The organism is Roseovarius sp. MMSF_3298 (assembly GCF_030733705.1).
GTDB lineage: Bacteria > Pseudomonadota > Alphaproteobacteria > Rhodobacterales > Rhodobacteraceae > Roseovarius > Roseovarius confluentis.
In genome coordinates this window covers 1-56783 of sequence record NZ_JASHIN010000011.1, presented here as the reverse complement: position 1 = coordinate 56783, position 56783 = coordinate 1, and the positions used below count along the sequence as shown (strand labels likewise).

At 65.1% G+C, this 56783-nt stretch carries 54 protein-coding genes (1 of these 54 running past the window's edge); 21 read left to right on the top strand and 33 right to left on the bottom strand.

Translation table 11 applies throughout. From position 1 onward, the window contains the following. Positions 1-733: the 3' portion of an aminopeptidase N gene (pepN, locus tag RBB18_RS11575; protein ID WP_103762386.1), read on the top strand. Its footprint begins 1820 nt before the window's first position; only the last 733 of its 2553 coding nucleotides appear in the window; its start codon lies beyond the left edge, outside the window; it ends in the stop codon at positions 731-733. Positions 734-892: 159 nt separating this feature from the next. Here the strand turns inward: pepN and RBB18_RS11570 are convergent, their stop codons facing one another. Beyond that, a complete protein-coding gene (locus RBB18_RS11570; RefSeq protein ID WP_306110670.1) occupies positions 893-1714 on the bottom strand; it encodes a transglycosylase SLT domain-containing protein in 822 nt (273 codons plus the stop codon). A 140-nt stretch (positions 1715-1854) separates the two neighbouring features. Between RBB18_RS11570 and RBB18_RS11565 the strand changes: the two genes are divergently transcribed. Beyond that, positions 1855-3162, top strand: a complete 1308-nt coding sequence (locus RBB18_RS11565) for a hypothetical protein (RefSeq protein ID WP_306110669.1) — start codon at positions 1855-1857, stop codon at positions 3160-3162. 355 nt (positions 3163-3517) lie between these two features. Here the strand turns inward: RBB18_RS11565 and RBB18_RS11560 are convergent, their stop codons facing one another. Further along, positions 3518-4753 (bottom strand): DUF2235 domain-containing protein, encoded by a 1236-nt coding sequence (locus RBB18_RS11560; protein ID WP_306110668.1) that lies wholly within the window; start codon positions 4751-4753, stop codon positions 3518-3520. Between the two features lie 173 nt (positions 4754-4926). Here RBB18_RS11560 and gatB point away from each other — a divergent pair, with 173 nt between their 5' ends. Beyond that, complete coding sequence (gene gatB, locus RBB18_RS11555; protein ID WP_306110667.1) at positions 4927-6438, top strand: Asp-tRNA(Asn)/Glu-tRNA(Gln) amidotransferase subunit GatB; 1512 nt, start codon at positions 4927-4929, stop codon at positions 6436-6438. Positions 6439-6625: 187 nt separating this feature from the next. Here the strand turns inward: gatB and RBB18_RS11550 are convergent, their stop codons facing one another. Next, positions 6626-7108, bottom strand: a complete 483-nt coding sequence (locus tag RBB18_RS11550) for a thioesterase family protein (RefSeq protein WP_103762381.1) — start codon at positions 7106-7108, stop codon at positions 6626-6628. 94 nt (positions 7109-7202) lie between these two features. Here RBB18_RS11550 and RBB18_RS11545 point away from each other — a divergent pair, with 94 nt between their 5' ends. Then, complete coding sequence (locus RBB18_RS11545) at positions 7203-7931, top strand: FadR/GntR family transcriptional regulator (protein WP_103762380.1); 729 nt, start codon at positions 7203-7205, stop codon at positions 7929-7931. 180 nt (positions 7932-8111) lie between these two features. On the opposite strand, the gene RBB18_RS11540 is transcribed toward RBB18_RS11545, so the two are convergent. Next, positions 8112-9383, bottom strand: coding sequence for an ABC transporter substrate-binding protein (locus RBB18_RS11540; protein ID WP_306110666.1), 1272 nt, complete (start codon positions 9381-9383; stop codon positions 8112-8114). Positions 9384-9549: 166 nt separating this feature from the next. On the opposite strand from RBB18_RS11540, the gene RBB18_RS11535 reads away from it, so the two are divergent. Continuing rightward, positions 9550-10896: an NAD(P)-binding domain-containing protein gene (locus tag RBB18_RS11535; protein WP_103762378.1), complete on the top strand. Its 1347-nt coding sequence runs from the start codon at positions 9550-9552 to the stop codon at positions 10894-10896. 143 nt (positions 10897-11039) lie between these two features. On the opposite strand, the gene RBB18_RS11530 is transcribed toward RBB18_RS11535, so the two are convergent. The 6 genes from RBB18_RS11530 to modA all read right to left on the bottom strand — a co-directional run bounded on the left by RBB18_RS11530 (position 11040) and on the right by modA (position 15812). After that, complete coding sequence (locus tag RBB18_RS11530; protein WP_306110665.1) at positions 11040-12704, bottom strand: iron ABC transporter permease; 1665 nt, start codon at positions 12702-12704, stop codon at positions 11040-11042. Between the two features lie 104 nt (positions 12705-12808). Beyond that, on the bottom strand, positions 12809-12961 hold the full coding sequence (gene hemP / locus RBB18_RS11525) for a hemin uptake protein HemP (protein WP_371931639.1): 153 nt from the start codon (positions 12959-12961) through the stop codon (positions 12809-12811). A gap of 20 nt (positions 12962-12981) precedes the next feature. Continuing rightward, entirely contained in the window at positions 12982-13146 is a 165-nt protein-coding gene (locus RBB18_RS11520) for a hypothetical protein (RefSeq protein WP_170067151.1), read from the bottom strand. Positions 13147-13246: 100 nt separating this feature from the next. Beyond that, the gene (gene modC / locus RBB18_RS11515; protein ID WP_306110664.1) at positions 13247-14353 is read right to left on the bottom strand and encodes a molybdenum ABC transporter ATP-binding protein; all 1107 of its coding nucleotides are present in this window, start codon (positions 14351-14353) and stop codon (positions 13247-13249) included. Beyond that, the gene (gene modB / locus RBB18_RS11510) at positions 14350-15054 is read right to left on the bottom strand and encodes a molybdate ABC transporter permease subunit (RefSeq protein WP_306110663.1); all 705 of its coding nucleotides are present in this window, start codon (positions 15052-15054) and stop codon (positions 14350-14352) included. Before modB ends, modC begins: the two co-directional genes overlap by 4 nt. Then, complete coding sequence (gene modA / locus RBB18_RS11505) at positions 15051-15812, bottom strand: molybdate ABC transporter substrate-binding protein (RefSeq protein WP_306110662.1); 762 nt, start codon at positions 15810-15812, stop codon at positions 15051-15053. Before modA ends, modB begins: the two co-directional genes overlap by 4 nt. A 199-nt stretch (positions 15813-16011) precedes the next feature. Here modA and RBB18_RS11500 point away from each other — a divergent pair, with 199 nt between their 5' ends. The 5 genes from RBB18_RS11500 (at position 16012) to ptsP (ending at position 21808) form a co-directional block, all read left to right on the top strand. Continuing rightward, positions 16012-16482 (top strand): NUDIX hydrolase, encoded by a 471-nt coding sequence (locus tag RBB18_RS11500; protein WP_306110661.1) that lies wholly within the window; start codon positions 16012-16014, stop codon positions 16480-16482. Positions 16483-16560: 78 nt separating this feature from the next. After that, entirely contained in the window at positions 16561-17022 is a 462-nt protein-coding gene (locus tag RBB18_RS11495) for a DUF1178 family protein (RefSeq protein WP_274592445.1), read from the top strand. A gap of 66 nt (positions 17023-17088) precedes the next feature. Beyond that, entirely contained in the window at positions 17089-17733 is a 645-nt protein-coding gene (locus RBB18_RS11490) for an SDR family NAD(P)-dependent oxidoreductase (RefSeq protein WP_306110660.1), read from the top strand. Between the two features lie 101 nt (positions 17734-17834). After that, positions 17835-19073, top strand: a complete 1239-nt coding sequence (locus tag RBB18_RS11485) for an aspartate kinase (RefSeq protein WP_103762372.1) — start codon at positions 17835-17837, stop codon at positions 19071-19073. 461 nt (positions 19074-19534) lie between these two features. Continuing rightward, positions 19535-21808: a phosphoenolpyruvate--protein phosphotransferase gene (gene ptsP, locus RBB18_RS11480; protein WP_245890429.1), complete on the top strand. Its 2274-nt coding sequence runs from the start codon at positions 19535-19537 to the stop codon at positions 21806-21808. A 45-nt stretch (positions 21809-21853) separates the two neighbouring features. Here ptsP and RBB18_RS11475 read toward each other — a convergent pair whose 3' ends face one another. Next, positions 21854-22642 (bottom strand): EcsC family protein, encoded by a 789-nt coding sequence (locus RBB18_RS11475; RefSeq protein ID WP_103762514.1) that lies wholly within the window; start codon positions 22640-22642, stop codon positions 21854-21856. Between the two features lie 31 nt (positions 22643-22673). After that, on the bottom strand, positions 22674-23159 hold the full coding sequence (locus RBB18_RS11470; RefSeq protein WP_103762371.1) for a GNAT family N-acetyltransferase: 486 nt from the start codon (positions 23157-23159) through the stop codon (positions 22674-22676). A 95-nt stretch (positions 23160-23254) separates the two neighbouring features. On the opposite strand from RBB18_RS11470, the gene RBB18_RS11465 reads away from it, so the two are divergent. Continuing rightward, positions 23255-23863 carry a flavin reductase family protein gene (locus tag RBB18_RS11465; RefSeq protein WP_103762370.1) on the top strand — a complete coding sequence of 203 codons (609 nt, stop codon included), beginning with the start codon at positions 23255-23257 and terminating at the stop codon, positions 23861-23863. Between the two features lie 158 nt (positions 23864-24021). On the opposite strand, the gene RBB18_RS11460 is transcribed toward RBB18_RS11465, so the two are convergent. From RBB18_RS11460 to RBB18_RS11425, 8 genes are all read right to left on the bottom strand, one after another. Then, a complete protein-coding gene (locus RBB18_RS11460; protein WP_103762369.1) occupies positions 24022-25653 on the bottom strand; it encodes a SulP family inorganic anion transporter in 1632 nt (543 codons plus the stop codon). 104 nt (positions 25654-25757) lie between these two features. Further along, positions 25758-26771, bottom strand: coding sequence for an NAD-dependent epimerase/dehydratase family protein (locus tag RBB18_RS11455; RefSeq protein WP_306110659.1), 1014 nt, complete (start codon positions 26769-26771; stop codon positions 25758-25760). A 79-nt stretch (positions 26772-26850) separates the two neighbouring features. After that, the gene (locus RBB18_RS11450; protein WP_306110658.1) at positions 26851-27900 is read right to left on the bottom strand and encodes a diguanylate cyclase domain-containing protein; all 1050 of its coding nucleotides are present in this window, start codon (positions 27898-27900) and stop codon (positions 26851-26853) included. Continuing rightward, entirely contained in the window at positions 27897-28490 is a 594-nt protein-coding gene (locus RBB18_RS11445) for a heme NO-binding domain-containing protein (protein ID WP_274592450.1), read from the bottom strand. Before RBB18_RS11445 ends, RBB18_RS11450 begins: the two co-directional genes overlap by 4 nt. A 103-nt stretch (positions 28491-28593) precedes the next feature. Then, a complete protein-coding gene (locus RBB18_RS11440) occupies positions 28594-30156 on the bottom strand; it encodes a trimethylamine methyltransferase family protein (RefSeq protein ID WP_306110657.1) in 1563 nt (520 codons plus the stop codon). An 89-nt stretch (positions 30157-30245) separates the two neighbouring features. Next, entirely contained in the window at positions 30246-31136 is an 891-nt protein-coding gene (locus RBB18_RS11435) for a DMT family transporter (RefSeq protein WP_306110656.1), read from the bottom strand. Continuing rightward, complete coding sequence (locus RBB18_RS11430; RefSeq protein ID WP_103762363.1) at positions 31133-31837, bottom strand: HAD family hydrolase; 705 nt, start codon at positions 31835-31837, stop codon at positions 31133-31135. The genes RBB18_RS11435 and RBB18_RS11430 overlap by 4 nt, the downstream gene beginning before the upstream one ends. Positions 31838-31858: 21 nt before the next feature. Continuing rightward, positions 31859-32143 (bottom strand): DUF3572 domain-containing protein, encoded by a 285-nt coding sequence (locus tag RBB18_RS11425; RefSeq protein WP_103762362.1) that lies wholly within the window; start codon positions 32141-32143, stop codon positions 31859-31861. An 86-nt stretch (positions 32144-32229) separates the two neighbouring features. Here RBB18_RS11425 and RBB18_RS11420 point away from each other — a divergent pair, with 86 nt between their 5' ends. Next, the gene (locus RBB18_RS11420) at positions 32230-33621 is read left to right on the top strand and encodes a diguanylate cyclase (RefSeq protein WP_306110655.1); all 1392 of its coding nucleotides are present in this window, start codon (positions 32230-32232) and stop codon (positions 33619-33621) included. Between the two features lie 23 nt (positions 33622-33644). Here RBB18_RS11420 and RBB18_RS11415 read toward each other — a convergent pair whose 3' ends face one another. From RBB18_RS11415 to RBB18_RS11400, 4 genes are all read right to left on the bottom strand, one after another. Continuing rightward, positions 33645-34121: a periplasmic heavy metal sensor gene (locus RBB18_RS11415; protein ID WP_306110654.1), complete on the bottom strand. Its 477-nt coding sequence runs from the start codon at positions 34119-34121 to the stop codon at positions 33645-33647. A gap of 2 nt (positions 34122-34123) precedes the next feature. Further along, positions 34124-34516, bottom strand: a complete 393-nt coding sequence (locus RBB18_RS11410; protein WP_306110653.1) for a hypothetical protein — start codon at positions 34514-34516, stop codon at positions 34124-34126. Beyond that, on the bottom strand, positions 34513-35097 hold the full coding sequence (locus tag RBB18_RS11405) for an RNA polymerase sigma factor (protein WP_274592710.1): 585 nt from the start codon (positions 35095-35097) through the stop codon (positions 34513-34515). Before RBB18_RS11405 ends, RBB18_RS11410 begins: the two co-directional genes overlap by 4 nt. Before the next feature lie 102 nt (positions 35098-35199). Then, a complete protein-coding gene (locus RBB18_RS11400) occupies positions 35200-35673 on the bottom strand; it encodes an EF-hand domain-containing protein (RefSeq protein ID WP_306110652.1) in 474 nt (157 codons plus the stop codon). Positions 35674-35921: 248 nt separating this feature from the next. On the opposite strand from RBB18_RS11400, the gene RBB18_RS11395 reads away from it, so the two are divergent. After that, positions 35922-36359, top strand: a complete 438-nt coding sequence (locus RBB18_RS11395) for a DUF983 domain-containing protein (RefSeq protein WP_103762357.1) — start codon at positions 35922-35924, stop codon at positions 36357-36359. A gap of 28 nt (positions 36360-36387) precedes the next feature. Further along, complete coding sequence (locus RBB18_RS11390; RefSeq protein ID WP_103762356.1) at positions 36388-37104, top strand: NUDIX hydrolase; 717 nt, start codon at positions 36388-36390, stop codon at positions 37102-37104. Positions 37105-37129: 25 nt separating this feature from the next. On the opposite strand, the gene RBB18_RS11385 is transcribed toward RBB18_RS11390, so the two are convergent. Continuing rightward, positions 37130-38035, bottom strand: a complete 906-nt coding sequence (locus tag RBB18_RS11385) for a DMT family transporter (RefSeq protein WP_274592456.1) — start codon at positions 38033-38035, stop codon at positions 37130-37132. Positions 38036-38056: 21 nt separating this feature from the next. Beyond that, the gene (locus tag RBB18_RS11380) at positions 38057-38998 is read right to left on the bottom strand and encodes a fatty acid desaturase (protein WP_306110651.1); all 942 of its coding nucleotides are present in this window, start codon (positions 38996-38998) and stop codon (positions 38057-38059) included. A 106-nt stretch (positions 38999-39104) separates the two neighbouring features. On the opposite strand from RBB18_RS11380, the gene RBB18_RS11375 reads away from it, so the two are divergent. Beyond that, positions 39105-39968, top strand: a complete 864-nt coding sequence (locus tag RBB18_RS11375) for a helix-turn-helix domain-containing protein (RefSeq protein ID WP_306110650.1) — start codon at positions 39105-39107, stop codon at positions 39966-39968. 150 nt (positions 39969-40118) lie between these two features. On the opposite strand, the gene RBB18_RS11370 is transcribed toward RBB18_RS11375, so the two are convergent. Beyond that, on the bottom strand, positions 40119-41162 hold the full coding sequence (locus RBB18_RS11370) for an aldo/keto reductase (RefSeq protein ID WP_274592459.1): 1044 nt from the start codon (positions 41160-41162) through the stop codon (positions 40119-40121). A gap of 112 nt (positions 41163-41274) precedes the next feature. Here RBB18_RS11370 and RBB18_RS11365 point away from each other — a divergent pair, with 112 nt between their 5' ends. After that, complete coding sequence (locus tag RBB18_RS11365) at positions 41275-41895, top strand: ImuA family protein (RefSeq protein WP_103762351.1); 621 nt, start codon at positions 41275-41277, stop codon at positions 41893-41895. Continuing rightward, positions 41896-42285, top strand: coding sequence for a hypothetical protein (locus RBB18_RS11360; protein ID WP_306110649.1), 390 nt, complete (start codon positions 41896-41898; stop codon positions 42283-42285). A 15-nt stretch (positions 42286-42300) separates the two neighbouring features. Here RBB18_RS11360 and RBB18_RS11355 read toward each other — a convergent pair whose 3' ends face one another. From RBB18_RS11355 to RBB18_RS11340, 4 genes are all read right to left on the bottom strand, one after another. Next, positions 42301-43647, bottom strand: coding sequence for an HlyD family type I secretion periplasmic adaptor subunit (locus RBB18_RS11355; protein WP_306110648.1), 1347 nt, complete (start codon positions 43645-43647; stop codon positions 42301-42303). 26 nt (positions 43648-43673) lie between these two features. Further along, a complete protein-coding gene (locus RBB18_RS11350; protein WP_306110647.1) occupies positions 43674-45722 on the bottom strand; it encodes a type I secretion system permease/ATPase in 2049 nt (682 codons plus the stop codon). 32 nt (positions 45723-45754) lie between these two features. Next, positions 45755-47689, bottom strand: a complete 1935-nt coding sequence (locus RBB18_RS11345; protein ID WP_306110646.1) for a hypothetical protein — start codon at positions 47687-47689, stop codon at positions 45755-45757. A gap of 109 nt (positions 47690-47798) precedes the next feature. Next, on the bottom strand, positions 47799-49364 hold the full coding sequence (locus tag RBB18_RS11340; RefSeq protein ID WP_306110645.1) for a hypothetical protein: 1566 nt from the start codon (positions 49362-49364) through the stop codon (positions 47799-47801). A 720-nt stretch (positions 49365-50084) separates the two neighbouring features. On the opposite strand from RBB18_RS11340, the gene RBB18_RS11335 reads away from it, so the two are divergent. Both RBB18_RS11335 and RBB18_RS11330 read left to right on the top strand, forming a co-directional pair. Then, positions 50085-50789: a response regulator transcription factor gene (locus RBB18_RS11335; protein WP_170067148.1), complete on the top strand. Its 705-nt coding sequence runs from the start codon at positions 50085-50087 to the stop codon at positions 50787-50789. Continuing rightward, the gene (locus RBB18_RS11330; protein WP_170067147.1) at positions 50770-51291 is read left to right on the top strand and encodes a hypothetical protein; all 522 of its coding nucleotides are present in this window, start codon (positions 50770-50772) and stop codon (positions 51289-51291) included. The genes RBB18_RS11335 and RBB18_RS11330 overlap by 20 nt, the downstream gene beginning before the upstream one ends. Here the strand turns inward: RBB18_RS11330 and RBB18_RS11325 are convergent. Next, positions 51279-52544: an aminotransferase class V-fold PLP-dependent enzyme gene (locus RBB18_RS11325; protein ID WP_306110644.1), complete on the bottom strand. Its 1266-nt coding sequence runs from the start codon at positions 52542-52544 to the stop codon at positions 51279-51281. The two genes, RBB18_RS11330 and RBB18_RS11325, sit on opposite strands and share 13 nt — an antisense overlap. Positions 52545-52761: 217 nt before the next feature. Between RBB18_RS11325 and RBB18_RS11320 the strand changes: the two genes are divergently transcribed. Further along, complete coding sequence (locus tag RBB18_RS11320; RefSeq protein WP_103762343.1) at positions 52762-54000, top strand: MFS transporter; 1239 nt, start codon at positions 52762-52764, stop codon at positions 53998-54000. Positions 54001-54071: 71 nt separating this feature from the next. After that, the gene (gene metG, locus RBB18_RS11315) at positions 54072-55784 is read left to right on the top strand and encodes a methionine--tRNA ligase (RefSeq protein WP_306110643.1); all 1713 of its coding nucleotides are present in this window, start codon (positions 54072-54074) and stop codon (positions 55782-55784) included. Between the two features lie 384 nt (positions 55785-56168). Here the strand turns inward: metG and csgH are convergent, their stop codons facing one another. After that, positions 56169-56534 carry a curli-like amyloid fiber formation chaperone CsgH gene (gene csgH, locus RBB18_RS11310; RefSeq protein WP_146049983.1) on the bottom strand — a complete coding sequence of 122 codons (366 nt, stop codon included), beginning with the start codon at positions 56532-56534 and terminating at the stop codon, positions 56169-56171. Between the last annotated feature and the right edge of the window lie 249 nt (positions 56535-56783).

Here is a 56783-nt window from a genome sequence, read left to right as displayed (position 1 = left end):
GCTCCATGACACCGGCACCACGCCCGACCCGCAGGCGATCTGGGACGCCATCGAAACCCTGCGCCACGCCCGCGCCGAGCGGATGCAGGACACCGCCACGCGCCTTTACGCGCAGTTCCAGGTGTCCGAGCCCTACCGGCCCGACGCCGAGCAATCCGGCGCACGGTCGCTCGCCAACGCCGCGCTCAGCCTCATCAACCGGCTCGACGGCGGCACGCAGGCGCAGAAACAGTTCGATTCCGCCGACAACATGACGCAACAACTTGCCGCCTTCTCCTGCCTGCTTCAGGCCGGCAAGGGCGATGCGGCCACGAAATCCTTCTATGACCAGTGGCAGCAGGACCGCCTCGTGATCGACAAGTGGTTCATGATGCAGGTCGTCCACGCCGCCCCCGAAGATGCCGCCGCAACGGCCGCCCGCCTCACCGAACACCCTGATTTCACGATGAAAAATCCCAACCGCTTCCGCGCCACACTCGGCGCGCTCACGATGAACGCGGCAGGCTTTCACCACGTCTCGGGCGCGGGCTACGAACTTCTGGCCGACTGGCTGATCAAGCTCGACCCCCTCAACCCGCAAACCACCGCGCGGATGTGCTCGGCCTTCGAGACGTGGCGGCGCTACGACGACACCCGCCAGGGCCTCATCAAGTCCCAGCTCGACCGCATCCTCGCCACGCCCGACCTCAGTCCCGACACGACCGAAATGGTGACCCGCATCCGCGGCACCTGACTTTCGCGCAAGCTCTACAAGCTTGACGGGCAGGCCAGCTTCGAGCCGCTTCTGCGGTCATCACCGCCACGGCGCAGGCGGGCAACGGCGACATCAACGCCAAGCAGCGCGAGGCGCTCGACGAGATCCGCCGCGCCGTCCGCATCAAGTGATCAGGGGCTACTCGATAACCGGAATCGGCTGCGGCTCGGGCGCCGCATCGGCGGACGCCGGCAGTTCCTTCACGGCGGCCTCGCCCCCGGCCACCTCCGGCAGGTCCTGCACGACGGGCTCGGTCCCGATCGCCTCCGGTTCGGGCGCGGGCAAGGTGCGCACCACCACAAGGTCAGCGGGCCGCGCCTGCGGGCGCACGCTGCTCATCGGCTTGCAATAGGTCTGCCGCCGCGTCCAGGCCATCATGTCCTGCCGTTTGCTCCGGCTGTGCAGCGGCCCCCAGTCGGCGGCCACGCCGCGCATCCCCCGCGACACCACGCCATCCCGCGCCACCGTCTTGGTCATGATCCGGATCGCGCAGCTCAGGTTCGTCGGCCCGTGCTTCAAATCGCCTCCGCTCCGTCCGCGACACCCGTAAAGCCTTGCGGTCGAGGGCAGGATCTGCGTCAGCCCGTACCACCGCCCGCCCCCGCCCACGGCGTAGGAACGATAGGTGCTCTCGTGCTTCACCAGTGCCGACAGAAAGCCGACCCAAAAGGCCCGCCTTTGCGCGGGACCGGCATCGGGATAGGCCGGGCACCAGTCGCCGATGTCGCGCGGCACGATCTCGGTCAGCGGCCTGCCGTGATCCTTCAGCGCGGCCAGCGCCGCCCGTGTCCAGAGCTTGGAATCGCCTTTATGCTCCCACCGCGTGCGCGGCAGGTTTCCGTCGCGCGCGGGGGGGGATATCCGCGTGACCACGCCGTCCTTCAGGAAAACCGCGTCCTCTCCGGTCGCGGCAAGTGACTGAAAGCACAGGCATAAAAAGAAGGCAGCAAACCTGAGCATCGGCGCAGTCTGCCCCGAACCCCCCTGCGAATCAAGAACATAAGGGGGATAGGCAAATTCCCTCTTGTCTCCGCAGCAGTGCCGCTTTTTGGCCGGATTGCCGGGTCAGAAAGACCCTGACATAACGAGCAGGCCGAAGTATGGCACGACAGCCCCGACATGACAGCGCGCAGAACGGCGCGACCCGCCCCCATTCCGCTAAGGCGCCGCGCGGCCTGAGCAAGTGGTTCGGCCCACGCAGCGCCCCGGCCCGCGCCGGGACGGCACCGCGTCGCGCTGCCGAGGATATCGATTCCCTGGCCAAGCGCATCATCGTCCCGTCCCTGCCCGTCTCGGACGAGGAAATGGCCCGCGCCACCCACCAGGACCGCGGTCTGCAACTGGCCCGGCAAGAATCCTGGGATACCCTGTCGGACAAGATCCAGTATGCCGATCACACCCGCCTTGCCACCTCGGGGGGCGAGACCGCCTCGCTGCTGCTGGCCGCCGGCGCGCGCAGCGATATCGTCGCCGCCGCCGAGGACGCCTTGCGTGACGGCCAGCACCCGCCCGACGACGCCATCGAGGCGCTGGAAGAGGTGCTGGACGAGATGCCGGGCGACTACCCGTCGGCCCTCGTCGTGGCGCTCGCGCATATCGACATCGCCTGGGCGTGGCGCAATATCGCGGCGCGCGACGACCCCGCTGCCGCCGCCCGCGCCATTGCCCGGCATATCGCCAGCGCCGACGCCATACTGGAGCCCTATGACGGCCCCGCCATCGACGCGCCTTCGATCGCCGCCGCCCGCTGTGCCCTGATCGCCGCCTGTGAAACGCGCGGCCGCCGCGTGGCCGAGGAATACGAGGCCCTGATCGGGCTCGACCCCGCCGGCCACCGCCATATCCGCGCCATGGGGCGTCACATCCTCCCGCCCTATGCCGGCGGGGTCAACGCACTCGAGGTCGCCGCCCGCCGCATCGCCGCGGGCACCGAAGAAACCTGGGGCGCCGGTGCCTATACCTGGGCCTATCTCGACGCCCTGTCCCTCGAGCCACGCGCGCTGGACTTGCTGGAACCCGGTTTCTTCATCGAAGGGCTGCGCGACATCCTCGCCCGCAAGGACGACCAGCACATCATCAATCTTCTTGCCGCCTTCTGCGCCATCGCCATGGCGCCCGGCGCGGGCGACCGGGTGCTCTCGCCCCATGCCGACCGCACGAGGACCGAGATCCACGACTGCGTCGACTGGATCCTCGAACATCACCTGCAGGAACTGCACCCGCTGATCTGGTCCCAGACACTCCTGATGCCGGGCCACGCGCCACTTCTGCCGTCGCGCCGCGCGCTCATCGCCAAGGGCCGCCAGACCGCCCTTCGTATCATCGCCGCGCGCTTCGCCGGGCATATCGCCGATGGCTCCTCGCTCACCTTCTCGCGCCAGGGCATGTACCGCCTGCCCGCGCTCTGAGAGCGTATGGGAGGGATTGTCGCGGAATCTCCGGCGGGTCGGTAATGAGCCCTTGTGAGACACGGGTATCGAACCCCCAGCCGGTTAACAGCCGCGACGCGGCCCGGCCATCGTCAGCCCCTCCCTTGGGCTGGCGATTTGGCTGAGGCTGGGCGCACCGATCCTTCCGAGGATGTATCTGGCAGGCATAAAGCGCTTTCGAATTGCCGTCGGATCGCCACCCCAGGAGTTGACGCTCGCCTCCGTCGCGAACGGCAGCGAAATCCGCACAACCGCCTTTCGTAATCACGACGCCTTCGCGGTGGAGATGCAACATCGTTAGACGACCAAGGACCCGTTCCGTTATTCCATGCCGTCAGGCGTCCCCCTCCACCTCTCCCACCACCACGTGATCTTCCGGGATATTGGGCTGCGGATAATCCGCCTTCGTCCCACGCCGAACGAAAACCGAGTCATGCACCCGCGCGCCCTCGGGAATATGCCGGTACTCGCAGAGCGGCAGGTAGAACCCCAGGAACGTCTTGCGCCGGCTCAGGCTGTAGCGCGTCTTGTAGAACGGCAGGAACTCCACCAGCTTCCAGCCCAACGTCATCGACTCGTTCGGCCGCGCCAGCGGGTCGGGCGCGACGTACCGCCCGTCCGGATCGTCTCCCAGAACCAGCCGCCGCACCGTGGACTCCTTGAACGTCACCCCCAGCGGGCGCAGCTCGTCGATCATCCAGGCCAGCGGAAATTTCGCCAACTGGCTGCGCTTTTCCGGATAGCCGCCGCCCACATCTCCATGCACGCCGGAAAACCATACCTCGTCCACGTCCTGCGGCGCGATCCCGCTCTCGTCGCGGGGCCGGAACGCGCTGCCCCAGTATTCGCCGCCCCCGGGCCAGGGCGTCGGCAGGTACATCGTCCGCCGCTCGTCGATCGCCAGCGCGTGGCGCACCGACCGCACCGAAGGATTCTCGGACACATGCGCATGGTTGCGGATGCGCGGCAATCGCGCGCTCCATTCGATCACCGACCCCACCGTGTCAAACAGGCCCAGCGCCCGGATCGCCGGCCGCCGCGGCCGCAGCATCCGCTCGAACAGGCGCACCTCGGCGAAGGGGTTGCGCTCCGGCTCCCGCGCGTCGGTCACGTCCCGTCCCGTCGTCCGGCCGATATTCTTGTAGGCCCGGTAAGCATAATTCAGCAGGTTCAGGTTCCGCGCGTCGATCAGCCCCAGCGCGTGGATGAAACCCGCCAGCACCCGGGCGGTATAGGCGCCCCGGCTGAATCCGATGATATAGATGCGGTCCGGCTCCTCGTCGGTCACGTTCTCGCGTTTGCCGTCATCGTAATGTTCCACCAGAAAGCGGTAGGCCTCCTTCACGTTGGCATCCAGCCCCCAGCCCGTGATCAGCCCAAAGACCTCCACCGCCCGGCGCCAGAAGGACAGCCAGGCGTTTTCCGCCCCGAAAGTTCCCACCCCGGGATCGTAGAACACCAGCTGGTGCTCGTCCTTCTTCAGACAGCCGTAAAGCCGCAGGATATTGGTCCGGTTGCGGGCAATCTCGTTCGACGTCCCGTCGCAGAGCAGGATGATGTTTTTCGGCATGGGCGACCTTTGTGCTTAAAAGAATTCTGGCGAAAAAACCGGCACAACCTTAAATCAATGCGACTAGTCTAACGCTCAACCGCACTTCCGCCAAGCCCGTCGCGCAGACGCCCTTGCCCGCGCCTGCGCTCTGGCCTAGAACCGCGCTGATACCTTGAACGGAGCGCGCAGACATGCTGGACCTGACCTATGAGACCCCGAAACCCAAGGTGATCGCCGGGGCGAAACAGGACTGGGAACTCGTCATCGGGATGGAGGTCCACGCCCAGGTCGCCTCGAACGCCAAGCTCTTTTCCGGCGCCTCCACCCGCTTTGGCGCCGAGCCAAATTCCAACGTCGCCTTCGTCGACGCCGCCATGCCCGGCATGTTGCCCGTGATCAACGAATTCTGCGTCGAACAGGCCGTGCGTACCGGCCTTGGCCTCAAGGCGCAGATCAACCTGAAATCCGCCTTCGACCGCAAGAACTACTTCTACCCCGACCTGCCGCAGGGCTACCAGATCTCCCAGCTTTACGAGCCGCTGGTGGGCGAAGGCGAAATCCTCGTGGACATGGAGCCCGGCATCGCCCGCCTGGTGCGGATCGAACGCATCCACATGGAACAGGACGCGGGTAAGTCGATCCACGACATGGACCCCGCCATGTCCTTCGTCGATCTCAACCGCACCGGCGTGTGCCTGATGGAAATCGTCAGCCGGCCCGATATCCGCGGCCCCGAAGAGGCCGCCGCCTACGTGGGCAAGCTGCGCCAGATCCTGCGCTATCTCGGGACGTGCGATGGCAACATGCAGAACGGCAACCTGCGCGCGGACGTCAACGTGTCGATCTGCCAGCCGGGGGCGTATGAGAAATACCGTGAAACGGGCGATTTCTCTCATCTGGGCACCCGCTGCGAGATCAAGAACATGAACTCCATGCGCTTCATCCAGATGGCCATCGACGTCGAGGCCCGCCGCCAGATCGCCATCGTGGAATCCGGCGGCAAGGTGGACCAGGAAACCCGGCTTTACGATCCGGACAAGAACGAAACCCGCTCGATGCGCTCCAAGGAAGAGGCGCATGATTACCGCTACTTCCCTGACCCCGACCTCCTGCCGCTGGAAATCGAACAGGGCTGGATCGACGACATCGCCGCGTCCCTGCCCGAACTGCCCGACGAGAAAAAGGCCCGCTTCGTCAAGGATTTCGGCCTGTCGGAATATGACGCCAACGTCCTGACCGCCGAGCATGAAAACGCCGCCTTTTTCGAGGAAGCCGCCGCGGGCCGCGACGGCAAGCTGACCGCGAACTGGGTCATCAACGAGCTTTTCGGCCGCCTCAAGAAGGACGACCACGCCATAACCGAAAGCCCGGTGTCGCCCGCGCAGCTGGGCGGCATCGTCGATCTCATCGCCTCCGACGCCATCTCGGGCAAGATCGCCAAGGACCTCTTCGAGATCGTCTATACCGAGGGCGGAGACCCCGAAAAAATCGTCGAAGAGCGCGGCATGAAGCAGGTCACCGATACCGGCGCGATCGAGGCAGCGGTCGACCAGATCATCGCCGACAACCCGGCGCAGGTCGAAAAGGCCAAGCAGAACCCCAAGCTCGCCGGCTGGTTCGTCGGCCAGGTGATGAAGGCCACGGGCGGCAAGGCCAACCCGAAGGCCGTCAACCAGATCGTGGCGCAGAAGCTCGGGCTCTGACCCCCGGAATTTTCATACGAAAATTCCAGAGCCCAGAAAATTCGAACGAATTTTCTGGGCCTTACACCACAGCACCGCCAGATCGCGCCCGGGGCACGCCGATAAAGCCGTCGGTCACCATGCGCTATTCTGCGATAAAATTCTACGAAGCTTTTCTGACATAGACCCTCGGCACCGGGAGCCGACGCTAGCCGCGGCGCCGCAATCCGATGCCACGTCCCGCCGCCTCGGGGCGCGGCAATGTCGCATGCGCCTGTGCCACCGTGCGCAACCGCGACAGAAGCTCACCCGGCATCGGCGCCACCTTCGGCCCCGACTGGTCCACGTGCAGCGCAACCCCCTCGCCCGTGGCCACCACGGTACCATCCTCACGGATCAGCTCCTGGAAGCTGTGAAATCGCTTCTCGTCGTGATCGAGGATGCGAAACGCGCCCTGCACCCGGTCGCCCAACTTCAGCTCGCGCAGATAGCGCACATGGAACTCCGCCGTATAGGTGGTGCACCCGCTGGCGGCACGATAGTCCGGCCCGAAACCGATCTCGGCATAAGCCTCGTCGGCGGCGCGGTCGAACAGGACGGTGTAATAGCCCATGTTCATATGCTCGTTATAGTCGATCCAGTCCGCCTCGACGGTCTGGAAGCTGGACAGGAAAGGTGCAGGTTCGCTCATGCGCCCCGCATATCACGCGGGTGGCGGGCATGACCACGCTTTACGCGCCCACCAGACCAATTTATACCAGTTACACCGAAATTGGTCTGGTCCGATGAGCACACAAACCGAAGACACCGCCCCCGAACTGCGCCTCGCCCACCCGGTTGGCGCCACCGTGCAGATCGTCGTCGACACGCTCTTCGCACGCATCAAGTCCGAGGAATATCCCCGCGACACCCGCCTGCCGTCCGAGCGCACACTGGCCGCCGAACTGGGCGTCGCCCGCAACACCGTGCGAGAGGCGCTCGACGTGCTCGAAGGCCAGGACGTGATCCGCCGCCGCCCCGGGGCCGGCAGTTTCGTCACCTACCGCTCCACGCCCCAGACCGTCCCCTCGCCCGATTCCGTCGCCGGCGAGACCAGCCCCCTCGATCACCTCGTCGTCCGTGGCATCCTGGAACCCGAGATTGTCCGGCTGGCCGTGGTGAACATGACGCCGCGCATGCTTACCGCACTGTCCGAAACCCTGTCGCGGATCGAAACCGTGACCACCGATATCGACGCCTTCATCGCGCTCGAGGAACAGCTCTACATCCAGATCGCCGAAGGCACCGGCAACGCGCTTCTGGCCTCGTGCTACCGGCTGGCCATCGACACCTACCACGAAAGCTATCGCACCCGCCTGCGCCGCCGCGCGCTCACGCCGCGCCGGATGCAGGAGTACCAGAAACGCTACAACACGCTCTACAACGCCATCGCCTCGCGCGATGTCGGTCAGGCGGTGGAGTTCATCAAGCTGCATCTCGTCGAGGAACAGAAACTGCTTCTGCAAGACGATTGACGCGCATTAACCCCGGTTAACGCAGGGCCAAGACTTTTCAAAAAGTCTTGGCAAAAGTTTTCAAAAAACTTTTGCACCGCACGCCCTGTTCACACCCGGGGGACGCAGTATCGCACCGACGCAATACAGTCGGACATACCGACGCGATACCGACGCGGGTTTTCGGGGTTCGGATCGCGTTTACCTTTGAGTCGCGTCCTCGTCCTGCACCACCCGCGCCCCCAGCGCCAGCACCCGCTCATAAGACAACCGCTGCTGCCACATCTGCCCAAGGTCCTGCATCTCGGCACGCAGCAGATCCTCGTACCGCCGCAGCCATCCCGGCACCGATCCGAACGCCACGACCCGGGCTCGCCCTTCCTCGATCCGCACCACCGGCCAGTCGCCGACCAGCGCGTTGTCGATCCCGAACACCTCCGCCCCCCACCACTCGGCGGGGCCGAAGGCGTGGGTCACCTCGCCCAGTTGTTTCATCGCCGCCAGCACGCTTGCCGGCGCGACACTGTCGGCCTTTTCCACGGCGGCATGCCAGATATCCAGGATCGCCGCATATTCCCAGCTCACCGCGGTCCAGCTGTCGGGGTAAAGCGCATTGTATTCCTCGTAAAACGCATTCGGCTGGTTGAAGAAAAACGCCTTCTCGCTCAACGCCGGATCGTCGAAATCGGGAAACTGGAACACCAGCCCCTCCATGAAATCCGCACCCAGCCGCTCGACCAGCCGGTCGTAGTGATCGCAGGTGCAGGACAGGATTTGTCCTTTGAATCCATTGGCATGCGCGTATTCCGTCATGGCGTGCACCATCGGCGTATAGCTCGTGCACCAGCACAGGATGTCCGGTTTCGCGGCCAGCATCGGCCCCACCACGTTCTCCGCCGGCGCGCCTTCCGCGGGGTACTGCACCTCGTGCACGATCTCGATTCCCGCTGCCTTGAACGCCGCGCGGTAGGTCGCCAGCGACGGCAGGCCCATCCCGTCCTGCTGTGCGCACAGCGCAACGGTCTTCAGCTCCGGGCGTTGCCTTCTCAGCCACTCCACGCCGGTCACCACGTAGACCGGATGAACCTCCGACGGCGCGATCAGGTAGGGCGCGTCCGGCGACAGGTCCGACGGCAACAGGGTCGAAGTCAGGATCCGCTTGTCCATCAGGCTCTGGCCCACGGCGCGATAGGCGTCCCCGCCCAGCATCATCATCAGCTTGATGTCATGCTCGCGCAGTAGCGCCTGCGCCCCCTCGCGCGCCGCGTCAACGCTTTCTCCACAATCGAATGCATGAATCCGGATCGGGTAACGCCGCCCCCCGATCAGTACGCCGCCCGCGTTGTTCAACCACCGCTCCCAGATGCGGCAGCCCTGCAATCCGGGCAGGCCCCAGCTTTCGGCCTGGCCCGACAATGGCGCCAGAAAACCGATATCCACCGTCCGCGCCATGCCCACCGACAGGCGTGGCATCACCCCCGAAAGGGCCAATCTTTGAGCAAAACTAGATGTTTCCGCGGCCACCGCACGCTCCATTAAGGAATCCTTGACAGACTGGTCCAGCCTTTGGCTTAGTAAAAGGAACCAAAAGAACCAAAGTCAATAATTGGTCCACACCAATCTAGGGAGATAAAATAGAATGGCCAAGAAAAGAGTTGCCGTCATCGGCGCGGGACCGTCCGGACTGGCGCAATTGCGCGCGTTCCAATCCGCTGCAGACAAGGGCGCCGAGATCCCCGACATCGTCTGCTATGAGAAACAAAGCGACTGGGGCGGCCTGTGGAACTACACCTGGCGCACCGGCGTCGCCGAGGATGGCGAGCCCTGCCATGGTTCGATGTACCGCTACCTGTGGTCCAACGGCCCCAAGGAAGGTCTGGAATTCGCCGACTACACGTTCGACGAACATTTCGGCAAGGAAATCGCCAGCTACCCGCCCCGCGCCGTGCTCTTCGACTATATCGAGGGCCGCGTGAAAAAGGCCGGCGTGCGCGACTGGATCCGCTTCAATAACGTGGTCCGCGACGTGCGCTACGACGACAAGACCGAGAAGTTCACGATCACCGCCCGCGATTCCAAGGCCGACAAGGAAACGACGGAAGAGTTCGACAACGTCATCGTCGCCACCGGCCACTTCTCCACGCCCAACGTGCCCCACTACCCGGGCTTCGACACGTTCAACGGCCGCATCCTGCACGCCCACGACTTCCGCGATGCCCGCGAGTTCGAGGGCAAGGACATCCTGCTGATGGGCTCCTCCTACTCGGCCGAGGATATCGGCTCGCAATGCTGGAAATACGGCGCCAACTCGATCACCACCTGCTATCGCTCCGGCCCCATGGGCTATGACTGGCCCGACAACTGGGACGAGGTTCCGGCGCTGGAAAAGGTCGACGGCAAGACCGCCTATTTCTCCGACGGTCACACCCGCGAGGTGGACGCCATCATCCTGTGCACCGGCTACAAGCACCACTTCCCGTTCCTGCCCGACGACCTGCGCCTGAAGACCGCCAACCGGCTGGCGTCCGACGATCTCTACAAGGGCGTCGTCTGGATCGAGAACCCCAAGATGTTCTACCTCGGCATGCAGGACCAGTGGTTCACCTTCAACATGTTCGACGCCCAGGCCTGGTGGGTGCGCGACTGCATCATGGGCAAGATCGCCCTGCCCGACAAAGCCACGATGGAGGCCGACTGGAAGAAACGCCAGGCCGACGAGGACGCGCTCGAGGACGATTACGCCTGCATCCGCTACCAGGGCGACTATATCGAGGAGCTGATCGCCGAAACCGACTATCCCAGCTTTGACCTCGAGATGGCCTGCCAGCAGTTCTATGCCTGGAAAAAGCACAAGAAGAAGGACATCATGGCCTTCCGCGACCACGGCTATGTCTCGCCCATGACCAACAAGCAGGCGCCCGCGCACCACACCCCGTGGAAGGACGCGCTGGACGACAGCCTCGAAAGCTACCTGCAAACAAGCTGAACCGATTATGCGCCGGCTCGCCATGCCGCGGGCCGGCGCATTCGCTGGCACGGCTCTTCCTCTGGCCAGAAATATCCCGGAGAGCGCGAGAGGCAGCGCCTCTCGCCCCGGTCGGTGCGGGCGCAGCCCGCGGCGAAACCGCTTTACCCAGCTTTGACCGCAGCCCCCAGTCGCGCCGCCCGGCGCCCGGGCTCCTCACGTCCGATCGACCGGCACAGCACGATTACCGGCAACAGCCCGAACGCCACCAGCACCAGTGACGGCACCGCCGCCTCGTGCAGCCGTTCATCCGCGGCCAGCCGGTGCGCCTGTACCGCAAGCGTCTGAAAGTTGAAAGGATGCAGGATCAGCGTGGCGGGCAATTCCTTCATCACGTCCACGAACACGATCAAGAGCGCCGTCAGCACCGAGGACCGCGCCACCGGCAGATGCACCCGCATCAACAGCTTCGGCCCCGACTGGCCCAGAGACCGCCCGATGGCATCGAAATGCCCCGGCACCGTCGCCATGCCGCTGTCATAGGCGTTCAGGGCCGCGGCCATGAACCGCGTCATGTAGGCCAGCACCATCAACCAGATCGACCCGGTGATCAGAAGCCCCGTGTCGATCCCGAAGTTACCTTCCATGAACCTGTCGATCAGGTTGTCGAGCGCGGCCATCGGCACCATCAGCCCCACGGCGATGACGCCCCCCGGCACCGCGTATCCCAGCCCGGCACCAACCACCAGCGCCTTGCTGCCCTTTGTGGGGCGGGTCCGGGCGCGGAAGCCGATCAGGATCGCGCCCAGAACCGTCAGAACCGACGCCACCGTGGCAAGCACCACCGAGTTCTGCATGAACCCGATATAACGCGCCGCGAACAGGTTCTGGCCCGAGCCGACGGCCATCGTCCCCAGCATGATTACCGGCACGATGAAGCCCAAGAGTACGGGAACGACACAGATTAGCGTCGCGATCCATCCCGCACCGCCCGTCAGGCGCGGCTTCTCCAGCGCTTCGAACCGGGCGCCCCGGCCTGCCGTCTGCGCGCGGCCCCGCTGCGCCCGCTCCAACCCCGCCACCAGCAGGGCGAACATCAGCAGGCACAGCGACAGTTGCGCCGCCGCGGGCCGGTCCCCCAGCGAAAACCACGCTTGGTAGATTCCCGTGGCAAAGGTCTGCACGTTGAAGAAGGCAACCGTGCCATAGTCCGCAATCGTCTCCATCACCGCCAGCAGCGCACCCCCCGCGATGGCAGGCCGTGCCATGGGCAACGCCACGCGCCAGAACGCCTTCATCGGGGACTGCCCCAATGTCCGCGCCACAAGAAAGGCGTTCGACGATTGCTGCCGGAACGACGCCCGCGCCAGCAGGTAGACATAAGGATAAAGTACGATGATCAGCATCAGCGCCGCACCGCCCAGGCTTCGGATTTCGGGAAACCAGTAGTCGCGCGGACCCCATCCCGTGACGTCGCGCAGCAGCGTCTGAACCGGGCCAGGATGGTCCAGCAGATAGGTATAGGCATAGGCCAGAACGTAGGCCGGAAAGGCCAGCGGCAGCGCCAGCGCGATCTCCAGCCAGCGATGCCCGGGAAAGCGATAGACCGTCACCAACCACGCGGTGACCGACCCGATCACGGCCGTGGACACGCCCACCACCATCACAAGGATCAGCGTCGTCGCGGTGTATCGCGGCAGGACGCTGGACAGCACGTTGCGCCACGTATCCAGATCACCGGTGAACGCCGCCAGCGCCGACGCGAGGATAGGCGCCACGCAGAGTGCGACGATGATCCAGGCCAGGCGATGCAGCAAGCTTTCGGACATCCGGCGGGTCCCCTTGAAAACGACCGCCTTTCGCTGCCACATCCGGGCCGAACTTGCCAGCAGAAACCTGACAATAATGGTTTACCCGGCCCGGCGCCGGGACCTCACTTCGTCAGGATAAGCTTGCCCGCGCGCGTGATCCGCAAAGTATAGACCTTGCCATCCAGCGTGATCTGCGCGGTCGTTTGCCCGCGCGTCAGCTCGCGGGCATCATGCGCGGTGTCGCCCGCCTCGCTTGCCGCAACAAGCTGCGGCATCTCCTTTGTCTGCGCGCGGATCATGCCCCCGGCTCCCCGGCGGTCTGCAACAGCCGCTCCAGCATAAGGTCAAGGCACAGCCCGCTTGTCATTGCGGCTTCGAGAAGGGTGAAGGAACGGGGTTCCGGCAACAGTTTTTGCCGCGGCTCTCGGCCAGCACTTTCGGGGTGAGGCATCACACGCATGATCGCGCTCCATTGCTTGCGATTTCGGGGGATGGCTGACCTTGCAGGCTGGCTTTAGATATTTCTGATTGATTTAGTCAGAAAAGTCAACGGTCGGATTTCAACCCGGCGACACACCCGCCGCGCCGCCGATGCTGCCACGCGGAATCGCGGTTGCGTTCAGGATCGCAAAGCATGTCATGCCAGGCTCAAGCCCCATCTCGGTCGCCGCCCGTTGCGTGATCCGTGCCAGGAACACATCGTCGCCCGCGCAGAGCTGCACCGCAACGCCCGGCCCCATCCCGCGATGCAGCGCCATAACAGCGACAGGCAGTACATTGTGCGACGACAGGCCCTCGGGCGCCGCCTTCGACAGCAGAACATCCTGCGCCAGCACCCGCAGCCGGATCGTGCTGCCCTCCGGCGCCACCACTCCGGGCAACAACAACTCGCCCCCCGACAACGCCAAACGGCTCAAACCGTCCGGCCCGTGCTCGGCCACGCGCGCAGGCAGGATCGCACCCGCCTCCCTGATTCCCACCAGCGGCAGCGCCTTGGGGTCGCTCAGCACCGCCTCGGCCCTGCCCGACAGCACCACCTGCCCGCGCTGCATCACCACCAGCTCGTCGGCCAGCCGCGCCACCTCGGCAAGATTGTGCGACACGTAGACGATCGGCACCTGCGCCACGTCGCGCATCCGTTCCAGGTAGGGGAAGATCTCGTCCTTGCGCGGCTCGTCCAGCGCCGCCAAGGGCTCGTCCATCAACAGCAAACGCGGCCGCGACAACCACGCCCGCGCCAGCGCGACCCGCTGTTTTTCGCCACCCGACAGCGTGCCGGGCCGGCGCTCCAGCAGCGCCTCCAGCCCCAACAGCGCCACAACCCGTTCCATCTCTGTGCGGTCCAGCCCCCCCGGTACGAACCGCGCCCCGTATTCGATATTGGTCCCGACGCTCATATGTGGAAACAGCCGCCCGTCCTGAAAAACATAACCGATGCGCCGTCGCGCCGCCGGCAGATGCACCCCTTGGGCGCCGTCGAACAATACCGTATCGGCCAGCGCGACCCGCCCGGCATCGGGCCGCAACAGCCCCGCGATGGCATTGACGACGCTGGATTTCCCGGCGCCCGATGGCCCGAAAAGCGCGGTCACCCCGGCGCCGGCCTGGAACGCCACATCCAGGTCCAGTCCCGGAAACCGATGCCAGATCTCGACGCTCAGGCTCATCGTGGTGCCTCCTGCCCGATGCGCCGCGCCACGCGCCGGGCCAGCCATTCTGACACCAGGACCGCGCCAAGCGCCACGATGATCGCCAGCAAGACAAGTCGGATCGCCGCCGCCTCGCCGCCCGGCACCTGCAGGAATGCGTAAACTGCCGATGGCAGCGTCTGCGTCTCACCGGGAATGTTGGCAACAAATGTTATGGTCGCGCCGAACTCTCCCATCGCCTTGGCAAACCCCAGCACAACCCCCGCCAGGATCCCGGGCGCAATCAGCGGCAGCGTCACCGTGCGAAACCGTGCCGCCCGCCCCGCGCCCAACGTCTCGGCCGCCTCCTCCAGCTTGGGGTCCACCGCCTCGATCGCCAGCCGGATCGCCCGCACCATCAGTGGAAATCCCATGATCCCCGCTGCCAGCGCCGCCCCGGTCCAGCGAAAGGCCAGCACGATGCCCCAGTCCGCCAGCACCCGGCCAACGACGCCGTTCCCCCCGAAAGTCAGCAGCAGCAAGTACCCGGTCACCACCGGTGGCAGAACCAGCGGCAGATGCACCAGCGCACTCAGCAGCGCCTTGCCCGGAAACCTCTTACGGGCAAGCACCCAGGCCACCGCGATGGCCGGCGGCAGGCTGATCGCCACGGCCCATGCCGACACTTTCAGAGACAGCGTCAGCGCGGCCCACTCAGCCTCGCCAAGGCCAAGGGTCATGGCGAGTCCCCGAGACGGGTAAAGCCATGCGCGACAAAAGCTTCACCGGCGCTTTCGGAGGCCAGGTGTTCAAGCACCGCCCGCGCCCCATCGCTGTCCCGCCCCGTGACCAGTGCCAAGGGATAGACAATCGGCGCGTGCAGGTCCGGGTCGATCCGGGCCAGGACCTGCACCCCCGGATCGGCTTGCGCATCGCTGGCATAAACCACGCCCAACGGCACCTCGCCGCGCGACACAAGGGCAAGCGCGGCGCGGACATTTTCCGTCTCGGCCAGCTGGGGGCGCAGTGCCTCCCAAAAGCCAGCCGCCTGCATCCATTCCCGCGCGTATATGCCGGCCGGCACCGCCTCCGTATGCCCCACGGCCAGCCGCCCCGAACCCAGACGCTCAAGCAGGGTGTCGGCGTTCAACTCGCCCAGATCTTCCGCGCCCCGCGGCCCAACCAGAACCAGCCGGTTGCCCAACAGGTCCTTGCGCGTCGAAACCGCAATATGGCCATTCTCTTCCAGCCAATCCATCCAGGCCACGTTGGCCAGAATCACCACGTCCGCCGGGGCGCCCTGCGCCACCTGCCGCGCCATGGTCCCCGACCCGCCATAGGACACGCGGGCGTCGACCCCGGACCCGTCCAGCGCCGCCTCCAGCGCGCCGCGCAACGACGCCGCCGCAAAGATCGTCACCGGCCCGTCGGACCGGGCCGCCCCGACACTGGCAAGGACCGTGCAAATGATTGTGAAAACGCCGAAAATCCGTATCATGTCCCAAGTATCCTGCACTTGAGGATGCGACACAAGACCCGCCTGACGCCCCGCCTGTTGCACAGGACATGCCCCCGCCGCCACGGTCCGAAGTGTTTTTTTCAGACCATCATCGAAATTTCATGTGAACCAGCGATAATCATGTTAATACTACGTATATACGTTTCGGTCTGAGCAGGTGGGCACCAGAGATACCCCAATGACCTTACAGGGCAAAGATCAGCTTCCACTCTCGCTGCGGATCGCGGACAAGCGCGATGTGCGCAGCCAGTTCGGCGCGCTGTGCTACCGCATGAAGGGGGGCAAGCCGCAGGTCCTTCTGATCACGTCGCGGCGCACGGGCCGCTGGATCATTCCCAAGGGCTGGCCGATGGAAGGCAAAACGCCGGGGGAAAGCGCCCTGCGCGAAGCCTGGGAAGAGGCCGGCGTGCGCGGCAAGGTGACCGGCACCTGTCTTGCGCTGTTTTCCTATTCCAAGGGCGTCGGCGCGGCCGACAAGCTGCCTTGCGTCGTGTTGGTCTATCCCGTCAAGGTCGATGCCTTGCTTGACGACTTCCCCGAGGCCGGTCAACGCAAGCGCCGCTGGATGAGCCTCAAGAAAGCCGCCAAGCGCGTCGGCGAGCGGGAACTGGCGCATCTCTTGAAGTCATTCGACCCCCATCGCCTCTGACGTGTAAATCACTCGCCCGACTTGATTTTTACTGCATTCCGCCTATTTTCACGAGTGGTTTCGCAGCGGAGCAACCAGGTGATCAAGTTCACCCTCAAATGTAATCAGGATCACCAGTTCGAAAGCTGGTTCCAGTCTGCCGAAGCGTTCGACAAGCTCGACGCCGCCGGCATGGTCTCTTGCGCCGTCTGCGGCTCGGACTCGGTGACAAAGGCGTTGATGGCCCCCAGCGTCCGCGCCAGCCGCAATGCCGCCCCCGTACCTGCACCGACATCGGCCGCCCCCGACACTGAACCATCGCGCCTTTCGGTCCCGACCGATCCCCGTGGCAAGGCCATTGCCGAACTCAGAACCCAGATCGAGAAAAACTCGGAATATGTCGGCCTCGAATTCGCGGCACAGGCCCGCGACATGCATGATGGCCTGACGCCCAACCGCGCCATCTATGGCGAGGCGAAGCCCGAGGAGGCTCGCAAGCTGATCGACGATGGTGTGCCCGTCTTGCCCCTGCCTTTCGTGCCGCGCCGCAAAGCGAATTGATCTTTTGCCTTGTCTCCGCTCTCCCGTGAGGCAAGCGTTTTCACCTTCACCACAAAAGGACGTCCCATGCATGTCGTGATCACAGGCGCCAACCGCGGGATCGGCGCCGCCCTCGCGGACCGGTTCAGTCAGCGTGGCGAAACCGTCACCGGCACCTCGCGCGACCCCAAGTCCGACCACACGCTGGACGTGACCGACCCCGCCAGTCACCGCGCCTTCGCCGCACGGCTTGACGGCACGCCGGTTGACCTGCTGGTTTGCAATGCGGGCGTTTACCTGGACAAGGGCGAGGCGCTGCCCGACGGGTATCCGACAAAGATGTGGGCCGACAGCTTCGCCGCGAACGTCACCGGCGTGTTCCTGACGGTGCAGACCCTTCTGCCCTGTCTTCAGGCCGCCCACGCAGGCAAGATCGCGATCATCTCCAGCCAGATGGCCAGCGACGAACGCGCACCCGGCGGCAGTTACATCTACCGTGCCTCCAAGGCCGCGGCACTGAACCTCGGGCGCAACCTCGCCACGGACCTCGCCCCGCTGGGACTGGCCGTGGGCATCTATCATCCCGGCTGGGTGCGGACGGACATGGGCGGCAACAGTGCCGACATTTCCGTGGACAAGGCCGTATCCGGGCTGATTCAGCGGTTCGACGCGCTTGATCTCGAGAGCACCGGATGCTTTCAGACCTGGGACGGTAAAGATCACCCGTACTGATCTACGTCGCATTTTCTTGGGCACGCGGCACGCACGCTCGGCTCTTGCCCTTCGCCGCGCACGCGCGTAAAGCACCTGCGATCTGACCCAAGGACGCAGCCATGCCCCTGCTCGTGATGAAATTCGGCGGCACCTCGGTGGCCAATATCGACCGCATCCGCCGGGCGGCGAAACGTGTCGGCGTCGAAGTGGCCAAGGGATACGACGTGATCGTCATCGTCTCGGCCATGGCCGGGCGCACCAACGAACTGGTGGGCTGGGTGGACGAGATCTCGCCGATGTACGATGCCCGCGAATACGACGCCGTCGTCAGCTCGGGCGAGGTGGTCACCGCCGGCCTCATGGCGCTGACCTTGCAGGAAATGGATATTCCGGCCCGCAGCTGGCAGGGCTGGCAGGTGCCGCTGAAGACGAACTCGGCCCATTCCGCCGCCCGGATCGAGGAAATTCCCACCGACAACATCAACGCCAAGTTCGGCGAAGGCATGCAGGTGGCCGTGGTCGCGGGCTTTCAGGGAATCAGCCCCGAGGGCCGCATCACCACGCTGGGCCGGGGCGGCTCTGACACGACAGCGGTGGCTTTCGCCGCCGCCTTCGGCGCAGAGCGCTGCGACATCTACACGGACGTCGACGGCGTCTACACCACCGACCCGCGCATCACCGACAAGGCGCGCAAGCTCGACCGCATCGCCTTCGAGGAGATGCTGGAGCTGGCAAGCCTGGGGGCCAAGGTCCTTCAGACCCGCTCGGTCGAGCTGGCGATGCGCTACAACGTGCGCCTGCGCGTGCTATCAAGTTTCGAGGAACAATCGGACGACGCAGGAACCCTGGTCTGCGCCGAGGAGGAAATCATGGAATCAAACGTGGTCAACGGCATCGCCTATTCCCGCGACGAGGCGAAGATGACCCTGATCTCGGTGGCCGACCGCCCCGGCATCGCCGCCGCCATCTTCGGCCCGCTGTCGGATGCGGGCGTCAACGTCGACATGATCATTCAGAACATTTCCGAGGAAGGTCGCACCGACATGACCTTTTCCTGCCCCACCAACCAGGTGGCGCGTGCCGAGAAGGCCCTGCAGGGCGCCAAGGACCGCGGCGAGATCAACTTTCACGACCTCGTGGCAGACACCAACGTGGCCAAGATCTCGGCGGTGGGCATCGGCATGCGCAGCCAGTCTGGTGTCGCCGCCAAGATGTTCCAGACGCTGCGGGACGAGGGAATCAACATCAAGGTCATCTCGACCTCCGAGATCAAGATCTCGGTGCTGATCGACCGCAAGTACATGGAACTGGCCGTGCAATCGCTGCACGACGCGTTCGAGCTGGACAAGACCGCCTGACCCCGCGCGCGGCCTCGGGGCCGCCGCGCCAGTGCCAGGTGAAACAGCACACCCACCGACGCCAGCCCGGCGAACACCAGCACGGTTGTCGCCTCGCCCAGCCGGTCCAGCATCACGCCGATCAATCGCTCAAGCTCGGCGCCACGCCCCGTCGGGTTCACCGACGGATCATGCGACATGACCGCGCTCGCCACCAGAATGAACCGGACGAAATAAATGCCTGCGAAAACATAGTGCTGCGGCGATCCGCGTCGCGGCAATGGTATCGGCATAGGGACCTTGCCTGTCTGGCGAACGAAGGTTCGTTCCAAGCGCTTAACCAAGCCGAGCTGGCAAAACATTCACGATATCCGGGCACTTGCCCGGGCTTTACCGCCCCGCGCGCCACCGGGTGACATTGCCATTTCACAATACCCGCAACCTGTGATTTAAACGTCCCGGCTCACGGCCAGAACGGCCCCATGGAAAGGCTTCCGAACGCCATGACACCTTCCGGCGATCAGATCGAGACGGACAGCCGCCAGATGCTCTCGCGCCTGCGCGCGCTCATGGCCGAGGACGCCGCCGGACAGGCCCGGCTGGACGCGATCACCACGCTTATCGCCGAGGAAATGCGCACCGAGGTCTGCTCGATCTACCTTTTCCGCGACGAGCAGACGCTCGAGCTGTGCGCCACCGAGGGTCTCAACCGCGACGCCGTGCACCAGACCCGGATGAAGCTCGGGGAAGGCCTCGTGGGCCGCGTGGCCCGCACCGGCAATGTCGTCAACACCGACGACGCGCCCGGCGCACGCGGCTTTCGCTACATGCCCGAGACCGGGGAAGAGGCCTATTGCTCGTTCATGGGCGTGCCGATCCAGCGGCTGGGCGAAACCTTGGGCGTACTGGTCGTGCAGTCCAAGCAGTCCCGCGAATACTCCGACGAAGAGCTTTATGCCGTCGAGGTCGTCGCAATGGTCATCGCCGAAATGGCCGAACTGGGCGCCTTCGTCGGCGAGGGCGCGGCCATGTCGGCCCGTCACCAACAGCCGGTGCTGTTCCGCGGCGGCATCGCCCAGGAAGGCGCGGCCCAAGGCCATGTCTGGCTGCACGAACCCCGCGTCGTGGTCACTAACCCGATCGCCGAGGACCCCACCCGCGAGTTGGAGCGCCTCGAAGAAGCCGTGGACGCCCTGCGCGTCGGTGTCGACCGCATGCTCAGCACAGCGGCCACCGGCGACAAGGAACAGCTTCAGGTGCTCGAAGCCTACCGCATGTTCGCCAATTCCAAGGGCTGGATGAATCGGATGGAGGAGGACATCGCACGTGGCCTCTCGGCCGAGGCCGCGGTGGAAAAGGAACAATCCACCACCCGCGCCCGGATGACCCAGGTCACCGATCCGTATTTGCGCGACCGGCTCCACGACCTGGACGACCTCAGCAACCGTCTCTTGCGAATCCTCACCGGCCAGGGCGCGGAAACCGGCGCGGAAATGCCAGACGACCCGATCCTGATTGCCCGCAATATCGGCCCCGGCGAATTGCTGGACTATGGCCGCCGTCTGCGCGGTATCGTGCTCGAGGAAGGTTCCGTCGGATCGCACGCCGCCATCGTGGCCCGTGCGCTCGCCATCCCGCTTGTGATCCACGCCAGCCGCATCACCAACGAGGCGCTGAACGGTGACTTTGTCATGGTCGACGGCGACCAGGGCATCGTGCACCTGCGCCCAGACGACAACGTCGTCACCGCCTTCCGCGACAAGATGGCGATGCAGGCGCAGGCCCAGGAACGCTACGCCTCGATCCGCGACAAGCCGGCGGAAACACTCTGCGGTACCCGGCTGGCGCTGCACATGAACGCCGGCCTCATGGCCGACCTGCCCAGCCTCGAAGGCTCCGGCGCCGAGGGCGTGGGCCTTTTCCGCACCGAGCTTCAGTTCCTCGTGCGCGCCCACATGCCCCGCCGGTCGGAACTGAGCGAGCTCTATGCCCACGTCATAGACGCCGCCAAAGGCAAGCGCGTCTGCTTCCGCACGCTCGACATCGGCTCGGACAAGGTGCTGCCCTACATGAAGGTGGTGGACGAGCCAAACCCCGCGCTCGGCTGGCGTGCGGTGCGCGTGGCGCTCGACAAGCCCGGCGTGATGCGCATGCAGCTTCAGGCGCTCGTGCGCGCCGCCAAGGGCCGACCGCTGTCGGTCATGTTCCCTTTCGTCGCCCAGCGCGAGGAGTTTTCCGCCGCCAATGCCGAGATGAACAAGGCGTTGGAACGCGAGCGTATCCTCGGCCATCCCCTGCCCTCCGAGATCGAGGTGGGCGCCATGCTGGAAACGCCATCGCTGGCCTTTGCACCCGACTCCTTCTACCGGGAAGTCGATTTCCTCTCGATCGGCGGCAACGATCTCAAGCAGTTCTTCTTCGCCGCCGACCGCGAGAACGAATTGGTACGGCGGCGCTATGACACGCTCAATGTCAGCTTTCTCAGCTTCATCGAATCCATCGTGAAACGCTGCGAGGCACACGACACCCCGCTCAGCTTCTGCGGCGAGGATGCCGGCCGCCCGGTCGAGGCCGCCTGCCTGGCGGCCATCGGCCTGCGCAGCCTGTCGATGCGCCCGGCCTCCATCGGGCCGGTGAAATCCATCCTGCGTCGCATCGACCTGGGCGAGCTTTACGCGGTGATCGACGGCGTGCGCAACGCGGGCGACCAATCCGTGCGCCCGGCTGTGATGGATTATCTCAAGGGCAAGCTCTGAGGCTCAGAAAATTCGTACGAATTTTCTCGGGCCCGGCCCCGATCCTCAGGCCCGCTTGACGCTCGGAAGTTCCACAAGGTCGCGAAAGTCTTCCAGCAGCTCTGCATGATCGCGGTCGGCCTCTATCGCCAGACGGCGCAGCCCGAAATGCACATGCGCCATCTGCTGGTAATAGCTGGTAAAAGCATAATTCGTCGCCGCCCCCGCCGCCGCGCCCAGCACGGGCACCGTTTGTGCGGCCAGCTTCTGGCCCAGCACCGTGGCCAGCCTTGGCGCGACCTTTGCCACAAGCGCCTGGACCGCCTTGCCGGTCACCGCAACCCGCGTGCTGAGAAACGCCAGATCGCTGCCATCGTCATGGTCCAGCGGCCCCGCCGCGGCAAAGACCTTGATACAGTCATATTGCACGCCCGGCTCGTCCGGGTCGAAGCCGTATTCCGCGGCCACATCCTGGATCGCGCGCAACAGCACCGTGGTCGTGACGGGCAGTTCTGCCAGCGCCGTGGGCAGCCCGCCCGCGCCGCCCGCCGCGCCCATCGCCGTTGTCATCGCGCGGCTCAGCCAGCCGGGACTGTCCGGAAAATAGCCACGCGAACGGTGCGCGGTCTCCATCGCCATCCGCAGCGCCCGTTCGGTGCTGTCGTCCAGCCGCGATCGCACCGGCACCGGCAGGCGTGACAACAGCCCCTCGGCCTGTCCGCCGACCATGTTCAGAACCTGGATGCCGACGTTTCCGGCCCGCCGGTGCCGCTCGGCCAGCGCCTTCAGGCGCGCCTCCACCGCGGTCGCATCTATCGCCGCCGGCAGGATCTCGGAATAGGTTTTCTTGACCATGGTGAAAAGATCGGTCACCGCGCCCGCTTTTTCAAGCGGCACGCGTGACTTTGCCGACAATCCCCTCCCATGCACCGGGGATCAATTCCATGCCAAGCACCCGCTCGGGATTGGTCGGCGGCGGCATCTTCACCTTGTCCAGCCGACTGAAACCGAACCGCTCGTAATAGGGCGCATCACCCACCAGCATCGCCCGGTCCCAGCCGGCCTCGTGCCCGATCCGCAACGCCTCGCGAATGAGGTACCCGCCCAGCCCCTCGCCCTGCCGTGTCGGGTGCACCGCGATGGGCCCCACCAGCAAGGCCCGCGCCGTGCCGATCCGCACCGGCCAGACCCGGATCGCCCCGGCCAGGATGCCATCCGCATCCCGCGCCACCAGGCACAGCGCCGCCACCGGCGCCACGCCCTCGCGCAGACGGTAGGACGACAGCGCCTCGCGCCCCGGCGCGAAGCACAGGTCGTAAAGCGCCTCGACCTCCCACCAATCCTCGCGTGTCTCTTGGCGCAGGTTGTACACAGGCGCTTTATCCTTCGAAAAACAGGTGGATCGTCGCCTAGCACGCGGTTAGGCCTATGTCCAAACGCAATCGCAAACAGCCCCGAAGGACGCCCATGTTCTACCGCCCCGAAGACGGCCACGGCCTGCCGCACAACCCGTTCAATGCCATCGTCGCGCCCCGCCCCATCGGCTGGATCTCCACCCGCGGCAGCGACGGCTCGGAAAACCTCGCGCCCTATTCCTTCTTCAACGCCGTGGCCTACGTGCCGCCGCAGGTGATGTTCTCCTCGACTTCCGCCAAGCCCGACCGGGGCGACACCAAGGACAGCGTCGCCAATATCCGCGACACCGGCGTCTTTTGCGTGAACATCGTGGAATATGCCCTGCGCGACGCGATGAACCAGACCTCGGGCCCCTGGCCGATGGAGACCGACGAGTTCACCGACGCCGCCATCGAGCGGGCGGCCTGCGAAACCATAGCATGCTCGCGCGTGGCCGCCGCCCCCGCCGCGCTTGAATGCAAACTGACGCAGATCGTCGACCTGCCCGGCAAGGCCAACAAGGTGGTGTTCGGCGAGGTCACAGGCGTCTACATGCGTGACGATTGCCTGAAGGACGGCATCTTCGACGTGCTCAGCTTCAACCCGCTGGCCCGGATGGGCTACAAGGATTACACGGTGGTGCGCGAGAAATTCGCCATCGCGCGTCCGGGCGAAAGCTAAAGGGACCGGCCGCGCGTCGCATCCGCGCTCAAATCAAGGACACGACCCCGTCCCGGGCCTGACCCGGGACCTCGATGGCAAAGGGATCCCGGATCAAGTCCGGGATTCGACATTGCGTAGGGTGGGTGAAAACCCACGCGCCCCGGACCGGCAGATCCTCAATGCCCCCCGCCAAGAACCCCGGTCTTCACATCGTAATCCACGGCCAGCCCGTAATCGGGGTCGTCATCACTATCGACCATCAGGTGCCCGGCCTTTTTCAGCATGCGGTGGCAATCCCGTGTCAGGTGCCGCAGCTGCAACCGCTTGCCCGCAGCCAGGTACTTGCCCGCCACCGCCTCGATGGCCTGTAGCGCCGACTGGTCCACGACCCGGCTCTCGGCAAAGTCCACGATCACCTTGTCTGGGTCGTTCTCAAGGTCGAACAGTTCCACGAAACCACTGGCCGAACCGAAAAACAGCGGGCCCTGCACACGATATACCTTGGTGCCGTCCATCTCCTTGCCGGTGATGGCGTGAATGCGCTTGGCGTTGTTCCACGCATAGGTCAGCGCCGACACGATCACGCCCACGACGACGGCGATGGCCAGGTCGTATTGCACCGTCACCACCGTCACCAGCACGATCACAAGCGCGTCCGAAAGAGGCACCTTGCGCAGGATCCGCAGCGAGTTCCACGCAAAGGTCCCGATCACCACCATGAACATCACGCCCACCAGCGCGGCCAGCGGGATCTGTTCGATCAGCGGCGCGGCGAACAGGATGAAGATCAGCAGGAACACCGCCGCGCAAATCCCCGCGATGCGTGTCCGCCCACCCGATTTCACGTTGATGATCGACTGCCCGATCATGGCACAGCCGCCCATCCCGCCGAAAAAGCCGGTCACGGTGTTGGCCACGCCCTGCGCGATGCATTCCTGGCTGGCGCCACCGCGCCGGTTGGTCATCTCGCCCACCAGGTTCAGCGTCAGCAGGCTTTCGATCAGGCCGATCGCGGCCAGGATCACCGCGTAGGGCAGGATGATCTCGAACGTCTCCAGCGTCAGCGGCACGGTCGGGATATGAAAGGCCGGCAACCCGCCCTCGATCGAGGCAAGGTCCCCCACCCGCGGCACGTCCAGCCCGAAGATCAGTACGATCGCGGCCACCAGCCCGATCCCGGCCAGCGGCGCCGGGATCGCCTTGGTCAACCGCGGCATCAGCCAGACCACTGCCATGGTCAGCGCCACCAGCGCCAGCATGGTATATAGCGGCGCGCCCGACAGCCATTCGCCCCCGCTCATGCCGTGGCCCGTGTTTTCCATCGTGCCGGGCACCTTGAACTGGCCCAACTGTGCCAGGAAAATCACGATGGCGAGGCCGTTGACAAAGCCCAGCATCACCGGGTGCGGCACAAGACGGATGAACTTGCCCCAGCGCAGCACCCCCGCCGTGATCTGCAAGATCCCCATCAGGACCACCGTGGCAAACAGGTATTCCACCCCGTGCTGCGCCACCAGCGACACCATGACAACGGCCAGCGCGCCCGTCGCCCCGCTGATCATGCCGGGGCGCCCGCCGATCAAAGCCGTGATCAGGCCGACGATGAAGGCCGCGTAAAGCCCCACCAGCGGATGCACACCCGCGACAAAGGCAAAGGCCACCGCCTCGGGTACCAGCGCCAGCGCAACGGTCAGTCCGGCCAACAGCTCGATCCGCAACCGTGACACGCTCAGCCTCTCTCCGGGCGTCAGGCTCAACTCGGACAAATCGAAGCGTTTGGCCCAGTCGGCCAGCAAGGTGCGTTTCACGGGGGCTATCCTGATTGGGTGTCTCTGCGCGAGCGTCCCCCCTAACGCGAACCCGCGCGATTGACCATTGCCAATTTCAGAACCCGGCCATGAACGTAGCGAAATTACTTGTCGTAATATTCACGGAACCAGGCCACGAACTGGCGGACCCCGTCGCGCACGTCGGTATCCGGGCTGTACCCCGTCAGGCTTTGCAACAGGCTGGCATCGGCCCAGGTGGCCGGCACGTCGCCTTTTTGTATCTCCATCAGGTTGCGCTCGGCGGTCATGCCCAGCGCCGCCTCGATGGCATCGACGAAATCCGTCAGGCGCACCGTCTTGGAATTTCCGATATTGACCACGCGATAGGGCGCCACGGGCGACAGGCTGTCGCCCTCGGCAATCGCCTCTGGGCCTTCGGGTCGCACCGGGGCCGCGTCCATCAACAGGCGGATTCCGCGCACCAGGTCAGTGACATAGGTAAAGTCACGGTACATCTTGCCGTGGTTATAAACGTCGATCGGCCGCCCCTCCAGGATCGCATCCACGAACTTGTAAAGCGCCATGTCCGGCCGACCCCAAGGCCCGTAGACCGTGAAAAATCGGAACATCGTTGTCGGCAGGTTCCACAAATGGGCATAGGAATGCCCCATCGCCTCGGTCGCCTTCTTGGTGGCGGCGTAGATCGTCATCGGCGTGTCGGCCTTCTGCGACTCGGTATAGGGCATGTCGGTCTCCGCCCCGTAGACCGAACTGGTCGAGGCCATCAGCAGGTGCCGCACCTCGTGACGTTTTGCCGCCTCCATCACGTTGAAGGTGCCCACCACGTTCGCCTCGATATAGGCGCGCGGGTTTTCCAGGCTGTAGCGCACACCCGCCTGTGCCGCCAGATGCACGATGATATCCGGTGCGCAGGCATCCACGGCGCTGTCCAGCGCCGCGACATCTTCCAGCATCGCCTCGGTCGCGGTGAAATTGGGTGACTGCAACAACATCTGGTGCCGCCGCGCCTTCAGCGACACGTCGTAATAATCGGTCATGCCGTCAAAGCCATGCACGACCATCCCCTCGTCCAGCAGCAGCTGCGCCAGGTGGTATCCGATGAAACCGGCCGTTCCCGTGATGAAAACCCGTGTCATGCGCGTGTCGTCCCCGCTGCCCCGTTCCGCCGGTCATTCGTTAGCTGGCACCGCCGGGCCGCACAAGACCCGGGGAGCCTCAGACAGGGGTCACCGCGTCCCCGGGCCGTGATTCCACTGCCTTGCGCAGCGCGGGCGCGAAAGCCTTGTGGCACCCCCGGCCTGCCTGCTTTGCGGCATAAAGCGCAAGATCCGCATCGTCCATCATGACCGCCAGCCGCGGCGTGGCATAGGTGCCGCTGCGCGTCGTGCCGATGCTGCCGGATATCCGCGCAACCTCGCCGTTGAAGGCGACCGGCTCTTCCAGCCGCTCTATCAGCCGCCCGGAAATGCGCGACAGCTCCTCTTCCGAGGTGCACCCGACCAGGATCAGGACGAATTCATCGCCGCCCACGCGGATCACCGTGTCGCCCTTGCGGATTTCTTCGCGCAGGATCTGCGCGACCCGCCGCAACACGTGATCGCCGGCCGCGTGGCCCAGGGTGTCATTCACCGATTTGAAAAAATCGAGATCGAGATGCATCAGCGTAAACGCTTCTTCGCTTTCGGTCAGCCGACGTATCGCGGGCTCCAGTGCGCGGCGGTTGCCCAGGCCTGTCAGCGTATCGGTATGAGCCTCCTGCTCGGCCACCACCTTCGCGCCCTGAAGCCGCTGGTTCAGTTTCTGCCAGGCATCGGTCACCACCGCCTTGGCCTCGACCAGGTACAGCATTTCCACCGCCAGGTCCGTCACCGCAAAATCCGCGCTTCGCAGGTCGTGGCGGCCCACGGCGTCCATCACGCCGATCCCAAAGGACAAATCGACGATAACGCCACCCGGCGGGCCCAGCGCCCGGTCCTCGGGCAACGGCACCGCGACAGCCTTCAGCTCGGTCTCGACAGGACCGCGCAATACGCAATGCAGCCGCCGCCCCGCCGCCGCGCGCAACCCCGGCACACCCGGCTCCAGCCGCGGGCGCCTGACCTCGAACAGATCGAGGAAATCGCACCCGATCAGACCCTTGGCATTCAAAACCTTCCTCGCCGTCGGACCCGCGTGCGTGATGCGCCCCATGGCATCCACGATCAGATGCATCGGGCACAGCACGTCCAGCAGCGCCCCGAGGCTCGCGATCGCACCGGGCCTCATCCGGCGTCGCCCAGCACGAAACTGCGCCCGGTCGCAAACGCCGCCTCCAACAGTTGAACATCAATGGTTTCGACACCATCGCGGCATCCCTTGTGCTCCAGCAGAACCAGTGCGCCATAATCATCCGCCATGGCCCGCAACAGCCCCAGCAAAACGTGACCGAAGGCAAAACCCGCCGTCCCCCGTTTCCCGACCGTGACCGAGAACACCTGTTGCCCACGATCCACCAGCGCAACAGGCGGCAAGTCCAGCTGCGGCGCCGCCAGCCGCGCCCGCGCCGGCAGGTCGTCCAACGAATGCAGAAAATCGGTGAAATCCGCGCCCGAGAACCGCAACAGCCGTCGCAGCGCGGCGGCGGTGGGGTGCGAAACCAGGTAGGTGCCGATATCCTCCAGGATCTCGGCCTCCGCCTTGTCCAGAAGCTGCGCGGCCTGCACCAGTACATCGCCGGTCAGCGCGTCCGGGTAATCCAGCATCGCCTCGAATTCAGGCGGCGCAAGGTCCGCCCGGCGCGCGATCTCTTCCCAAGCCTCATGCCCGTAGGTATCCCGCAAAAACAATTCTATGGCCCGGTTGATCAGCCCATGCATCCTGTGCTCCCGAATTCGGTCAAGCGTTGGCACAACCGAATTAAGAAGCCTTGAACGTTTCAATTTGTCTTTAATAAATTGACCGGCCGGGTCTGCACGGCGCTCAGAAATCGGTCGGAGCGCCGCCTTCCTCCTTCCGCCGCGCGACAAAGGCCGCCAGTTCCTCGCGGATGCCCTCGTCCATCGGCGGCGCCTCAAAGCTCGCGATGATGTCCCGGAACACCTGGTGCGCGCGCTGTGGCGTCCACACGCCGCCCGCCGCCTCCCACGCCTCGAAATTGCGCCAATCGCTCAGGAATGGCTGATAGAACGCGGTCGTGTATCGGTCCTGCGTGTGCTGAATACCAAAGAAATGCCCCTGGTTGCCCACCTCGCGCACCGCCTCCACGGCAATCTCGTCCGGCCCTGTCGCCGTCACCTGCGGGTCCATGTAGCGCTGGATATGCTGCAATATCTCGCAGTCCATGATGAATTTCTCGGGGCTGGCTATCAGCCCGCCTTCCAGCCAGCCGGCGGCGTGATAGACCATGTGCGCCCCCGACTGCACCGCCGACCACAGGCTGTTCGAGGTTTCCCACACCGCCTGTCCGTCGGGGATGTTTGCCGCACACACGCCGGAGGCCCGCATTGGCAGGCCATAGAACCGCGCCAGTTGCCCCGTCATCTGCGTCGCGCGCATGTATTCCGGCGTCCCGAACGCCGGCGCGCCCGATTTCATGTCGACATTGCTGGTGAACGTGCCGATCGCGCAGCCCACGCCGGGCCGGATCGCCTGCGCCAGCACGATCGCGCACAGCCCCTCGGCCAGTGATTGCGCCACGGCGCCCGCCATCGTCACCGGCGCCATCGCCCCGGCCAGCGTGAAGGGCGTCACCACCAGCCCCTGGTTCCGCTTCGCCAGCCGGATCCAGCCGTCCAGCATCGGGAAATCATGCTTCAGCGGCGATGTGGAGTTGATGTTGGAATACATGTGCGGGCTGGCCTCGAACTCTTCGTCCGTCAGGCCGCCGGCGATGCGCACCATCTCCATCACGTCCTCGACCCGTTCGCGGCCCAGGCAATAGGCATGCGCGACCTTGTCGGTCAGTGTCAGCTTGTCATAGAGCACATCCAGGTGCCGCACGCTGGCATGCACGTCCTGCGGCTCCACCGGATAACCGCCGACAAAGTGGATGCAGTTGAAATACTGGCTGAGTTTCAGCAGGTTGGCGCACATTTCGCGCGTGCCCGTCACCTTGCGGCCTATGCCCATATCCCAATAGCTGGGCGGCGACGAGACATTGCCGAAATTAAGGTGCCGGCCCCCGATCGTGATCGCGTGATCCGGGTTGCGCGGGGTGATGGTGAACTCGCTCGGCGCCTTGCCGATCATCTCCATCACGAAATCGCGGCCCATCCGCACATTCTCGCCGTTGATGTCGCAACCGCCGGTGCCGCGCAGGATTTCGACCGCCTCGGGGTTCAGAAACTCGATCCCGATCTCTTCGAGGATGCGCATCGCGCCATCGTGGATTGCCTGGATGCCCTCGTCCGTCAACGGCTCGACCGGCCGGTCGATGTTGATCGGCGGGTTCCATGGCATTTGCTCGATGACGGCCGTACCCCGTCGCGTCGCGTTTCCGGCCCGTCCGCCGCTGCGTTTCCTGCGTGTGGCTGTCTCTGCCATGGTGAGTCTCCTCGAAAGGCTGCCTTCCATGCAATCACCGCGCGGGCCCGCTCGTTTGCCGCTTTGCGACAGAACCTGTCGCAGGTGAACTATCTCGGCACGATCAGCGCCGACCGCCGCCGCAGGATCGACAGGTAAATGGCGAGGCTGCCCACCACGATGGTACCGCCGACCAGCATCGCCACTGTCGGCCGCTCGCCCACGCCGATCCAGACCCACAGCGGACCCAGCACCGTTTCCAGCAACATCAGCAGACTGACATTGGCCGTGAGCGTGTATCGTGCCGCCAGCGACAGCATGAAGAACGACACGGGCAGCACCACGCCCCCGGTGATCGCCATGGCCCAGACCCGGCCCTCGAACATCGCCTCCACGCCGGTCAGCGACCAGCCGATCACACCCGCGATCCACGCGCCGACCCCGATGGCCAGCAGGATCGGCAACTCGGGGCTTGCGCGCACCGTCACGAAGTTCAGCGCCAGCACGAACGCCACGCCAAGGCCAAAGATCGCCCCCGTCGCAGCAGCCCGGTTCAGCGCCACGTCGCCATGCCCGCCGCCCAGCACCGCAATGCCGATCCCCGTCATCACCGCCGCGATGGCCGCCCAGGTCAGCGCCGATGTCGACTCGCCGGTCACCACCCGGCTCAGCAGCGCGGAAAAGACCGGCACCGCGGCCACGCCCATCAGCACCATCGCCGCCGGGGCCGAGGCGATGCCAAGGCAGAACAGCATCGAGTTCAGCACCTGCGCCGCCACGATCAACAGCCCCGGCCCGCTCATCAGCCGGGCGATATCGCCCGCCCTGTCCCGGCTGATACCGGCCCAGGCCAGCACCATCATCGTGCCCATGAAAAGCCCGCGCCATCCGGTCATCTGGAAGCCTTCCATGCCCGACAGCCGCATCAGCATCGCATCGGGCGTCAGCACCAGCGTGCCGAAAAGCGCCAGAAGAATGCCCCGGGACAAACCTGCGCTCACGTTGTCATCCAGGTCGGGATTTGCCCGATATCAGTCAGGACCACATCGGCATGGGGGCGCAATTCGTCCGAGCATGCCGGTCCGGTCAGCACCGCGATCGTCTGCATCCCCGCCGCACGCCCCGCAATCAGGTCATGGGTGCTGTCGCCCACCATCGCCACGCGCGCGGGGTCCAGACCGGCTGCACGGGCGAACGCCAGGCACGGCCCAGGGTCCGGCTTGGCCCCGTGGCCGGAATCGAACCCGGCGATGAAATCGAAGAATCCGGTGACATCGGCTTCGCCCAGATGGGCGCGGGCCCCATACTCGGTATCGTTCGTGGCAACGCCCAGCGCGATGCCCTCTGCCTTCAGCGAAGACAGGAATGGCGCAAGCGGCACCGCTTCGGCCTGCGGCGCGGTGGCCGAGGTCTGCATCAGGTAAAGTTCCAGGTCGGCCACCTCTCGCCCCGGCAGCGCCCGCGCCACGCATTCCGCCGCCTCGCGGTTGGTGCCCGCGATGATCGGGCTTGTCGGCGCGAAACGCATGGCGCCAAGGTCGTAATGCATTTCCGCCGCCAGCCTGGCCCTGACAGCCGCATCGCCGTCGGCAAGATCTTCGATCAGTCCCCCGGCCCAGGTGCTCCAGGTGGTGTGAAAATCGAACAGCGTACCATCCTTGTCAAAGAGCAGCCCATCAATCTTTCTTGCGGGTTTGTTCACCTTATGGTCCTCAAAATTAATTCATGTCCAATGGGTCTGAATCCCGCCCGGAAGGGCCGCGCGGGCCTCGACAACCGCCTCGGGCGGCACATTCGCGGCCTCGCTGAACTCCATGATCCACGCGTCGTCCATCAGGATAAAATCCATCAAAGAGGCAAGAAAATCCGGATCTTGCGCACCATCGCGCAGATCATCCCGCCCTGCCCCCGTGGCCCCCATGAACACGTCCAGCAGGTTCTCGTGACCTGCGATCCAGCCCAACGCCTTGAGCGCGACAGTCTCGGCGGCTTCTCGCTGGTCGGCCATATTGATTAACTCCCGGCAAGGTTTTCTTAACTAATCACAGGGATAGTCTAGCCATCGGAAAGGACAAGTCGGAAAGGCCTCGGCACATGTCAGGCACCATTCTCATCGTCGATGGTCTCGCGACCAATCGCATCGTGCTGAAGGTCAAGCTGTCGGCGGCCTATTTCAGCGTTGCGCAGGTCGGCACCGCGAAAGAGGCGGTCGCGTCGATCCTGCGCGACAAGCCGCAGGCGGTCCTGATGTCCGACGATCTGCCCGACCGTGACGCGTGCGACCTGATCCGCGACATCAATGCCCTGCCCGGCTGTGCCCAGCTGCCGGTGCTGGTCCTGACCGCCACCCACACACCGCAACTTCGGGTCGACCTGCTGCAGGCCGGGGCGGCTGACGTGATGCCCAAACCCTTTTGCGAGAAGACGCTGCTGGCGCGACTGCGCTCGATGTCGCGCCACGCCCCGGTCGAGGCCGATCTTGATCTGACCAACGACACCGCCGAGGCACTTGGTTTCGCCGAGGCGCAGGCGGGCTTCGCCGCGCGAGGCCTGATCGCGACGCTGCATACCGGCGCCGCGCGAGACCAGGCCCTGTGTCGCCGCCTCGCCCAAGCCACCCCGCACCGGTTCGAAATGCTCCGCACCGGCCAGTCCGGTCTGCTCACAAGAATGCATGCATCGCCCGACGTTCTGCTGGTTTTCCTGCCCGCACGCGCGACCGAGCCCGATCTGGTCCATCTGGCCGAGCTTTGCAGCGCACCGCAGACCCGCCAGTCAAGGGTGCTTGCCCTGGTCGACCCCGCCGATGACGCGCTGGCCGCCAAGGTGCTGGACCTCGGGGTGCACGATGTTGCCGCCCACGACGCCGACCCGCGGGAGATCACCCTACGCCTGGACAAGCTGCTCAGGGCGAAACAGGCCGACGACATGCAGAAGGCCCGATTGCGCACCGGGCTGCATGCGGCGGTCACCGACCCGCTGACCGGGCTTTACAACCGCCGCTACGGCCTGTCGCAGATGACCCGGATGATCGACACGGCCCGCAGCAGCGGGCAAACCTTCGCGGTGATGGTTGCGGACCTCGATCACTTCAAGGCGGTCAACGACACCTACGGTCACGCCGCGGGCGACCGGGTCCTGACCCGCATCGCCCACGCTCTGCGCGACGCGTTGCGCCCCGGCGACAGCCTGTCGCGCATCGGCGGCGAGGAGTTCCTGGTGCTGATGCCCCAGTCGGGGATCGCGGCCGCCCGCGCCATGGCCATGCACCTGTGCCATACCGTGCGACAGACAAGGATTGCCCTGCCCGGTGTCGAGACGCCCGTCTCGCTGACCGTCAGCATCGGCGCCACGGTGGCCAACCCCGCGCACCAAGGGGACAGGCTCGACCCCGAGGCGATGGTGGCCGAGGCCGACCACGCGCTTTATGCCGCAAAGTCCGGCGGGCGCGATACCGTCACGTTTTCCCAGTTATCCGCCGCCTGACCGGGGACACACCGGCACCGGCCTCAGCGACGCCGCCGCTGCAATTCCTGCTCCAGCCGATCGGCATAGGCAACGCGGTCCTGCGGGCTCATCTCGCCCCAATAGGCGATCAGCAGCGTCTGCGCCGCGGCGACACGGTCATCGAACAGTGCCCGCACCCGCGTCATCCTGTCAGCCGCGGCAGCGGGGTCGAACTCTTCGGCGCGCAGCAGCGCGACCAGTCCGGCCATTTCCTGCCGAAACGCCTCGCGTTCGTCTGTCCTGTCGCGAAAGTTCCGGATCATCTGCTTCTTGAGGTCACTGCGCTCCTCCTGGCTCAGCGCCCGGTGCATCGCGCCCATGCCCCCCGGGGGGCCGCCGCGCATCTTCGGCCCGCCCTTGATCGCGAACCCGGCCGCGGCCCCCACGACAAGCAAATTCAGCGCGAGCGACACCACCAGAAGCACGCGCATCCAGCGCGGCGCCCCGGTGCGCGGCCCGGTTTCGGTCTCGTCGCTCATGCTCATCCCTCCTCGTCCGGGAAAAGTTCAGTTCCGATGTCGGGCTGCAGCGCCAGGGTGATATCTTCGCCCCAGACCAGCTGCACCGTGGCGCTTACCCCATCCGGCGGCGCCGCGCCCAACCACAGCCCGGTGATGGCAGCGGCGCTCAGCCCGGTGACCGCGGGCCAGCCGCCCAATGCCCGGAACACACCGCTCCACCCAATAGAGGCGCGCGCCCCGCGCCGCCGTGGCGCGCTGCGTGCTGCCACCTCCGCCTCTTTCAGAGCGTCCTGCACCGCCTCCGCATCGCCCAGCACCCGCGCCAGGAAATCGGCATCCGGTTCGGGCGCGGCGCGGCGCGCGGCGGCAAAGGCCGCGCTCAGCTCATCGTCAGGTTTGCCCGTCTTGCTCATTCCGAATACCCCAGTTCATCCTTTCGCCCCCGCAGCACGTCGCCAAGGGCCCGCTTTCCCCGCGCCGTCAGGCTTTCCACCGCCTCGACGCTGATCCCCATGATCTCGGCAATCTCCGGATTGCCAAGCTCTTCGATATGGCGCAGCACCACCGCCTGTCTCTGCCGCTCCGGCAGTTCACTCAGCGCGACCTGCAGCGCGTCGGCCCGGGCCCGCTCCTGCATGTCCTCTGCCGCGCTCGACCTGCTGTCCTGCGGATCGCCCGCCGCCTCCAGCGGTCGCGTGCGCCAGCCCCGGCGCAAACGATCGGTGCACAGGTTCGCCACCACCCGGTACAGCCAGGTCGTCACCTTCGCTTCCCCCTGCCTCCAGTCCGGCGCCACCCGCCACAGCCTCAGCAGCGCCTCCTGCGCGACATCCTCGGCCTCGGTCCGGTTGCCGAGCAGGCGGTAGGCATGGGCCAGAACCCGCGGGCTCAACCGCAAGGTCAACGTCCGCGCCGCCGCCCGATCGCCATTGGCGAACAGCACCAGCAGCGCCTCGTCGGCCACGTCGTTCAGGTCGTCCAGCGGCATCGTCATGTCCCTGTCGTACATCCTGCCCCGTTACTCGCGTCCGGTTCTAGGCCGAAACACCCCGCCCCGGCCAGTCTTGCGAACGTGACCGGGGCGGGATCGCGCGGATTACTCCGCGTTCTGCTCTTTCTTCTTGCCGTGATGCTTGGCGCGCATTTCGCGCATCTTCTCGCGCGCGGTGTCGAACTCGGCCTTGCTGATCGCGCCGTCGCCATCCGCATCCGCCCGGTCGAACATCTTGCCGCCCCGCCGCGCCTGCGCTTCCTCGAAGCTCACGCCGCCGTCGCCGTCGGTGTCCAGCCGTTCGATCACCTTGCCGGCCCGCTTGGCCGCCCGTTCCTGCGCCCGGGCCTGCATCTCCTCAAGGCTCATCACGCCATCGCCATCGGTGTCGGCAGCATCGAACCGCGCTTTCATATGCGCCTGCATCTCTTCGCGCGTCAGCTGACCGTCGCCATTGGCATCCAGGTCCTCGAACGAATGCCGCGGGCCCTTGCCCTCGCCCGACCCGGCCATGCCCGGCACGGCTCCACCCAGTGCGATCGACATGCCAAGGGCGCTCATGATCATCAGGTTCTTCATCTTCATGCTCCATCTCGGACAGGTTCGTTGCGGCGCGATCTTCGGCCGCGCCTTTGCTTTGCGACCGCGCCTGCCATCGCGATCATACAGTCTAAACGCGGGCCCCCGCGCCTTCCGTCGCGCGGCTTCGACATTTTTCCGGGCAGACCAAAGCCATTCTTTGCGACATCCCGACGCACAGACAGCCTGTCACCTTCCAATTTTGCCTCCGAAAGCGCAGGTCTACAGCCATCCACGCGCGAGGGCACATGACCAGCACCGATCACGACACCCACACGTCCGCTTCCGTGGCGCACACCACGCCCGAAGGACAGGACTCCAATGAACGCGACCTGTGGCCCGCGGTCTTTCGCGGGTTTCGTCGCACCTGCCCCAATTGCGGCTCGGGCCCGATCCTGAAAAGCTATCTCAAGCTGCGCAAAAGCTGCCCGGTCTGCCGCGAGGATCTCAGCCACGCCCGAGCCGATGACGGCCCCGCCTACCTGACAATTCTTCTGGTCGGGCACCTCATGGCCCCGCTTCTGCACGTCACCTTCACGACGTGGCGGCCCGAACCGCTGGTGCTGTTCACCATTTTCGCTATTGGCTGCGTCACGCTCTCGCTTTACCTTCTGCCCCGGCTGAAAGGGGCAATCGTCGGCTTCCAGTGGGCGCGCCAGATGCACGGCTTCGGGGACGACACCTGATCCCTTCGGCCCCGAAGGACAGGACCCGATGACCGCAACATACCCGAAACATTCCGACAAGAGCGCCATCCGCGACGCGGCGACCGTGATCGTGCTGCGCGACCGCATGACGCAACCGCGCGTGCTGATGGGCCAGCGCGGCGCCAAGGCGGTCTTCATGCCCAACAAGTTCGTCTTTCCCGGCGGCGCAGTGGATGCGGGCGACGCCGCGATCCCGCTGGCCCGCCCGATGCCCGACGGCTGCGCCGCCCGCCTGCGTGACGACAGCGAGACCGACCGCTCCCACGCGCTGGCTGCCGCCGCGATCCGTGAGCTCTGGGAAGAAACCGGGCAGGTTCTCGGCCAACCCGGCGACTGGTCCGGCCCACCCCCCGCCGACTGGGAAAGTTTCGCCGCGACCGGCCACGTTCCCGATGCCTCCGCTTTGCAGTTCGTCTTCCGCGCCATCACCCCGCCGGGCCGCCCCAGGCGATTCGACGCTCGCTTCTTCCTGGTCGACGCCGGGGCGCTCACCTCCGACCCGGACGATTTCTCGCCCGCCTGCGACGAACTCAGCCACCTTCAATGGGTGCCTCTCGCCACGGCCCGACACGACTATGACCTGCCCTTCATCACCGAGGTCGTGCTGGCCGAGATCGAGGCCCGCGCCCACGATCCCGCGCCCCCCGCCTCGGTGCCGTTCTTTCGCAACGACGACGAAAGCAACCTGTTCAAACGCCTCTACGGCGCGCCGCTGCCTGATTGAACCGCCCGACTAACGCGCGCCGCCGCTACCCCAGCAGCACCAGCAACAGGATGCTGGCGCTCACCAGAACGATCCCGACCAGTTCCCGCCGCGTCACCGTCTCGCGAAAGAACAGGACCGAGGCAGCCAGTGAAAAGATCACCTCCACCTGCCCCACCGCGAACACGTAGGCCGCATTCTGCAAGGTGAAGGCCGTGAACCAGCCGACGCTGCCCAGAAGGCTCGTCACCCCCATCCACACCGCGCGGCCCCGCGCCGCCCAGACACGGGCCAACTGCCCAGGCTCGCCCCAGCGCAGATAGGCCGCCATGCCAAGGCTTTGCGCCGCCGTGACCGCCGCCACCGCGACCATCGCCCGCAGGAACGCGTCGTCACTGGCCACCTCCAGCGTCGCGCCGCGATACGTCACCGCCGACACCGCGAAGAACGCCCCCGAGGCCAGCCCCAGCGCCGGCGCCTTGCTGGTCACCCGCCGCCACCAGCCACCCGCGCCGCCCGGCACGTCCGACAACACCAGCACGCCGATCAGCCCAAGGAATATCGCCACCAGCCCCGGCAGGCTGATGCGGTCGCCCAGCACGATCAACCCCACCATCGCGGTCTGCACCACCTCGGTCTTCTTGAAGGTGATCCCGACCGCAAAGTTCCGCTCTGCAAACAGCAGCACGACGCACCACGTCGCCAGGATCTGCGCCAGCCCGCCGCTCAGCACGTAGATCCAGAAACGCCCGCCCACCGCCGGCAGCCCCTGCCCCGACCACATTGCATAGCCCCCTGCCAGTAGCGCGGCCATCGGCGCGGCATAGGCGAACCGCGCGAAGGTCGCGCCCAGGGCGCTCAACGTCCCCATGCTCAGCGATTTCTGCAACATGAAGCGCAGCGTCTGGAAAAACGCCGCCATGATGGAAAGAAGGATCCACGGTTCGACCATGGATCCCCTCTTGCCCGCGTTTTACTTCCTCCGCCAGAGCGGATGCGCCACCGGGTCCTTCGCCCGCAACAGGTGCCGCGCGAAAATTTCGGCGTAAGAGCGGTAATAGTACCCGCCATTGCGCCGCAGGTACGTCTCCCGGTTCTGCCGCCACATCGCCGGCAGGCGGTACCATGCCACCTTCGGATGCATGTGATGCACCACGTGCAGGTTGTTGTTCAGAAACAGAAACGCCAGCGGCCCGCCATCCTCGACCACCACCGTGCGCCCGCTGGCGCGCTCATGCGCCCGGTGCTCCAGGAAGGTGCGGATTTTCAAAATCGCATAGGCCAGGTAGGCGCTGACGAGGTAGGCCCAGACCGGCATCGGCGAGACCGCGACGACCGCCAACACCCCGGCCACGCCCAGCCCATGCAACACCCAGGCCCGCGCAATGCCCCGGTCCCCGGCCCGGATCGCGGCCCAGTCCGCGCGCATGAACACCACCTGTCCCAGCACCGGCCCCACGATCATCCGCCCCAACAGCGTGTTGTTGAACCGCAGCACCGCCCGGAACCAGCGCGGCAGCCGAACCCAGACCTCCGGGTCCAGGTAGTTCGACTCCGGATCGTCATAGGGATCGGTCAGCAGGCTGTCGCGGTGATGCGCAAGGTGCAGTTCCATGAACCGCCGATAGGGCACGCACAGCCCGAGGCTGAAAAACCCCAACACCTCGTTGACCCGGTCGTTTCGGGTCGGATGCCCGTGGATCATCTCGTGCACCAGCGACGAATGCAGCGTGATCCCGATCGCCGCCACTACAACCCCTGCCGGCAGCCACAGCCCTGCCAGCCAGAAAAGCGCCACGCCCCAGGCCGCGTAACAGGCCGCCAAAAGTCCCAATGTCGGCCATTCCACGTCCGCGAGCGTCCGCGCGCCCGGCCTCGGCACCGGCCCGGCGCCGCCTTCGAATTCCACTTTCATCTTGTCCCCAATATTCGTCCTTCACAAAACCGTTACGACAGATCCTGTCAGGGGGGCAGTCAGAGAATGGTTAACAAACCTCTCGTTTGTTGATAAAATCCAACATATGATCCAGAAATCCGACAAACGCGACCGCGCCACCCTGTTGCGCACCCGCCTCAACGAGGCGCTGCGCCTGCGCGGCACCTCGCAAAGCGCCCTCGCCCGCAGCGTCGGCGTCGACCGCTCGACGATCTCGCAACTGCTCAAGGGCACCGGCGCCCGCCTGCCCAATGCGCAAGTGGTGGGCGAATGCGCCCGTGCCCTCGGTGTCTCCGCCGACTGGCTCCTGGGCCTCACCGACCGGCCCGAAACCGCCGCCGACATCCTCGCCAACACGCTCTCGCTGACCGAAGCACCCCGCGCGCTTGTCGACGAACAGATCTTCGCCTGGCACCGCGAGGCGGCGGGCTACAAGATCCGCCATGTCCCCGCCGGCCTGCCCGACATGCTCAAGACCCGCGATCTTCTGGAATGGGAATACGCGCCTCATCTCGGACGCTCCACCGAACAGGCCATCGGCGCCTCCGAGGATCGTCTGGCCTGGATGCGCGGCACCCAGTCGGACTATGAAATCGCCCTGCCACTCTTCGAGATGCACAGCTTCATCGCCGGCGAAGGCTACTACGCAGGCCTGCCCCGCGACATCCGCCAGGGCCAGGTCGACTACCTGCTCGAGATCACCGAACAGCTCTACCCCCGCCTGCGCCTCTACCTGTTTGACGCCCGCCGGCTCTACTCGGCGCCGATCACCGTCTTCGGCCCCTTGCTCGCCGTGCTCTATATCGGCCGCAACTACCTCGCCTTCCGCGACACCGAACGGGTCGAGGCGCTGACCCTGCATTTCGACGCCCTCATCCGCGAAGCCTCCGTCGGCGCCCGCGATTTGCCCGCCCACATCCGCCACTGCTGGGCACAGGCCCCGGACTAGGGCCACCCCGCCTCTTCTTCTGGCCAGGAATATCCTGGGGGAGCGGCGAAACACCGTTTCGCCGCAGGGGCAAAGCCCCCGGCAACGCCCGCCACAAAGACCCCGTCATTCGAAAACCGCGTAGGGTGGGTGAAAACCCACCGCCACCCTTCAATAGGGCATCGGATGCGCCTTGTGCGTCGCGTCCAGCGCCTCCAACACCTCGTCCGACAGCGTCACCTCCGCGGCCCCCAGCGCCACGTCCAATTGTTCCAATGATGTCGCCCCGAAAATGGCCGAGGTCATGAACGGCCGCGTCAGGCACCAGGCCAGCGCCATCTGCACCGGATCGAGGCCAAACCGCCGCGCCACCTCCAGATAGGCGTCCACGGCGGCAAAGGCTCTCTGCCCTTTGCGCCCGCCCAGCGTCTCGTTCAGCGTCAGACGCGACCCCTCGGGCACCGCACCTCCCTGGTATTTGCCGGTCAACAGCCCGGCGGCCAGCGGCGAAAAGGCCAGCAACCCCACATCCTCGTTCACGCTCAGCTCCGCCAGGTCGGTATCAAAGAGACGGCACATCAGCGAATACTCGTTCTGGATCGTCGCCACCCGCGGCCCGCCCATCTCGTCGGCGACGCGCAGCCAATGGCCCGTGCCCCAGGCACTCTCATTGGACAGGCCGAAGGCCCGGATCGTGCCCCGCTCGACCTCGCGTTCCAGCGCGCCCAGCGCATCTTCCATATGCGCCCGCGTCGCGGCCGGGTCCTGCCCCGAGGGGTCGAATGTCCAATTCTGGCGGAACATGTAACTGCCCCGGTTGGGCCAGTGAAACTGGTACAGGTCGATCACGTCCGTCTGCAATCGCTTCAGCGAGCCTTCGATCGCCCCGGGGATGGTCTCTGACGAGATCGGCGCGCCATCCCTCGCGTGCTGCATCCCCTCGCCCGAATGCTTGGTGGCCAGCACCACGTCACCGCGCCGCCCCGTCCGGGCAAGCCAGGTGCCGATGATCTCCTCGGTGCGCCCGATGGTCTCCTTCGCGACCGGGTTCACCGGGTACATCTCGGCGGTGTCGATGAAATCCACGCCCCGGTCGAGCGCCCGGTCGATCTGGGCGTGCCCCTCGGCCTCGGTGTTCTGGCTGCCCCATGTCATCGAGCCGAGGCAAAGCGCGCTCACTTCGATTCCCGTCCGTCCCAATTGCCTGCGCTGCATGTCCCGCTCCGTCTTGCCTGTCGTCAAAGCCCCATATGTAGCGGCTCTGACGCGGGCGTCACCCCGTATTTCGAGATTGAGAACAAAGAGCGAACAAACTACATTGAATGCCATGGACACCACCCTGCTCACCCGCCGCAGCAGCCACCGTACTCGCACCGCCGTCACCGTGCTGGGCGAGATGGCCCTGACCCCCGCGCGCCTGCACGAGTTTTGCGGCCCGGCGCGGCACATGGCGGCGATGCTGGCGGCCGCCGCCACGCAAGGCCCGGTGTTCTGGATCGCCCCCGACTGGGTCGCCGACCGGCTTAACCCCGATGGCATGGTGGCGCTGGTGGGGCCCGAACGCTTCACCTTCCTGTCGCCACGCCAGCCCATTGACCTGCTGTGGTGCCTCGAGGAGGTGCTGCGCTCCGGCGCGGTGCCGCTGGCCGTTGCCGAACTCCCGGACCTGCCCAATCTCACCCAGGTCCGCCGCCTGCATCTCGCCGCGGAAACCGGCGCGGCCGAAGGCTCCGGCGCGCCCCTCGGCCTCATTCTTACCCCCGGCGAGGGCGGCGCCCCCGGCGTCGAAAGCCGCTGGCACATGGCCCCCGCCCATACACCCGGGCGGCTGGGCTGGACCCTCTCGCGCCGTCGCGCCCGCACCCTGCCCCCGGCAACATGGGCCGTGACCCGCGCCAGGGGCGGCTTTGCGCTTGATCCCTGCAAGGAAACTGGCAATCCTGCCTAAGTGACAGACGAGAAACGCAAAACGCCCGGCCTCACCGCCGCGCTCTGGCGCGACCTGCTGGGCCGTAGGGCCTGGTGGGGGGCCGTCCTGCTCTTTCTGGGCGTGGTTGCAATGCTGGTCGTCTTCTTCGTGCGCATCCCGGCCAACGTCGATTTCATGACCGGCCGGATCGACAGCATCACCCAGGTCGAGACCGATTTCGGCACCCGCCCCGCCTATACCGCCACCACCGACGCGGGACGGCAATTCCCGCTTGTCACCCCGAACCGCCTGACCCCGCTGCTCGCGCCCGGCGACCGGATCTGCCTGCGGGTGCAGACCGACCGCTTCACCGGGCGCGTCACCGCACGCCACGCGGTCGAAGCGCCCGACTGCCGCGCGGGCCCGTAACGCCGCCCCGCCGGGTTATTGCTCGCGGAACGCCCGCGACATGGAATCCGTGATCGGCTTGCTGAGATATTCAAAGAACGTCCGCTCGGCGGTCTCGATCATCACCTCCGCCGGCATCCCCGGCGTGGGGGCAAAGTTGCGCACCCGCGCCATCTCCTCGGGCGGGATCCGCACCCGCGCCAGGTATACCTCCTGTGGCATCAGCTCGGACTCGTCGGGCAGCGCGTCGGCCGACACGTAATAGACCGTCCCGTTCAGCACCGGAGTCGTGCGCTGGTTCAGCGCCACCAGCCGCACGGTCGCAGGCTGGCCTATCTTGACGCTGTCGATATCGGTGCGCGGCAACTTGGTCTCGATGATCAGCGGCGCGTCGGCAGGCAGGATCTCTGCGATGGTCTTGCCGCTCTCGATCACCCCGCCCGGCGTGTTGTAGGTCATCCGCACGACGGTCCCCGCCACCGGCGACACGATCGAGGACCGCGCATGCACCTCCAGCGCGCGATTGTAGTTCTCGCGCACGGTGTCCAGTTCGTTTTCCGCCGACTGCAGCTCGTCCAGCGCGGCCTTGCGATGCTCGACCACGACCTGCTCGATCTGCTGCTCGTGCTTGGCCAGCAGGGCGTCGACCTCGTGCAGTTCCGCCTGCAACTGCCCGATCTGGCCCAGCCCGTCGGCCTGCGCCCGGTATAGCGAGTTCAATTGCGATCTTTGGGTCAGCCCCTTGTCCAACAGGGCGGATTGCGCGGCGATATCCTCCTTCAGGAAAGCGATCTGCTGCTCCAGCGCATCCTGCTGCGCAAGGAACCCCTCCTTGCGGCTGTTCAGCGCAAGCATGTTGCTTTCCAAAAGGCCGATATCCTTGGCGATCTTGGCCTTGGACGAGTCGAAGTTCAGACGCTGATTGCTCAGGATCTGCTGTACCGCCGGATCGTTTGCGCCCCCCGCCAGGAAGGGCGGCACCTCGAAACTGTCGGCGCCGCTGTATTCCGCCAAGAGCCGCGCGGCCACCGTTTCCAGCCGCGCCCGCCGCAGGTACAGCTCGCGCAGCTTGGCCTGCGCCGCGGTCTTGTCCAGTTGAATGATCGCCTGGCCCTGCGCGACCTGTTCGCCCTCGGACACCAGGATATCCTGAATGATGCCGCCTTCCAGGTGCTGCACGAACTGGTTGTTGCCGATCGCCACGAACGACCCTTGGGTGATCACCGCCGCCGCCAGTGGCGCCTTGAAGGCCCACGCCCCGAAACCGCCGAAGGATGTCAGCATTACGGTCAGGCCGACAAAGGTGAATCGCCGGATCGAGCGCGGCACCTCTGCGAACCAGCGCGTCTCGACGGGTAAGGTCTGCATTTTTATGCGGCTCACAATGAAATCCTCCGTTCAAACTGGGGTCAGGCCGGTGCAGCCGCGGCTGGCGCCGCCGCCGGGGCGGTCCCGGGGTCCGGCGCGGGCTGCGGATTGCCCGACAGTGACTGCAGCACGTGTTCGCGCGGGCCGATCATCGAAACCGCGCCACCCGCCAGCACCATGATCTTGTCCACATGCGCCAGCAGCGACGGTTTCTGCGTGACCACGACCACGGTGATCCCCTGCGCCTTGGCATGCTGCAGCGCCCGCGCCAGCGCCTGGTCGCCCGCCACGTCGAGGTTCGAGTTGGGCTCGTCCAGCACCAGCAGCCGCGGATTGCCGAAGAACGCCCGCGCCAGCGCGATCCGCTGTTTCTGCCCGCCTGACAACGGCGCGCCATCGGCGGCCACCACCGTCTCGTACCCATGCGGCAGGTTGGCGATCATCTGGTGCACGTCCGCCAGTTGTGCCGCGTGATAGATCTGATCGTCCGTGGCATCGTCCCGCATCCGCGCGATATTGTCCTTGATGGTGCCGGGAAACAGCTGCACGTCCTGCGGCAGATAGCCGATGCTCTCGCCGAACTGTCGCTGGTCCCAGTTGCGCAGGTCCATCAGATCCAGCCGCACACAGCCCGAGGTCGGCAGCACCGCCCCCACGAGCATCTTGCCCAGCGTGGTCTTGCCCGCGCCCGAATTGCCGATCACAGCCAGCGACGATCCCGGCGCCAGGCTGAAGCTGATACCGTTCAGCACGACGTTCTTGGTGCCCTGCGGGACGTAAAGCAGGCGCTCCACGTCCAGCCGCCCTTCAGGCCGCGGCAGCACCAGCCGGTCGTGGTTGAGCGGCGACGCTTTCAGCAGCTCGGAAATCCGGCCAAACGCCGCGCGCGACAGGATGAACTGGTTCCACCCCTCGATCGCGCCCTCGATCGGGGCTAGCGCCCGGCCCGCGATGATCGACGCGGCGATCACCATGCCGCCGGTCAGCTGACCGTCGATGGCCAGGTACGCGCCCCAGCCCAGCATCGCCACCTGCGTCAACAGCCGCACCCCGCGCGAGAACGCCGCCGAGGTGATGTTGCGGTCCTGCGCGCGCACCTGCGCGGTCAGTGACGCCGCCGTGTCGCGCCCCCAGATCGACACCGCCTCGGGGATCATCGCCAATGCGTTGATGATCTGGCTGTTCCGCGACATCGAGTCGAGATGCATGTTGGCCGCGCTCTGGTGCCGGTTGGCCACCGTGAACGGCCCTGACGTGGCCCGCTGGTTGATCAACGCGATGACCAGCAAAAGCAGCGCCGTGCCCACCACGATTAGCCCGAGGTGAAAGTGTATGAGAAAGATCGCCAGCACGAACAGCGGTGCGAACGGCGCGTCCAGAAACGCCATCAGCGTGCCCGACACCAGAAAGCCGCGCAGCTGCTGCAGGTCGCCCAGCGTCTGGTACTCGCGCCCGTTGCTGGCCAGCGCCGCCCGGGCCGCCGCACTCAGGATCGACGCGCCCAGCCGCGCGGCCAGTTCGACCGCCGTGCGCATCAGCACGAAGCGCCGCATCGCGTCGAAGAACGCCTGCAGAACGACCGCGCCGACGATGACGCCCGTCAGCATGATCAGCGTGTCCACCGACCGGCTGGTCAACACGCGGTCCGAAATCTGGAACAGGTAGACCGGAATCGCCAGGATCAGGATGTTGGTCGCAAAACTGAACAACATCACCACGGACAGATTCCGGCGCACCGCCACCATGCCGGATTTCAGGTCCTGGTTGAAATCTACCGGCCCGGACCGCTTGTGAAAGCCTGCCCCGCCCCCGCCACCGTTGGCACCGCCGCCCTCACCGCCTTTGGGGACAAGCGGTTTCGGGACATCGCGCGCGGGCGAAACCTCGTTCGCCCGCTTGGCATCGATCACGGGAGCCGGCGATGCGTCAACGGTTTCGGGGGCGGGATCGGGCCCGCCGGCGGCGGGCGTCCCTGTTCCGGGCACGCGCAGGTCGGGCGAAAGCGTTAAAAGGTCCCTCCCCCGGGTGCGATCCTTTTCGTGAGCGGTGGCAGAGGCGCCATGCGCGGCCCGTGATGTGTCACTATCCATGTTTCAATATCTCTTGTTCAAAATGCTTTCGCTCAAACCAGCAGTCCCCCCATCGGATCGCCCCCCATATCGTCGCCGGCGGCGTAACCGCAGTATCCACCGTCCGCGTCCTCGGCCTGCTGATCCACGTCATCCATCAAAAAGGCGACCGCCTCGGTCACCAGCCCGCCCTCCTGGATCAAAAGCGGGCTGTCCTCTTCCACGATCAGGCCCGCCTGGTGCATCAGCGCGTCGGAATAGACCTCGCCGCCCACCTGGACCTCCGAGTCGATGCCGAATTCCGAGATCGCCGCGATGTTGATCAACGCGTTCGCCCCGGCGATCGCCGCCGCCTCGCCCTGCGCGCTGACGTGCACCTGATCGACATCCGACAGAATGTTGACCTGATCGACGACCTGAAGGCTGATCAGGTCGCCTTCGATGTAGAGAACGCTCAGAACCTCGTCCTGCCCTTCGAACGCCTCATGCCTCAGGATGCTGCCGGACACCGCGTCCGACCCCGCGGCAAGGCTGTCACCAAGCGCCGCGAACTCGTCGGACATGGCCTGATAAATGTCGATGCCGATCGAATTTACGCTGGCCTGGTTCCACAGCACGTTGCCGCTGCTGGTCACGTCCCAGCCCTCGTCCTCTGGATAGGTGATGAAATCGTCGTCCAGCAGCACGTTCATCTGGTTGATGATGCTGACGTTGATGATATCGCCGCCCACAACGATCAAATCATAGATATAACTCAGTTCCAAAAGGCTGGTGGCGTTCACAGTCAGATTGCCGCCGCTCTGTATAAAGGTCTTCGAAGCGGTCAGCTCCATGCTCACGACATCGTCGTCGTCCACCATGTTCTGCTGGTACAGGTAGTTGAAGTTGACAACGTCTCCCTCGATCCGCACCACTGACGCAATCGACGGAAAGACCGGCGCGTCGTCCTCCACCGTACCGTCCTCCTCCGCGCCGTCCCCGTCGTCACTCTCAGGCTCCGAACTGGTGCTCAGGAATGACGCGACGCTACTGACGACGTTGTCGGCGCCGCCCGCGCCCCGCAACATCCCGTTCACCGTATCCAGGTCACTAATCACGTTTGTCTGGCTGATACTGACCAGCGACAGGCTGTCGCCCATCACGGCGATCACCGGCGCCTCGGTCAGCGAAAACGAAATGTAGCCCTCGTTGACCACCGTGTTGCCGCCGGTGATCACGTCATGCGCCGGTCCGGTGTCGTCATCCGCTTCGGGCAGAACCGGCAACACCTCGGTCAGATCGGGCAGCGTCTCGCTTTCTTCTCCGTCCACGTGGATCCCGGCGGCGTCCTCTCCGGTCAGCGCCACCACCTGGGCCTCTTCCGGCCCATCGGGGACAAAGGCCGTAGCGCTGGCGTACACCTCGTGGCCCGTCACAGCGATATCGGCACCGCTTTCCGGGACCTCGGGAATATCCGGACCGGCAAGCGCCGTGCCTTCCTCCACCAGCCAGTCCAGCGCCAAGGCCGCCGCCTCTTGAGGCAGTTCCGCCACGGTATCTCCACCCAACAGCCTGTCGGAATCCGCCAGGAGATTTTGCTGATAGACCACCGTCGCATAAGAAGGCGGCGGCGGTGGCGGCGACACCACGAAAGGCTGCGCCGCATATCCGAAGGGCACCCCCGTCATCGATTGCGGTACCACCGGCAGGCCACCGATCAAAAACGGCAAACCTGAATCGGCCCCGGTCTGCATGAAAACCGAAACCGGCGTGAATGGTTCTGGCAGCGGCAGCAACTGAATGCTGTAGGAAATACCGGTATCGACGGCGACGGGTTGCATCGGCGCCGACAGGTTGATCGTGATCGTGTTAAGGCCGTTTCCAAGACCATAGTCAGGTCCGACGTTGTCGAACGGATCGTGATCCGTGCGCAACCGCGCCTCTTCGATGATCTGGTTGAACGCCCCAATAAAATGGGCAATTGCTTCGGTTGTAAAATCAAAGGCCATTTGTTCTTCCTACTCGTCAGAGATCGAAGACCAGACCTACTATTCTGGTTTGAAATGTGACCTGCGCGATGCGCACCGCGCAGGCCGTTTTCAGTATCGTGCCAGGGCCTTAGACGGTGTCGTCTTCGCCCACCAGCGTCGAGGTCAGCGAGCCGCCGACCACGGTCATGTCGACCGTGTTGCCAAGGATGTTGGCACCCTGAACGATGCTCTGGTTGAACGCCGAGGTGTCGACAACCGCGGAGGCCTGCGCCTCGCTCAGGCCGTTGACGAAGCCGTCGTCACCGTTGTTCGAACCCCAGAGGCCGCCATGTCCGGCCGCGCCGCCATCGCCGTTCATCGCTTTGCCGGCCGCGCCGCCAAAGCCGCCGATGGCACCAGCGTCACCACCAAAGGCCTTACCGCCCATGCCGGCACCGCCGCCGCCTGCCAGCGCCGCCGAAGCACCGCCGTCACCGCCGGCACCAAGGCCAACGCCCAGGCCGGTGCTCATGCCAGCGCCCAGCCCGTTCGCGCCGCCGCTGTTGCCGCCATCCGCGTCGGAGGCACCGATGGCGCCGGACCCGGCATTGCCGCCGTCTCCGCCGTCTCCGCCGGCCCCAAGGCCGATCCCGGCACCCAGGCCGACCGGCACCAGCCCAAGGCCACCCAGGCCCAGTCCGCCGCCAAGGCCCGCCGCGCCACCACCATCGGCGTCGTTCACGCCGATCGCGCCAGAGGCCGCGTTGCCGCCGTCACCGCCGTCGCCGCCGTTGCCGGTCTCACCGCCGACACCGACGCCCACACCGATGGATCCAAGTCCACCGCCAAGACCGGCGGCACCGTCGCCACCGCCGGAGGCCGCGAAGCCGCCGTGACCGCCTTGACCGCCGTCAGCCGCCGCGATTCCGCCAAGTGCTGCGGCGTCACCGCCCCATCCGCCGGCTGAAAGCGCACCAGACCCGCCGCCTCCGCCGGTTGGCTGGGTCTCGATGCCTTCATCGGACGTCGCCGTGCCGCCTGTCGCGTTGCCGTTCTGCTGGAAGTTGCCGCTGTTCTGTACCTGCGCGTTGTCGACCTTGTCGTTGTCGGTCAGCGTTGCGGACTGAGCGATGATCGTTCCGGCATCGTTGCCAGCGCCGTTCAGCGCGTCTTCCAGCACGTCTTTCAGAACGATGTCGTTGCCGGCCCCATAGACGGCATGAACGTGACCGCCGTTGGTCGCCATCATGATATCACCGGTCGAGCTGCCGCCTGACAGGTCGAAATCGGCAAAATCATCGTCTGACGGCAGGCCTTCCAGACCGACATCCACGTTCACCTTGACGTCTGTCGTGCTGACGTTGGTCGCCGTATTCGTGGCGGTGTTGGTGGCATTGTTGGTCGCGTCGTTGTGGTTGTAATTGGCGTTGGCGTTAACATTGCCATTGGCGTTGCCGTTCACGTTGCCATTGGCGTTGCCGTTCACGTTGCCATTGGCGTTGCCATTGCCGTTCAGGTTGCCATTGGCATTGCCGTTGCCGTTCAGGTTGCCGTTGCCGTTACCACTGAGGTTTACGTTCTCATTGTGGCTTGACTGGTGCTGGTCCTGACCCTGGCCTTGGCCTTGGGCTTGCCCCTGAGCTTGGCCTTGACCTTGGCCCTGAAGCTGGCCCTGGCCCTGAAGGCCGAAGAGGTATTGATTTTTCTTTGACATTGGATTTTCTCCGAATGGAGCATCCGAGGGTCACCGCTCTCTAACAAGTGACATGCGTCCGGATGCGATTGGATCTGTTTGTTGAAAAAATCCGGGGGGCCGCGACGAAATCTCGGTCTAGGACGCCCCGCGTTATACGACGTGAAATGGTCCGGTCCTCACCCTGTCCTTTCTTCGGAGGCAGTCTCGCGTGCCGGTCAATGGCGCATGGGGCAGATGCGGTCCCACATTTGCGGGCGCCCCGTGCGGCCGTGTCCGTCAGCTAAAGATGGATCCCCCGATCTTGTCTGCACGGTGTCGTGCACGACCGAAGATGAGGGAGAATCGGACGTCGAAAACACCCGTCAATCTTGGTTAATCCAGTTGGATTCCAATTTTTTTCTTTTGTTTTCATAAGTCTGGCATGGCATTGATTCGCCCGTTCCGGCTATTCAGTCCAGTGCCCGCGCAACAATCGGAGTAGTCCTGCGGCGTCCGATCTCATTCAAACGATCTAGACCGACGGCCGAAAACAAACCGATTGATATATGCCGAAGCGCTCTTTCGACTAATATTTGTGCCAGCCTGACAATAGTGCTAGGTTTAGCCGTATTACTTTCTTCATTTGATCAGTTGATAAAAATTTATCGACCAGTGCCTTAAGATGACGACTTCGGGGGGAGCACTGTCATGCAACATTTTTCCGAACCGCGCGAAGGTCGCGCCAAAGAGTTATTGAAATTGGAACGCAAAACGCATTCGGTCATTGCATTGGTTTCGGCCAATCAGAGCTTTTCCGAAAGGCTCTGCCGGGTCACCGAGGCCGAGATCGACAGAACCGCCGTGAAACGCTTCGACTCCGTGGACCAGCTTGTAGAGATGCTGCCGTCCTGGCGGGATCGTCTGTGCCTCGTCGTGCTCGATCAATCTGCGGCGAAAAAGCTGGATGAAAATCTGGCAACCTGGGTCTGCAATCAATCCAGCGCGAAGATCGCCTGCGCCTACGGCGATGCGGACAAAAGCCGGTCGCTGATCACCAGCCCGCTCTATCCCACTGTCGTGTCCAGCTTCTTTCCGGTGCACCTGAATTTCGACTCGTGGATCTCGATGCTCAAGCTTTGTCTTTCAGGGCATTCCTACGTGACGCCCGAACTGCTGACGTCGGCGACGCTGACGGCGACCGATCCGCCCGCCCGTGCCGGCGGCGAAGACATGACGCCGGCAAAGCCCGACAAAGGCACGGCCGTCTCGGCGCTCGATCGGCTGACAGGACGCGAGATCGAGGTGCTCGAACATGTCGCCCGCGGCCGACAGAACAAGGTAATCGCGGCCCAGCTGGGCTTGTCGGAAAACACCGTCAAGCTGCACATTCATCACATCATTTCCAAGCTGGGCGTCCATAACCGCACCGAGGCGGCGATGCTCTATGCCACGTCGAGGCTCTGAACCGGCGCAGCCCGCGCACGAAGAGGCACTGCGCGACATGTTCCTGCGCGTGGGCCAGCTCAACTTCAACTGGACCAACACCGAAAGCCTGTTGATCCACCTCATTGCCGGGCTGGCCGACACCGACAAGGACGTGGCGATGGTCATCTTCCTGACCCTCAACACCACCAGCGCCCGTCTCGATCTTGTCGACAGGCTGGCCAAGCTGGGCCACACCCCGGCCGACCAGCGCGACGCGGTGCTGTCGCTGACCGCGCGGTTCCGCAAGGAAGCCACCCTGCGCAACAAGTTCAACCACTGCATCTATTCCTTCAACCCCGATGGCGGGCCGCTCAATACGATCATGATGCGCATCGCCGACCGCAAGGACCGCATCCTCGTCGGCAAGCAGGAAGTCGCGGACGCACAAGAGGTCGCGCGGATCGACGCCTCGATCGACCGCCTGCGGCGGCTCAACCTCGACATCTGGCAAACCGTCGCGACCTTCGGTTACCCGCTCTGACTGTCCCCGATCTCGCGCAGCGCGGTCAGCAACCGCGCCACCTCGGCCTCGGTGTTGTAATGGCACATCGAAATCCGGATACAGTCGCTCAGGCCCAGCGGTTTCAGCACGTTGCCGCTGTAATGATCGTCCTTGCGGATATGCGTGCGGATGCCCTGCGCGTTCAGCCGCTCGACCACCTCGGCCGACGGCACGCCCGCGACCACCACCGACACCAGCCCCTCGCGCGCCGGGTTGTCCGCCCCGCCCAAGATGCTGACGTGATCCATGTCGCGCAGCCCGGGCAGGTTGCCCGTTCCGTTGATCATCGCGTTCGTCAGGTGCGTCTCGTAGGCGCGAATGGCCCGCCCCGCCGCCTCGATCCGACGGCGAGGGTCGATCTCCTCCGAAACCTCGCCGCCCAGCCAGTCGAAATAGTCCACCACGTCCGAGATGGTGGCATAAGATCCCGCATCCCGTGTTCCGAACTCCCAAGCGTCTTCCGGCGAGCCGATCAGCCGCTCATGCGGCATCACCGCCAGCCGGTCCGAGACCCACCCGATGCCGAACCCGTGCCGCGAGAACACCTTGTAAGGCGAAATCGCGTATCCATCGGCCTGATAGCTGTCGAGGTCCAACTGCCCATGCGCCGCGTGCTGGATGCCGTCCACGATGATCACCGCCTCCGGCGCCACCGCCCGGATCGCCGCGCTGATCGCCGCCACGTCCATGCCCATCCCCGTCACCGGCGACGCATGCACGATGGTCGCCACCGCGACATCCGGCGTCATGCATTCGGCATAGGCCTCTGCCGTGACCATGCCTGTTGAGTCGTCATGCGGCACCTCGACATACGTGAGCCCCGCCATCTCGGCCCAGCGCCGCGCCGCGCTGCGCGATGCCGGATGCTCGATCGACGACCCGATCACCTTGGAGCCCTTGGGCGCGTTCACACAGGCCGTCCGGATCATCCGAAACAGCAGCTCCGTGCCACTTTCGCCCGCAAAGAACTGCCCCGAGGATGCGTTCATGAACACCGCCAGGTCCGCCTTCGCCTTGTCGATGACAGCCTGCGTTCCCTGCCCTGCCGGATTCGCCCGTCCCGGGTTGTCCGGGATCGCGGCATAGAAGCCTGACGTCTCCACCACCTTTTTCAGCGTCAGAGCCCCGCCCGCGTTCTCGAAGAAAATCCGCTCACCCTGGAACGGGCAGCGATCCACATGGGCAAAGCGGTCCCGGATTGCGTGGATAAGCTCGGGGTTTTGCTCGATCATGACGTCTCCTGTCTTCCTGGCGGGCTTTTTCGCCATATGCCGGGATTCGCGAAGCCGACACAAGACTCCTGCATCGCGGCCCACGAACGCTCCAAAATCAGGCACTTGGCCAAAGCGGCGCACGCGACAGAGCTTTGCCCTGACACACGTCGAAAACGACGCCCTTCTGTCGAAAACGCGGCAGGACATCCGCGCCGCGCCATGCCAATCTGCACCCATGCGCATGATCATCTCCTTCGCGGCCCTTTTCCTATCGGTCATCCTGTTGCAGCTGTCCACCGGCGGCGTGGCCCCGCTCGATGCCCTGTCGGGCATCACGCTCGACTTCTCCACCCAGGAAATCGGCTTTCTCGGCTCGGCGCATTTCTTCGGCTTTTTCATCGGCTGCTGGTTCGCGCCGCGTCTGATGGGCTCGGTCGGCCATTCCCGTGCCTTCGCCGCCTTCACCGCCGCAGGCGCCATCGGCCTTCTGATGCACATGATCATCATCGACCCCATCGCCTGGGCGCTGATGCGCGTCGCCTCGGGCCTTTGCATCGCCGGGTGCTACACGGTGGTCGAGGCATGGCTGCAAGCCAAGGTCACCAACGAGACGCGCGGACGCACCATGGGCATCTACCGGGTGGCCGACATGGGCGCCTCGCTCGTCGCGCAAATGCTGATCTCGGTGCTCGAGCCTGCGTCCTACGTCTCCTACAACCTGCTCGCCATCATCTGCTGCGCCTCGCTGCTGCCGCTGACGCTGACCACCGTGCGCCAGCCCGAAACGCCCAAGGCCCCCCGCCTGCGCCCCATGCTGGCGGTCGAATGCTCACCACTCGCCGCCGCCGCCGTGATCGTCGCGGCGCTCTCCAGTGCGACCTTCCGCATGGTCGGGCCTCTCTACGGTCAGCAGGTCGGCCTCGCACTCGATCAGATCGCGTGGTTCCTTGCCGCCTTCGTCCTCGGCGGGGCACTGGCGCAGTACCCTGCGGGCTGGCTTGCCGACAAGTTCGACCGCCGCCACGTCATGATCGGGCTCTCGGTCGCCGCCATCCTGTGCTGCATCGTCACCGCGCTGGCCGGGACCGTCTCGCCCAACGGCGCCATGATCGCCGCCTTCTTCTTCGGCTTCACCGCCTTCCCGATCTATTCCGTCGCCGCCGCCCACGCCAACGACTTCGCCACCTCCGAACAGCGCGTGGAACTCTCGGCGGCGCTGATGTTCTTCTTTGCCCTCGGCGCCATCGCCGCGCCCTTCGTGGCCTCCGCCCTGATCGACCGCTTCGGCCCGCAGGCGATGTTTGTCATGATCGCTGTCGCCCATGCCGTCCTCATCGTCTTCAGCCTCGTGCGGATGGTGGCCCGCCCCAGCGCGGGCACCCGCACCCGCTATGTCTGGTCGCCCCGCACATCCTTCCTGATCGGACGACTCACGCGCACCGCACGCGAGGATGACACGCGCACCGATCCCTGACGCCAACCGCCTCTGGCACAGGCCGCGCCATTGCGTTACACGAACGCCCAAACCTCCAAGGACGTCTCGCAATGGCCCGCCACCTGATCACATCAGCGATCCCCTACATCAACGGGATCAAGCATCTCGGCAATCTCGTCGGCTCCCAGCTGCCCGCCGACCTCTACGCCCGCTACCTGCGCGGCCGGGGACACGAGGTGCTGTTCCTCTGCGCCACCGACGAACACGGCACACCCGCTGAACTGGCCGCCGCCAAGGCGGGCAAACCAGTCGCCGAGTATTGCGCCGAGATGTGGGAGGTACAGGACAAGCTGAGCCAGGGCTTCCGCCTCAGTTTCGACCATTTCGGCCGCTCCTCGTCCGAGCAGAACCGCAAGCTCACCCAGCATTTCGCCGGCAAGCTCTTCGAGGCCGGCCTGATCGAGGAAGTGACCGAGAAACAGGTCTATTCCAACGCCGACGGCCGCTTCCTGCCAGACCGCTATATCGAAGGCACCTGCCCCAATTGCGGTTTCGAGAGTGCCCGCGGCGACCAGTGCGACAACTGCACCAAGCAACTCGACCCCGTCGACCTGATCAACCCGCATTCGACCATTTCCGGCTCGACCGACCTCGAGATGCGCGAGACCAAGCACCTCTACCTGCGCCAGAGCCAGATGAAGGACCGGCTGGAAGAGTGGATCGACACGCGGCAGGGCTGGCCGGTGCTGACCACCTCCATCGCCAAGAAATGGCTCAATGACGGCGACGGCCTGCAGGACCGCGGCATCACCCGCGATCTCGACTGGGGCGTACCGGTTCAGCGCGGCGACGCGCCTTGGCCGGGCATGGAAGGCAAGGTCTTCTACGTCTGGTTCGACGCGCCCATCGAATACATCGCCTGCGGCGCCGAATGGGTCGAGGCGGGCAAGGGCGACGACTGGGAACGCTGGTGGCGCACCGACAAGGGCGCCGAGGATGTCCGCTACACCCAGTTCATGGGCAAGGACAACGTGCCGTTCCACACGCTCAGCTTCCCGGTCACGATCCTCGGGTCGGGCGAGCCATGGAAGCTGGTCGACTACATCAAGTCGTTCAATTACCTCAACTACGACGGGGGCCAGTTCAGCACGTCGCGCGGGCGCGGCGTATTCATGGACCAGGCGCTGGACATCCTGCCGGCGGATTACTGGCGCTGGTGGCTCCTGTCCCACGCCCCCGAAAGCTCGGACGCCGAATTCACCTGGGAGAACTTCCAGGCGAACGTCAACAAGGACCTCGCCGACGTGCTGGGCAATTTCGTTTCCCGCGTGACCAAGTTCTGCCGCTCCAAGTTCGGCGAAGAGGTCCCCGAGGCGGGCAGCTACGGCCCGGATGAGACCGCGTTGATCGACACGCTCACCACCCGCATCCGCGCCTACGAGGCGCACATGGAAGCCATCGAGGTGCGCAAATCGGCCACCGAGTTGCGCGCCATCTGGGTCGCGGGCAACGAGTACCTGCAAACCGCCGCGCCGTGGTCGACCTTCAAGGAAGACCCCGCCAAGGCCGCCATGCAGATCCGCCTCGCACTCAACCTCATCCGCCTTTACGCGGTGCTCTCGGCCCCCTTCATCCCCGACGCCTCCGCCGCGATGCTGCAAGCCATGCAAACCGACGATTGCCACTGGCCCGACGACGTGCACACGGCGCTGGAAAGCCTGGAACCCGGCCACGCCTTCACCGTACCGGACGTGCTCTTCGCCAAGATCACCGACGACCAGCGAGAGGAATGGGCCGCGCGCTTCGCCGGCACCCGCACCTGACGCCCAGGGCCAAATCTTTTCTGAAAAGATTTGCCAAAAGCTTTCTCAAAGCTTTTGGCATCACGCCCCGCCCGCTCAGAACAGGCCGACGAAACGTTCCGGCAGCACGAAGGACTGTTTCGTCTCCAGCCACGGTACGACCTTTATTTTAGGCTGCTTGCGCTTCCAGTTGCCAAAACCTTGGGACAGATGCGCATACGCTGCCGGTAAATCGGCCTCGCCATCGCCGACCGGCGGCTCCCGGACGCGGTCGGCGACCTTTCGGACCGCCTCGTCCGATTGGGTCAGGCGGGATGTTCCGTTGATGTCGTCGGCTTATGTCAAACCTTTTGTGAAGCGCGGAAAGGACCTCCTCAGCGGCCTTTATGCTCAGGTCGCAGGCAACTAATCCCCAGCCACAGATTTTGTGTCCTGATAAGTTAATCCCGATGCGTCTGTCACATTGAGTGTGACCTGCAGAGTCGCAGTCGGCTCCACGGAAACGCGCGAAATTGACAGCGGTCCGACCGCCGTCCCATCCGAACTCGGCACGTTGCCGCCCTGCTTGTTGACCGACCTACCGCTCGGACCTTCCTTCACGACCTCGAGGGTGTACTTGCCGCTCATGCCCTCCTCTAGATGAGAGAACACTTCGATCTGGACCAAACCCTCGACTTCAGACAGTTCGATCCATGCCTGCCTTTGCTCTTCAGCACCGCAAACCATTGGCCACGCAAGCAGGATCGGTAAGGTAAAAAAATGTCTTTTCATTGACTTTCTCCTTGGATAGGCGATGCCCGATTGCAGGCTTGGCCTAAGTTCGTCATCTATTGGCTTCCTGGCTTCACCTGCAGGTAGACGCCATCGTCCTTGGTCACGATTATTCCGTCACTGTTTTCTGAGCCAGAGCGCGGAGAACGGTAAGTCGTGAGAGGACATTTGGCGTTGGTCGACAAGGTTGCGCCTGACTGTTCTTCGCATTCGCTATCGTCTGTCGCAGGTGCCGTCGCGGGCGCCCCC

Excerpts from the sequence above, each read along its gene's own strand:
- RBB18_RS11540 (WP_306110666.1), bottom strand. The coding sequence starts at position 9,383 with ATGCCACGCCTGTCGGTGGGCATGGCGCGGACGGTGGATATCGGTTTT.
- RBB18_RS11440 (WP_306110657.1), bottom strand. The coding sequence starts at position 30,156 with ATGGCAGAGACAGCCACACGCAGGAAACGCAGCGGCGGACGGGCCGGA.
- RBB18_RS11325 (WP_306110644.1), bottom strand. The coding sequence starts at position 52,544 with ATGATCGAGCAAAACCCCGAGCTTATCCACGCAATCCGGGACCGCTTT.
- RBB18_RS11415 (WP_306110654.1), bottom strand. The coding sequence starts at position 34,121 with ATGAGCGACGAGACCGAAACCGGGCCGCGCACCGGGGCGCCGCGCTGG.
- ptsP (WP_245890429.1), top strand. The coding sequence starts at position 19,535 with ATGGAAAGGCTTCCGAACGCCATGACACCTTCCGGCGATCAGATCGAG.
- RBB18_RS11385 (WP_274592456.1), bottom strand. The coding sequence starts at position 38,035 with ATGGTCGAACCGTGGATCCTTCTTTCCATCATGGCGGCGTTTTTCCAG.
- RBB18_RS11405 (WP_274592710.1), bottom strand. The coding sequence starts at position 35,097 with ATGACGATGCCGCTGGACGACCTGAACGACGTGGCCGACGAGGCGCTG.
- RBB18_RS11400 (WP_306110652.1), bottom strand. The coding sequence starts at position 35,673 with ATGAAGAACCTGATGATCATGAGCGCCCTTGGCATGTCGATCGCACTG.
- metG (WP_306110643.1), top strand. The coding sequence starts at position 54,072 with ATGGCCCGCCACCTGATCACATCAGCGATCCCCTACATCAACGGGATC.
- RBB18_RS11535 (WP_103762378.1), top strand. The coding sequence starts at position 9,550 with ATGGCCAAGAAAAGAGTTGCCGTCATCGGCGCGGGACCGTCCGGACTG.
- RBB18_RS11455 (WP_306110659.1), bottom strand. The coding sequence starts at position 26,771 with ATGACACGGGTTTTCATCACGGGAACGGCCGGTTTCATCGGATACCAC.
- gatB (WP_306110667.1), top strand. The coding sequence starts at position 4,927 with ATGCTGGACCTGACCTATGAGACCCCGAAACCCAAGGTGATCGCCGGG.
- RBB18_RS11410 (WP_306110653.1), bottom strand. The coding sequence starts at position 34,516 with ATGAGCAAGACGGGCAAACCTGACGATGAGCTGAGCGCGGCCTTTGCC.
- RBB18_RS11490 (WP_306110660.1), top strand. The coding sequence starts at position 17,089 with ATGCATGTCGTGATCACAGGCGCCAACCGCGGGATCGGCGCCGCCCTC.
- RBB18_RS11500 (WP_306110661.1), top strand. The coding sequence starts at position 16,012 with ATGACCTTACAGGGCAAAGATCAGCTTCCACTCTCGCTGCGGATCGCG.
- RBB18_RS11345 (WP_306110646.1), bottom strand. The coding sequence starts at position 47,689 with ATGGCCTTTGATTTTACAACCGAAGCAATTGCCCATTTTATTGGGGCG.
- RBB18_RS11425 (WP_103762362.1), bottom strand. The coding sequence starts at position 32,143 with ATGGCCGACCAGCGAGAAGCCGCCGAGACTGTCGCGCTCAAGGCGTTG.
- RBB18_RS11570 (WP_306110670.1), bottom strand. The coding sequence starts at position 1,714 with ATGCTCAGGTTTGCTGCCTTCTTTTTATGCCTGTGCTTTCAGTCACTT.
- RBB18_RS11330 (WP_170067147.1), top strand. The coding sequence starts at position 50,770 with ATGCCACGTCGAGGCTCTGAACCGGCGCAGCCCGCGCACGAAGAGGCA.
- RBB18_RS11420 (WP_306110655.1), top strand. The coding sequence starts at position 32,230 with ATGTCAGGCACCATTCTCATCGTCGATGGTCTCGCGACCAATCGCATC.
- RBB18_RS11395 (WP_103762357.1), top strand. The coding sequence starts at position 35,922 with ATGACCAGCACCGATCACGACACCCACACGTCCGCTTCCGTGGCGCAC.
- RBB18_RS11340 (WP_306110645.1), bottom strand. The coding sequence starts at position 49,364 with ATGTCAAAGAAAAATCAATACCTCTTCGGCCTTCAGGGCCAGGGCCAG.
- csgH (WP_146049983.1), bottom strand. The coding sequence starts at position 56,534 with ATGAAAAGACATTTTTTTACCTTACCGATCCTGCTTGCGTGGCCAATG.
- RBB18_RS11485 (WP_103762372.1), top strand. The coding sequence starts at position 17,835 with ATGCCCCTGCTCGTGATGAAATTCGGCGGCACCTCGGTGGCCAATATC.
- RBB18_RS11320 (WP_103762343.1), top strand. The coding sequence starts at position 52,762 with ATGCGCATGATCATCTCCTTCGCGGCCCTTTTCCTATCGGTCATCCTG.
- modB (WP_306110663.1), bottom strand. The coding sequence starts at position 15,054 with ATGACCCTTGGCCTTGGCGAGGCTGAGTGGGCCGCGCTGACGCTGTCT.
- modC (WP_306110664.1), bottom strand. The coding sequence starts at position 14,353 with ATGAGCCTGAGCGTCGAGATCTGGCATCGGTTTCCGGGACTGGACCTG.
- RBB18_RS11365 (WP_103762351.1), top strand. The coding sequence starts at position 41,275 with ATGGACACCACCCTGCTCACCCGCCGCAGCAGCCACCGTACTCGCACC.
- RBB18_RS11445 (WP_274592450.1), bottom strand. The coding sequence starts at position 28,490 with ATGCATGGGCTGATCAACCGGGCCATAGAATTGTTTTTGCGGGATACC.
- RBB18_RS11560 (WP_306110668.1), bottom strand. The coding sequence starts at position 4,753 with ATGCCGAAAAACATCATCCTGCTCTGCGACGGGACGTCGAACGAGATT.
- RBB18_RS11375 (WP_306110650.1), top strand. The coding sequence starts at position 39,105 with ATGATCCAGAAATCCGACAAACGCGACCGCGCCACCCTGTTGCGCACC.
- RBB18_RS11550 (WP_103762381.1), bottom strand. The coding sequence starts at position 7,108 with ATGAGCGAACCTGCACCTTTCCTGTCCAGCTTCCAGACCGTCGAGGCG.
- RBB18_RS11350 (WP_306110647.1), bottom strand. The coding sequence starts at position 45,722 with ATGGATAGTGACACATCACGGGCCGCGCATGGCGCCTCTGCCACCGCT.
- hemP (WP_371931639.1), bottom strand. The coding sequence starts at position 12,961 with ATGCCGCAGCTTGTTGCGGCAAGCGAGGCGGGCGACACCGCGCATGAT.
- RBB18_RS11370 (WP_274592459.1), bottom strand. The coding sequence starts at position 41,162 with ATGCAGCGCAGGCAATTGGGACGGACGGGAATCGAAGTGAGCGCGCTT.
- RBB18_RS11475 (WP_103762514.1), bottom strand. The coding sequence starts at position 22,642 with ATGGTCAAGAAAACCTATTCCGAGATCCTGCCGGCGGCGATAGATGCG.
- RBB18_RS11565 (WP_306110669.1), top strand. The coding sequence starts at position 1,855 with ATGGCACGACAGCCCCGACATGACAGCGCGCAGAACGGCGCGACCCGC.
- RBB18_RS11530 (WP_306110665.1), bottom strand. The coding sequence starts at position 12,704 with ATGTCCGAAAGCTTGCTGCATCGCCTGGCCTGGATCATCGTCGCACTC.
- RBB18_RS11390 (WP_103762356.1), top strand. The coding sequence starts at position 36,388 with ATGACCGCAACATACCCGAAACATTCCGACAAGAGCGCCATCCGCGAC.
- modA (WP_306110662.1), bottom strand. The coding sequence starts at position 15,812 with ATGATACGGATTTTCGGCGTTTTCACAATCATTTGCACGGTCCTTGCC.
- RBB18_RS11545 (WP_103762380.1), top strand. The coding sequence starts at position 7,203 with ATGAGCACACAAACCGAAGACACCGCCCCCGAACTGCGCCTCGCCCAC.
- RBB18_RS11450 (WP_306110658.1), bottom strand. The coding sequence starts at position 27,900 with ATGAGGCCCGGTGCGATCGCGAGCCTCGGGGCGCTGCTGGACGTGCTG.
- RBB18_RS11380 (WP_306110651.1), bottom strand. The coding sequence starts at position 38,998 with ATGAAAGTGGAATTCGAAGGCGGCGCCGGGCCGGTGCCGAGGCCGGGC.
- RBB18_RS11465 (WP_103762370.1), top strand. The coding sequence starts at position 23,255 with ATGTTCTACCGCCCCGAAGACGGCCACGGCCTGCCGCACAACCCGTTC.
- RBB18_RS11520 (WP_170067151.1), bottom strand. The coding sequence starts at position 13,146 with ATGCGTGTGATGCCTCACCCCGAAAGTGCTGGCCGAGAGCCGCGGCAA.